The sequence below is a fragment of the Streptomyces canus genome (assembly GCF_030816965.1).
Classification (GTDB): Bacteria; Actinomycetota; Actinomycetes; order Streptomycetales; family Streptomycetaceae; genus Streptomyces; species Streptomyces canus_E.
Genome location: NZ_JAUSYQ010000002.1, coordinates 1415160 through 1471428, shown reverse-complemented (window position 1 = coordinate 1471428; position 56269 = coordinate 1415160). Strand labels below are relative to the sequence as shown.

The 56269-nt window shown below is 71.4% G+C and carries 54 protein-coding genes (2 of these 54 only partly in view); 30 read left to right on the top strand and 24 right to left on the bottom strand.

Annotation, left to right across the window (positions count from 1 at the left end; translation table 11 throughout):
* The 5 genes in view from QF027_RS07885 to fabD are tightly spaced (at most 26 nt apart) and all read left to right on the top strand, a layout consistent with a single transcriptional unit that may run on beyond the window.
* On the top strand, window positions 1-692 hold the 3' portion of the coding sequence (locus tag QF027_RS07885) for a thioesterase II family protein (protein WP_307073641.1). 109 nt of this gene lie to the left of the window's left edge; only the last 692 of its 801 coding nucleotides appear in the window; the start codon falls outside the window, past its left edge; its stop codon occupies window positions 690-692.
* Complete coding sequence (locus QF027_RS07880) at window positions 689-1603, top strand: DUF6039 family protein (protein WP_306984812.1); 915 nt, start codon at window positions 689-691, stop codon at window positions 1601-1603. The genes QF027_RS07885 and QF027_RS07880 overlap by 4 nt, the downstream gene beginning before the upstream one ends.
* A gap of 10 nt (window positions 1604-1613) precedes the next feature.
* Window positions 1614-2849, top strand: a complete 1236-nt coding sequence (locus QF027_RS07875; protein WP_306984814.1) for a hydroxymethylglutaryl-CoA synthase family protein — start codon at window positions 1614-1616, stop codon at window positions 2847-2849.
* On the top strand, window positions 2840-3637 hold the full coding sequence (locus tag QF027_RS07870; protein ID WP_306984817.1) for an enoyl-CoA hydratase-related protein: 798 nt from the start codon (window positions 2840-2842) through the stop codon (window positions 3635-3637). The genes QF027_RS07875 and QF027_RS07870 overlap by 10 nt, the downstream gene beginning before the upstream one ends.
* 26 nt (window positions 3638-3663) lie before the next feature.
* Complete coding sequence (fabD, locus tag QF027_RS07865; RefSeq protein WP_307073639.1) at window positions 3664-5961, top strand: ACP S-malonyltransferase; 2298 nt, start codon at window positions 3664-3666, stop codon at window positions 5959-5961.
* A gap of 68 nt (window positions 5962-6029) precedes the next feature.
* Here fabD and QF027_RS07860 read toward each other — a convergent pair whose 3' ends face one another.
* Complete coding sequence (locus QF027_RS07860) at window positions 6030-7232, bottom strand: glycosyltransferase (RefSeq protein ID WP_307082316.1); 1203 nt, start codon at window positions 7230-7232, stop codon at window positions 6030-6032.
* Between the two features lie 188 nt (window positions 7233-7420).
* Here QF027_RS07860 and QF027_RS07855 point away from each other — a divergent pair, with 188 nt between their 5' ends.
* Window positions 7421-8071: a 4'-phosphopantetheinyl transferase family protein gene (locus QF027_RS07855; protein ID WP_306984821.1), complete on the top strand. Its 651-nt coding sequence runs from the start codon at window positions 7421-7423 to the stop codon at window positions 8069-8071.
* A gap of 120 nt (window positions 8072-8191) precedes the next feature.
* Window positions 8192-9385 (top strand): winged helix DNA-binding domain-containing protein, encoded by a 1194-nt coding sequence (locus tag QF027_RS07850; protein ID WP_306984823.1) that lies wholly within the window; start codon window positions 8192-8194, stop codon window positions 9383-9385.
* Between the two features lie 388 nt (window positions 9386-9773).
* Here QF027_RS07850 and QF027_RS07845 read toward each other — a convergent pair whose 3' ends face one another.
* Window positions 9774-10082 (bottom strand): hypothetical protein, encoded by a 309-nt coding sequence (locus tag QF027_RS07845; protein ID WP_373432407.1) that lies wholly within the window; start codon window positions 10080-10082, stop codon window positions 9774-9776.
* A gap of 293 nt (window positions 10083-10375) precedes the next feature.
* On the opposite strand from QF027_RS07845, the gene QF027_RS07840 reads away from it, so the two are divergent.
* Complete coding sequence (locus QF027_RS07840; RefSeq protein WP_059207614.1) at window positions 10376-10654, top strand: type II toxin-antitoxin system Phd/YefM family antitoxin; 279 nt, start codon at window positions 10376-10378, stop codon at window positions 10652-10654.
* 53 nt (window positions 10655-10707) lie between these two features.
* On the opposite strand, the gene QF027_RS07835 is transcribed toward QF027_RS07840, so the two are convergent.
* Window positions 10708-11694: an ABC transporter permease gene (locus QF027_RS07835; RefSeq protein ID WP_307073638.1), complete on the bottom strand. Its 987-nt coding sequence runs from the start codon at window positions 11692-11694 to the stop codon at window positions 10708-10710.
* Window positions 11695-11818: 124 nt separating this feature from the next.
* On the opposite strand from QF027_RS07835, the gene QF027_RS07830 reads away from it, so the two are divergent.
* The 8 genes from QF027_RS07830 (at window position 11819) to QF027_RS07795 (ending at window position 18866) form a co-directional block, all read left to right on the top strand.
* Window positions 11819-12469 (top strand): TetR/AcrR family transcriptional regulator, encoded by a 651-nt coding sequence (locus QF027_RS07830; RefSeq protein WP_307073636.1) that lies wholly within the window; start codon window positions 11819-11821, stop codon window positions 12467-12469.
* An 88-nt stretch (window positions 12470-12557) separates the two neighbouring features.
* On the top strand, window positions 12558-12860 hold the full coding sequence (locus QF027_RS07825; protein WP_010355509.1) for an urease subunit gamma: 303 nt from the start codon (window positions 12558-12560) through the stop codon (window positions 12858-12860).
* 8 nt (window positions 12861-12868) lie between these two features.
* Window positions 12869-13180 carry an urease subunit beta gene (locus QF027_RS07820; protein WP_062046975.1) on the top strand — a complete coding sequence of 104 codons (312 nt, stop codon included), beginning with the start codon at window positions 12869-12871 and terminating at the stop codon, window positions 13178-13180.
* On the top strand, window positions 13173-14894 hold the full coding sequence (locus QF027_RS07815; RefSeq protein WP_307073634.1) for an urease subunit alpha: 1722 nt from the start codon (window positions 13173-13175) through the stop codon (window positions 14892-14894). Before QF027_RS07820 ends, QF027_RS07815 begins: the two co-directional genes overlap by 8 nt.
* The gene (locus QF027_RS07810) at window positions 14894-15568 is read left to right on the top strand and encodes an urease accessory protein UreF (protein ID WP_307073633.1); all 675 of its coding nucleotides are present in this window, start codon (window positions 14894-14896) and stop codon (window positions 15566-15568) included. Before QF027_RS07815 ends, QF027_RS07810 begins: the two co-directional genes overlap by 1 nt.
* A 116-nt stretch (window positions 15569-15684) precedes the next feature.
* On the top strand, window positions 15685-16362 hold the full coding sequence (ureG, locus tag QF027_RS07805; RefSeq protein ID WP_306984846.1) for an urease accessory protein UreG: 678 nt from the start codon (window positions 15685-15687) through the stop codon (window positions 16360-16362).
* Window positions 16359-17126: an urease accessory protein UreD gene (locus tag QF027_RS07800; protein WP_306986780.1), complete on the top strand. Its 768-nt coding sequence runs from the start codon at window positions 16359-16361 to the stop codon at window positions 17124-17126. The genes ureG and QF027_RS07800 overlap by 4 nt, the downstream gene beginning before the upstream one ends.
* A gap of 126 nt (window positions 17127-17252) precedes the next feature.
* A complete protein-coding gene (locus QF027_RS07795; RefSeq protein WP_307073631.1) occupies window positions 17253-18866 on the top strand; it encodes an alpha/beta hydrolase in 1614 nt (537 codons plus the stop codon).
* A gap of 58 nt (window positions 18867-18924) precedes the next feature.
* On the opposite strand, the gene QF027_RS07790 is transcribed toward QF027_RS07795, so the two are convergent.
* The 7 genes from QF027_RS07790 to QF027_RS07760 form a co-directional block, all read right to left on the bottom strand.
* The gene (locus QF027_RS07790; protein ID WP_373431082.1) at window positions 18925-19950 is read right to left on the bottom strand and encodes an NAD-dependent epimerase/dehydratase family protein; all 1026 of its coding nucleotides are present in this window, start codon (window positions 19948-19950) and stop codon (window positions 18925-18927) included.
* Window positions 19951-20024: 74 nt separating this feature from the next.
* Complete coding sequence (locus tag QF027_RS07785) at window positions 20025-20750, bottom strand: lysophospholipid acyltransferase family protein (protein ID WP_306984852.1); 726 nt, start codon at window positions 20748-20750, stop codon at window positions 20025-20027.
* 236 nt (window positions 20751-20986) lie between these two features.
* A complete protein-coding gene (locus QF027_RS07780) occupies window positions 20987-22246 on the bottom strand; it encodes a PP2C family protein-serine/threonine phosphatase (RefSeq protein ID WP_306984854.1) in 1260 nt (419 codons plus the stop codon).
* A gap of 58 nt (window positions 22247-22304) precedes the next feature.
* A complete protein-coding gene (locus QF027_RS07775) occupies window positions 22305-24737 on the bottom strand; it encodes a SpoIIE family protein phosphatase (RefSeq protein ID WP_306984856.1) in 2433 nt (810 codons plus the stop codon).
* 109 nt (window positions 24738-24846) lie between these two features.
* Window positions 24847-26067, bottom strand: coding sequence for an ornithine--oxo-acid transaminase (gene rocD, locus QF027_RS07770; RefSeq protein ID WP_307073629.1), 1221 nt, complete (start codon window positions 26065-26067; stop codon window positions 24847-24849).
* On the bottom strand, window positions 26064-26876 hold the full coding sequence (gene ddaH / locus QF027_RS07765; protein ID WP_306984860.1) for a dimethylargininase: 813 nt from the start codon (window positions 26874-26876) through the stop codon (window positions 26064-26066). Before ddaH ends, rocD begins: the two co-directional genes overlap by 4 nt.
* A gap of 154 nt (window positions 26877-27030) precedes the next feature.
* Window positions 27031-27516, bottom strand: coding sequence for an Lrp/AsnC family transcriptional regulator (locus tag QF027_RS07760; RefSeq protein ID WP_306984862.1), 486 nt, complete (start codon window positions 27514-27516; stop codon window positions 27031-27033).
* A 78-nt stretch (window positions 27517-27594) separates the two neighbouring features.
* Between QF027_RS07760 and QF027_RS07755 the strand changes: the two genes are divergently transcribed.
* The 4 genes from QF027_RS07755 to QF027_RS07740 are packed head-to-tail and all read left to right on the top strand — an operon-like array spanning window position 27595 to window position 31617.
* Window positions 27595-28344 (top strand): LytR/AlgR family response regulator transcription factor, encoded by a 750-nt coding sequence (locus tag QF027_RS07755; protein ID WP_306984864.1) that lies wholly within the window; start codon window positions 27595-27597, stop codon window positions 28342-28344.
* 2 nt (window positions 28345-28346) lie between these two features.
* Complete coding sequence (locus QF027_RS07750) at window positions 28347-28706, top strand: hypothetical protein (protein ID WP_306984866.1); 360 nt, start codon at window positions 28347-28349, stop codon at window positions 28704-28706.
* Window positions 28703-30415: a sodium/solute symporter gene (locus QF027_RS07745; protein ID WP_306984868.1), complete on the top strand. Its 1713-nt coding sequence runs from the start codon at window positions 28703-28705 to the stop codon at window positions 30413-30415. The genes QF027_RS07750 and QF027_RS07745 overlap by 4 nt, the downstream gene beginning before the upstream one ends.
* On the top strand, window positions 30412-31617 hold the full coding sequence (locus QF027_RS07740) for a sensor histidine kinase (RefSeq protein ID WP_306984870.1): 1206 nt from the start codon (window positions 30412-30414) through the stop codon (window positions 31615-31617). The genes QF027_RS07745 and QF027_RS07740 overlap by 4 nt, the downstream gene beginning before the upstream one ends.
* A 2-nt stretch (window positions 31618-31619) precedes the next feature.
* Here the strand turns inward: QF027_RS07740 and QF027_RS07735 are convergent, their stop codons facing one another.
* The 7 genes from QF027_RS07735 to QF027_RS07705 all read right to left on the bottom strand — a co-directional run bounded on the left by QF027_RS07735 (window position 31620) and on the right by QF027_RS07705 (window position 39484).
* Complete coding sequence (locus QF027_RS07735; protein WP_031053721.1) at window positions 31620-31796, bottom strand: hypothetical protein; 177 nt, start codon at window positions 31794-31796, stop codon at window positions 31620-31622.
* A gap of 13 nt (window positions 31797-31809) precedes the next feature.
* Entirely contained in the window at window positions 31810-33678 is a 1869-nt protein-coding gene (locus QF027_RS07730; protein ID WP_307073627.1) for a serine/threonine-protein kinase, read from the bottom strand.
* A 46-nt stretch (window positions 33679-33724) separates the two neighbouring features.
* Window positions 33725-35155: a PASTA domain-containing protein gene (locus QF027_RS07725; protein WP_307073625.1), complete on the bottom strand. Its 1431-nt coding sequence runs from the start codon at window positions 35153-35155 to the stop codon at window positions 33725-33727.
* A gap of 68 nt (window positions 35156-35223) precedes the next feature.
* On the bottom strand, window positions 35224-36174 hold the full coding sequence (locus tag QF027_RS07720; RefSeq protein WP_307073623.1) for a cytochrome c oxidase assembly protein: 951 nt from the start codon (window positions 36172-36174) through the stop codon (window positions 35224-35226).
* 103 nt (window positions 36175-36277) lie between these two features.
* Window positions 36278-37303, bottom strand: a complete 1026-nt coding sequence (locus QF027_RS07715; protein WP_306984880.1) for a 6-phosphofructokinase — start codon at window positions 37301-37303, stop codon at window positions 36278-36280.
* A 197-nt stretch (window positions 37304-37500) separates the two neighbouring features.
* Entirely contained in the window at window positions 37501-38229 is a 729-nt protein-coding gene (locus QF027_RS07710) for a type 1 glutamine amidotransferase (RefSeq protein ID WP_057610630.1), read from the bottom strand.
* Window positions 38230-38245: 16 nt separating this feature from the next.
* A complete protein-coding gene (locus tag QF027_RS07705; protein ID WP_057610631.1) occupies window positions 38246-39484 on the bottom strand; it encodes a MurT ligase domain-containing protein in 1239 nt (412 codons plus the stop codon).
* A 112-nt stretch (window positions 39485-39596) separates the two neighbouring features.
* On the opposite strand from QF027_RS07705, the gene def reads away from it, so the two are divergent.
* Window positions 39597-40142, top strand: a complete 546-nt coding sequence (gene def, locus QF027_RS07700) for a peptide deformylase (protein WP_306984883.1) — start codon at window positions 39597-39599, stop codon at window positions 40140-40142.
* 63 nt (window positions 40143-40205) lie between these two features.
* Here the strand turns inward: def and QF027_RS07695 are convergent, their stop codons facing one another.
* On the bottom strand, window positions 40206-40850 hold the full coding sequence (locus tag QF027_RS07695; RefSeq protein WP_266524561.1) for a TetR family transcriptional regulator: 645 nt from the start codon (window positions 40848-40850) through the stop codon (window positions 40206-40208).
* Window positions 40851-41022: 172 nt separating this feature from the next.
* Between QF027_RS07695 and QF027_RS07690 the strand changes: the two genes are divergently transcribed.
* Entirely contained in the window at window positions 41023-42249 is a 1227-nt protein-coding gene (locus tag QF027_RS07690) for an acyl-CoA dehydrogenase family protein (protein ID WP_306984885.1), read from the top strand.
* Window positions 42250-42327: 78 nt separating this feature from the next.
* On the opposite strand, the gene QF027_RS07685 is transcribed toward QF027_RS07690, so the two are convergent.
* The 5 genes from QF027_RS07685 to QF027_RS07665 all read right to left on the bottom strand — a co-directional run bounded on the left by QF027_RS07685 (window position 42328) and on the right by QF027_RS07665 (window position 47008).
* Entirely contained in the window at window positions 42328-42564 is a 237-nt protein-coding gene (locus tag QF027_RS07685; RefSeq protein WP_069762357.1) for a DUF6213 family protein, read from the bottom strand.
* Window positions 42565-42589: 25 nt separating this feature from the next.
* Entirely contained in the window at window positions 42590-43975 is a 1386-nt protein-coding gene (locus QF027_RS07680) for an NADP-dependent succinic semialdehyde dehydrogenase (RefSeq protein WP_307073621.1), read from the bottom strand.
* Between the two features lie 71 nt (window positions 43976-44046).
* Window positions 44047-44508 carry an NUDIX domain-containing protein gene (locus tag QF027_RS07675; protein ID WP_307073620.1) on the bottom strand — a complete coding sequence of 154 codons (462 nt, stop codon included), beginning with the start codon at window positions 44506-44508 and terminating at the stop codon, window positions 44047-44049.
* Complete coding sequence (locus QF027_RS07670; RefSeq protein ID WP_307073618.1) at window positions 44505-46043, bottom strand: ATP-dependent DNA ligase; 1539 nt, start codon at window positions 46041-46043, stop codon at window positions 44505-44507. The genes QF027_RS07675 and QF027_RS07670 overlap by 4 nt, the downstream gene beginning before the upstream one ends.
* Before the next feature lie 29 nt (window positions 46044-46072).
* Window positions 46073-47008, bottom strand: coding sequence for an NAD(P)/FAD-dependent oxidoreductase (locus tag QF027_RS07665; RefSeq protein ID WP_307073616.1), 936 nt, complete (start codon window positions 47006-47008; stop codon window positions 46073-46075).
* A gap of 64 nt (window positions 47009-47072) precedes the next feature.
* On the opposite strand from QF027_RS07665, the gene QF027_RS07660 reads away from it, so the two are divergent.
* The 8 genes from QF027_RS07660 to QF027_RS07625 all read left to right on the top strand — a co-directional run bounded on the left by QF027_RS07660 (window position 47073) and on the right by QF027_RS07625 (window position 55096).
* On the top strand, window positions 47073-47645 hold the full coding sequence (locus QF027_RS07660) for a helix-turn-helix domain-containing protein (protein WP_062047029.1): 573 nt from the start codon (window positions 47073-47075) through the stop codon (window positions 47643-47645).
* 117 nt (window positions 47646-47762) lie between these two features.
* Entirely contained in the window at window positions 47763-49412 is a 1650-nt protein-coding gene (locus QF027_RS07655; RefSeq protein ID WP_307073614.1) for a dolichyl-phosphate-mannose--protein mannosyltransferase, read from the top strand.
* A gap of 61 nt (window positions 49413-49473) precedes the next feature.
* Window positions 49474-50310, top strand: coding sequence for a prephenate dehydratase (locus QF027_RS07650; RefSeq protein WP_306984896.1), 837 nt, complete (start codon window positions 49474-49476; stop codon window positions 50308-50310).
* Between the two features lie 195 nt (window positions 50311-50505).
* A complete protein-coding gene (locus QF027_RS07645) occupies window positions 50506-51474 on the top strand; it encodes an NADPH:quinone oxidoreductase family protein (protein WP_307073608.1) in 969 nt (322 codons plus the stop codon).
* Window positions 51471-52652: an acyl-CoA dehydrogenase family protein gene (locus QF027_RS07640; protein WP_307073606.1), complete on the top strand. Its 1182-nt coding sequence runs from the start codon at window positions 51471-51473 to the stop codon at window positions 52650-52652. Before QF027_RS07645 ends, QF027_RS07640 begins: the two co-directional genes overlap by 4 nt.
* The gene (locus tag QF027_RS07635) at window positions 52649-53731 is read left to right on the top strand and encodes an acyl-CoA dehydrogenase family protein (protein WP_307073604.1); all 1083 of its coding nucleotides are present in this window, start codon (window positions 52649-52651) and stop codon (window positions 53729-53731) included. The genes QF027_RS07640 and QF027_RS07635 overlap by 4 nt, the downstream gene beginning before the upstream one ends.
* A gap of 181 nt (window positions 53732-53912) precedes the next feature.
* Window positions 53913-54770, top strand: a complete 858-nt coding sequence (locus QF027_RS07630; protein ID WP_307073602.1) for a phosphatidylinositol-specific phospholipase C/glycerophosphodiester phosphodiesterase family protein — start codon at window positions 53913-53915, stop codon at window positions 54768-54770.
* A gap of 131 nt (window positions 54771-54901) precedes the next feature.
* Window positions 54902-55096: a hypothetical protein gene (locus tag QF027_RS07625; protein WP_306984910.1), complete on the top strand. Its 195-nt coding sequence runs from the start codon at window positions 54902-54904 to the stop codon at window positions 55094-55096.
* Between the two features lie 2 nt (window positions 55097-55098).
* Here QF027_RS07625 and QF027_RS07620 read toward each other — a convergent pair whose 3' ends face one another.
* Window positions 55099-56269: the 3' portion of a phosphodiester glycosidase family protein gene (locus QF027_RS07620; RefSeq protein ID WP_306984912.1), read on the bottom strand. 68 nt of this gene lie beyond the right edge of the window; only the last 1171 of its 1239 coding nucleotides appear in the window; its start codon lies off the right edge, out of view — the gene reads right to left on this strand; its stop codon occupies window positions 55099-55101.

The window sequence follows — 56269 nt, the reverse complement described above, 5'->3', positions numbered from 1 at the left end:
CCTGGCGCGCGGCTCTGCTGCCGGACATCGAACTGTGCCCCGTCGTACTGCCCGGCCGCGAGACCAGGATCAAGGAGCGCCCCCTCACTCGCGTCGAGGACGTCATCGACCGCATGTGCGAGGTGCTGCCGGAGCACCTCGACCGGCCCTTCGCCCTCTTCGGCCACAGCATGGGCTCGGTCCTCGCCTACGAGACTGCGCGGGCCCTGCACGCCGCCGGCCTGGGCACCCCCCTGGGACTCATCGTCTCGGGCCGTCGCGCGCCCCACCTGCCGGCCCGTCGCCCGCCGTTGCACCTCCTGGCGGAGGACGAGTTCGTGGCCGCGGTGGCGCGGCTGGGCGGCACCCCGCAGAACATCCTGCGGGAGCCGGGACTGTTGCGGCTCTTCCTGCCGACCCTCCGCGCCGACTTCGAACTCAACGAGACCTACCGCCCGTTGCCGGGGGCGGCGCTGCCGTGCCCCGTCTCGGCGTTCGTCGGCGCCGCGGACCCGGAGGCCGCCCCGGAGGAGCTGGCCGGCTGGCGGGAGAGCACCGCGCACGGCTTCTCCCTGCGCGTCTTCCGCGGCGACCACTTCTACCTCAAGGGAACACCCGGGGAACTTTTCGCCGCCCTGCGCGCAGACATCCGCAGATTCGGTGCGACCGTCCCCGTGCCCCACCCCGTCCACATCGAGAGGATCACCCCATGACCACCACCGCAGAGCAGCCCGCGGCGCCCACCACCCCTCCGCATCGCGCCCAGGACCAGACCACCCTGGAACCGGAACGGCTGCTCCACTCCGGCAATGCCGGCATGATCATTTACCGTACCGGGCAGCTCAACTACGGCTACGCCACCGAAGGCCGGGGCTTCAGCGTCGACCTCCTGCGCTACCTCAACAGCAATCAGGCCGACGTCGCCACCACCTTCTGCTACGAGGAGGTCTTCGGCGTCCGCGACCGGCTGCACTGGCTGATCCACATGCGCTCGCCCAACGAGTACCAGAAGCTCCTGCACATGGTCGACCACGACGAGGAGTTCCAGGGCATCTCCGTCGTGGACCGGCTGCCCGAGAAGGGCCACGGCAACTGGGAACGGATCTTCGCCGACGGCAGCATGCGCGAGCGCATCCTCGTCCCACAACACGGCCTCTCCCACGCACACGACGAAGCCGACGAGCCCGGCGAGGCCGACAATTTCGTCCCCTCGGCCCGCCACCAGACCGCTCAGCCGTTCGACATCCAGCTCAACTCCGCCAACGCCGGCGCGATCATCCTGCGCACGGCACACGTCAAGTACGAGTTCAGGGAGGAAGGACGGCTCTTCGCCTTCGACTGGCAGGAACACGTGAACCGCGAACTGGCCGGTACGGCGACCGTCCTGCTCTACGAGGAGACCTTCGGCCACCAGGACCGGATCTACTCCCTCATCCACCTGCGCGACCTGTCCGACTACCAGCGGCTCGCGGAACTCGACCGCAGCGCCGAGACCCAGCGCCTCGTCTACGACAAACAGCGCGTCCACGCGTCCAAGGGCGGGGGGACCTGGGACCGCGTCTTCGTGCAGGACAGCATCCACGACACCCTGCTGCTCCCGCAGCCGCCCTCCAAGGAGAGCTGACGGGCCGGACATGGCACTCGGAATCGAAGCGGTCAACGCCTACCTCGGCAGGGCGCGGGTGGGCGTCCGCGACCTGTTCCTGCACCGGGGCCTCGACCTGTCCCGGTTCGGCAACCTCGGAATGGAACAGAAGTCGGTCGCCCTGCCCTGCGAGGACGCCGTCAGCAACGCCGTCAACGCCGCCCGCCCGCTGATCGACCGGCTCGGCCCCGACCTGGCCGCCACCATCGAACTCGTCGTCGTGGCCACCGAATCCGGCCTGGACTTCGGCAAACCGCTCAGCACCTACGTGCACCACCACCTCGGCCTGTCGCGCCGCTGCCGTTCCTTCGAGGTGAAACACGCCTGCTACGGCGGAACCGCCGCGCTGCGCAGCGCCCTCGGCATCCTGCGCGACAGCCCCGCGCCGGACGCCCGCGCTCTCGTCATCGCCACCGACGCCCCCAGCGCGGCGGGCCGGGGCACCTACTGGGAACCCTCGGAGGGCACCGGAGCCGTCGCTCTGCTCATCGGCTCGGACCCCCGCGTCCTCACTCTGGACCCGGGGGCCAGCGGTTTCCACACCTACGAGGTGATGGACACCGCCCGCCCGAGCCTGCACGAGGACGTGGTCGACGCCGACCTGTCCCTGCTCGCCTACCTCGACTGCCTGGACCAGAGCTGGGCCGCCTACCAGGCCCGTGTCCCCGGCGCCGACCTGCGCGCCACCTTCGACCACCTCGTCCTGCACACCCCTTTCGCCGGAATGGTGAAGGGCGCCCACCGCTCGCTCCTGCGCAAGCGGGAACACCTGCCCGCACCCGCCATCGAGGCCGACTACGCCACCAGGGTCGCCCCCTCCGTGCGCTACGCCTCCCAGGTCGGCAACCTGTTCTCCGCCTCCCTCTACCTCGCCCTGTGCTCCCTCCTCGAAGCGGAGCCCTCACACAGCGCCCGCCGTATCGGGCTCTTCTCCTACGGATCGGGGTGCGCCTCGGAGTTCTTCAGCGGCGTCCTCGCACCGGAAGCCCACCGCCACGTCGGCGTGAACGGCTCGCTCGCCGCCGCCATCGAGGATCGGCGCGCCCTGACACCGCAGGAGTACGACACGCTCAGCGCGGACCGCGACGCCGCCGCCTTCGGTAGCCGGGACACCGATCTCGCACCGCACCGCGAAACCTCCCTCTACGCGAGCCACTTCGCCGGCCACGGGCTGCTGGTACTCGACCGCGTCCGTGACTACCACCGGGAGTACCGATGGACGTGACCGGGCGACGCCCCGAGCACGCGGGGCAGGACTCCGGCACCGGAGCGGCGGATCCGTCCGGCACGGTCCACCGCTGCTCCCTCGACGCGCCGGACGACGACCACGCGATCGATGACCGGCTGCTCCAGCGGCTGCACGCCGCGCTCGACACCGCCGAGGCGGACCCGCGCTGCCGCGTCCTGCTGCTCACCTCGGCGCCGGGGGTCTTCAGCACCGGAATGAACCTGGACGCCGCCGCCGGCGCGCCCACCGCGGACACCGAGGCCGGGGGCGCCTTCTACGACCTGCTGACCCGCTTCACGCGGGCGCCGCTGATCGTCGCGGCCGCGGTGGACGGCAAGGTGGCGGGCGGCGGCGTCGGCCTGACCGCCGCCGCCGACCTCACCCTCGCCACCCCGCGCAGCACCTTCGCGCTGCCCGAGGCGCTGTGGGGGCTGCTGCCCTGCTGCGTCCTGCCGTTCCTGATCCGCAGGGTGGGCTTCCAGAAGGCGTACGCCATGGCGCTCACCACCTGGCCCCTCCCGGCCGCGGACGCCGCCCTCTGCGGACTCGTCGACGACCTCACCGACAGCCTGCACGACTCAGTGCGGCGCCTGGCCTTCCGCACGGCCCGGCTGAGCACATCCACCCTCGGCTCCATGAAGCGGTACGCGGGCGAGCTGTGGCCGCTGGGCGAGCGGACCCGCGCGGCCGCCATCGGCGAACTGACGCGCCTGATGGCCCTCCCCGACGTCCGCAGAAGTCTGACGGCCTACGCGGAGCACCGTCGATTTCCCTGGGAAACCTGACCGACCGCTCGGCGAAGGAGAGACGAATGACGCTGGCGCTGCTCTTCCCCGGCCAGGGATCGCAGGCACCGGGAATGGGGGAGAGCGACCTCGACGCCTTCCCCGAACTGGTGCGGGAGGCGGACGGCATCCTCGGATACTCGGTGCGCGACCTCTGCGCCGGCCGGGATCTGCGGCTGCGCGACACACGCTATGCGCAGCCCGCGCTGTTCGTGACCGGCGCGCTCGCCGCGCGGGCACGCTTCGCAGACGCTCCGCAGCCGGCGTTCCTCGCCGGTCACAGCCTCGGCGAGCTCACGGCCCTGCATGTCGCCGGATGCTTCGACTTCGCCACCGGGGTACGGCTGGCGAAACGGCGCGGGGAGCTGATGGCGAGCGCGACCGGCGGGGGCATGACCGCGGTGCTCGGGATGCGCGTGGAGCGGCTGCGTGAGCTGCTGGCGGAGTCGGGCGAGGAGAGCGTCACCCTCGCCAACCACAACCTCCCGGACCAACTGGTGCTCTCGGGCCCGAAGGACGCGCTGCGCAGGATCACCCCGCTCCTCGCCGCGGACGGACGCGTACGCTGCGTTCCCCTGAACGTCGCCGTCGCCGCCCATTCACGCCACATGGAGCGGGCGGCCCAGGAGTTCGCCCACACCCTGCGCGGCATCCCGATGGCCGCCCCCGAGGTGCCGGTCATCGCCAACGTGACCGCCGAACCCTACGGGCCAGACGATGCCGCCGAGTTGCTGACCCGTCACCTCGTCAGCCCCGTCCGCTGGTGGGAGACGCTATGTCTGCTCGCGGACAGCGGCGTCGACCGGATCGAGGAGATCGGCCCCGGCGAGGTCCTCACCACCATGTGGCGCAAGGCCGGACCGCATCTCAGCGCCCGCTCCGCCGCCGACGTCCACGCCCTCCCGACCACGGTCGTTCCGCCGACCCCGCCACCACCCCCGCCCACGGTCCGGCCCGAGCACCCCGTCCGGTTCGTCGCGGGGGGCCAGGAACACCTGGGCAGTGAAGCCTTCCGCCGCGACTACGGCACCGCCCACGCCTACGCGGCCGGCTCCCTCGCGGACGGCGTGTCCGGCCCCGCCATGCTCGCCCGCCTGGCCGCGCGCGGACTTCTGGGCTTTCTCAGCACCGTCGGGCGCGGCATCCAGGACATCACCGAGGACCTGGAGCGGCTGACCGACGTCGCGGGCCCGTACGGCCTGGCCCTGCCCTCGACGGCGGCGACCGCGCGGCACCTGGACGACGTCGTACGGCTCGGCCTCGCCCGCGGTGTGCGCCACGGCGAGGCGTCCGCCGCCGCGGGGGTGAGCGAGCCCCTGGTGCGATGGCGGTTCACCGGAGCCCGTCGCGGCCCCGACGGCACACCCGCCCCGGGACGCCAACTGCTCGTCAAGGTCGCCCGGACGGCACAGGCCGACGCGTTCCTGAGCCCAGCGCCGCCCGCACTGATCCGGCGCTTGGTCGCCAGGGGCGAGCTGACCGAGGAGGAGGCGTGGGCCGCGGAGCGTCTGCCCGTCGCCAGTGACGTGTGCGCCGAGGCCGGACCTGGCTGGCTCACCTCCGACTTGGCGGGCCCGGTACTGCTCCCCGCGGTGATCGCGCTCCGGGACAGGGCCCATCTCCGCCACGGGTACGCCGAGCCGCCGCGGGTCGGCGCCGGCGGGGGGCTGGGGGAGCCCGGCAGCGTCGCCGCCGCGTTCCTGCGCGGCGCCGACTTCATCCTGACCGGCTCCGTCAACCAGGCCTCGCCACAAGCCCGTACGTCCACGGCGGTCAAGGAGCTGCTCGCGGGTCTCGGCGTCGACGACACGGCGCAGGCGCCCGCGGAAACCCTCTTCGAACTCGGCGGCCGCACCCGCGTCGCCACCGGCGGCACGCTCTTCGCCGCCCGCGCCGACGCCCTCTACCAGGCATACCGCGGGCACGCCTCCTTGGAGGCGCTCGATGCCACCACCCGCAGCCGGTTCGAGGACACCATCTTCAAAGAGCCCCTCAGCGCCGTGTGGGAGCGTCTCCGCGAGGACCTGGCACCCGAACAGCGCGCCAGGGCGGACCGCGATGAAAAGCACCGCATGGCCCTCGTCATGCGCGCCTACCTGACGCGCGCCACCCGGCTGGCCCTGACCGGCGACCCCCGAGGGCGCCGCGATTACCAGATCCCCTGCGGTCCCGCGATGGGCGCCTTCAACGACTGGGCCCGTGACACCCCTCTCGCCGCCCCCGAGAACCGGCACGTCGACGCGATCGCGCTCGCCCTGCTGGAGGGCGCCGCCGAACTCGGCGTGGTCTCCCGGCCGGCCGCCCGTACACCGTCCGCCGCATGACGAAGCTCCCCCGACAGGTCCGGCGAACCTGTCGGGGGAGTCCGTAGGCCTTGGGAAATACGTGAAGGTCAGCCCACGGTGTGATCCCGCACCATGCCGGTCAGGGTCGCCGCCACCTCGGACGGTGCCGGCTGCCCCAGCATCTCCTTGCGCAACCGCCCGGCCACGGCCGCGTAGGAAGGGTCGCCCAGGACAGTTCGCACCCCGGCCACCACCGCCTCCTCGCAACCGGACGTCGCGGGCACATGCACCGCCGCGCCCACCGACGCGAACCGCTCGGCCATGAACGGCTGATCGGCGATGGCGGCCGCCACCACCTGCGGCACCCCGCAGAATGCCGCCGACATGGCACTGCCCGCGCCCCCCTGATGCACCAGCACGTCACTTCCGGGCAGCAGCGCGTGCAGCGGCACGTACTCGGCGAACACGGCGTTTCCCGGCAGCGGTTCAAGCCCACGCCGTTGCTCCCCGGTCCCGGCCACCACGACCTCCGCGTCGAGCTCCGCAAGACCCTCCAGCAGGGTGGGGAGCGAGACGGAGTCCTCACCACGCAGCCTCCGGGCGCTTGTGCCCATCGTCACGCAGATACGCCGCCGCTCCGTCGGCTCGGCGACCCAGGCCGGCGCCACCAAGGGGCCGTTGTAGGGCACGTACCGCAGCGGCAGCCCCTTGACCGAGGGAAGCTGGACGCTGGGCGGGCAGGTGTCCAGGCACCAGTCGCCGCCCCAGGCGCTGTCCACCCCCGTCACCTCGACGCCGTGACGGCCGTAGAGGGACGTGAGCCACTTCTCGGCGACGCCCGGTGACGTGGCCTCCGCCGCCTCCCGCATCCGGGGAAACATGTCCGGCCCGTACACGAGCCGTGCGCTGGGCAGGCCGAGCAGGTGGGCCGCGATGGGCCCGGCGAAGGTCATCCAGTCCCACACCACCAGGTCCGGGCGCCAGGCGCGGGCGAACGACGTCACCCCCTCGACCATCGCCTCCGCCAGCACCTCCATCCGCACGGTGGTGGAGCGCCACATCCGGGCGTAGTCGGGCGGTGCCCCCTGCGGCGGCAGCTGACCGACCGGCATCCCCGCGCGCGCCCTGACCTCCGGCGACAGCAGGTCGGCGTCCTCGCCGACCACCACGCCCGTCAGACCCGTGGCACCGAGCCGGTCCGCGAGCGCGGGCTGGCTGACCAGCCGGACCTCGTGCCCGGCCGCGGCGAAGGCCCAGCCGAGCGGAACGAGGTGGTAGAGGTGCGTGGGCCATCCCCAACTGGTCAACATAACGCGCACGTCCGCCACCGTCCTTCGTCTCGGGTCAGCCGACCGCCCGGAGGACCGGGCCGTGTGTCCGCGCCGACGGTAGGCGCCGCCCGCCCCGCGCACTGCTCAATCCGGCACACCCGAAGCCGCGCGCCGAGCGCTATCGTCCTGCCGTCCAGGGCCACCGCCATCTCGGGAGGGCGGCACTCTTGCTGGAGCGGATCCTGCCCACGGAAGTGGCATGTGCCGAGGCGTTCGACGATCCGCCGGGCCAGTGGCTCTTCCCGGAGGAAGCGGCCGTGATCAGCGGGGCGGTGGCGCGCCGCCGCGCCGAGTTCACCACCGTACGATCCTGCGCCCGGCGCGCACTGGGCACGCTCGGCGTCCCGCCCGTCCCGCTGCTGCCCGGCGCACGGGGCGCCCCGCGCTGGCCCGCGGGCATCCGCGGCAGCATGACCCACTGCGAGGGCTACCGGGGCGCGGCCGTCGCGCTCGCCGCGCCCACCCGTTGGCTGGGTGTCGACGCCGAGCCGAACGCACCGGTCGGCCCCGCCGTGCTGGACATGATCGCGGGCCCCGCCGAACTGATCCACCTCGCGGCTCTGGACCAGCTGCCAGGAGCGCTCGTCCACTGGGACCGACTGCTGTTCAGCGCCAAGGAATCGCTCTACAAAGCCTGGTTCCCGATGGCGGGCTGCCTGCTCGACTTCCTCGACGCGGAGGTGGAATTGCACGTCTGCGGCACGTTCACGGCACGCGTGCTCACCGCACCGCCGACGGCACCCGCCGCTGTCCCCCGCCGCTACGAGGGCCGCTGGCTGCTGTCGGACGGCTTCCTGTGCACGTCGGTGGCGAACTGATCGAATGAGCCCCCAACCCTCTGCGCAGCCGCCCCAGTTGATCCTTTCGGACCAGTTCGCCCGTACGCTTTCCCTCTCGTGGAAAAGCGGGACAGAGCACGACACGAAGGAGTGACGGACATGCGGCGTATCGACGTGGCGGAACGACGGGCCCGGCTCGGCGTACGGCACCGGCTGGCGGTCGCCGCCCGCGCGAAGGACCCCGTCGGGGTGGCAGGCGACCTCGTCGCGCTGCACAGCACCGACCCCTCCTCCGTGTACCTCGCCACCTGGGCGCGGACGAACGGTGGTTCGGTGCGGGACGTGGAACGCGCCCTGTACGAGGACCGATCCCTCATCCGGCTGCTCGGCATGCGCCGTACCGTCTTCGTGACCACCCTCGACGTGGCCCCGGTGATGCAGGCCGCCTGCTCGCAGGCGGTGGCCGCGCGCGAACGCCGCAAGCTGCTGGGGTTCCTGGCCGCGTCCAAGGTCGCCGACGACGATGCCGGAGTACGCGCCTGGCTCGCCGAGACGGAGGACATCGCCGTGCGCGCGCTCGCCGCGCGCGGCGAGGCGACGGCCGCCGAACTCGCCGGTGACGATCCCCGCCTCAGTACCACGGTCGTCCTCGCGGCGGGCAAGAAGTACGAGGGCACGCAGAAGGTCGCGAGCAGACTGCTGCTCCTGCTCGCCGCCGAGGGCCGCGTGGTGCGGGCCCGACCGCGCGGCTCGTGGACCTCGCACCAGTACCGCTGGGCACCGCTGACCGACTGGTCACCCGGCGGTCTCGCCGAGTTGGACACCCACGAAGCGGAGGAAGAGCTGGCCCGGCGCTGGCTGCGCGCCTACGGTCCAGCCACGGCGGACGACCTGCGCTGGTGGGCGGGATGGACCAAGACACAGGTCAAGCGCGTGCTGACAGCACTCAAGCCGGTCGAGGTCGATCTCGGCGCCGGCACGACGGGTCTGCTCCTGCCCGACGACCTGGAGGAGACCGAGCCGCCGGAGCCGTGGGCCGCGCTCCTGCCGGCCCTCGACTCCACCCCCATGGGCTGGCACGAACGCGACTGGTTCCTCGGCGACCACGGCCCGCGCCTCTTCGACCGGGCCGGAAACATCGGCCCCTCGCTGTGGTGGGACGGCCGCATCGTCGGCGGCTGGGCCCAGGACAGCAGGGGTGAGATCGTGTGCCGCTTCTTGGAGGACGTCGGTACGGACGCCGAGGCGGCGGTGCGCGCGGAGGCGGAACGCCTCGCCGTCCCCCTGGGCGACGTCAGGCTGAGCGCCCGCACGCGAGGGCGTACGTGGCTGGAGGATGAGCTGGCGGGGTAGCGCCAGGGAGGCCGGAGCGAGGTTGGGGTCGGCCGGCACCGGCCCCATCTGCTTGGCGTCGCGGCCGGAACGAGGACGGTCTGGGCCCGGTCTCGCCACTCACCCAGTACCAGCAGCCGGCGAACGGCAGGACACAGAAGGCCGGCAGATCGATTCCGCACGGTATGGGCTTACGGGACCGCCCGCGCGCATCACCCCGAGGCGCGACTTCCCATTCGAAATCCCTCTCTGCTCCGACGAGCCCCGCCGCCCGCGGCCCGGGATCCCCGCACGTACGCCCCGATCGCCGATACCTTCTCGTCTGACGAGGTGGCTGCCCTGGCACGCGAGCACGGGCTCGTCTGCTACGACCCTCAGGGAGAAACCTTGCGGGTCTGACGGTCGCCGTTCACAATCCGGCGCCTTGTCCGGCCACGCCCTCCGAGAGCGGGAACCGACCCGGCACCGGCTCGACCAGCCGCCCTCGGGCCACCATCCGCTTCGCCTTCGACCGCAACGCCTCCACCTTCGCCGGCACCGCCTCCAGGCCGAAGCAGACGGCCATCTCCTGACAGGAGCGCGAACCTTGACCAAGTCGGTCCCGGTCGGCAAGGACCCGCAGGATGCGCTGGTAGTCCACCGACAGCGCCGACCAGGCCAGTCCCGCGCGCCACATCGGCACCGACTTCGACTTCACCGATTCCGAAGGCCCGCCCATGCCCACCACGGCTTGCCGATATGGAGGCTGGGTGGAGATCCGCCCAGCCTCCGGTGCGTCGACGGGCAAGCACCCGCCCGGCCGGAGTTCTGCGCAGGGCCGGTCGGAGCGGGGCGTTCCGCCGCACCGGAGACCTGTCAGGATCAGTGCGACCAGATAGTTCTTCGTCTCACCTCGTCTCACACATTTCTCACAGACGAGAGCGCACGGGAGCACGCGAGAGCCCCTGACCTGGAACTTTGATGTCGTCACAGACCACGGTGAACCAGATAGGCGCGCCGTAAGCTAGGGGTATGGCCTACGAGATTCCGGTGACGCAAGCCAGGGCTGAACTCGCCGACCTGATCAACCGGGTGGTGTACGGCGGTGAGCGCGTCGTCGTCACACGGCATGGAAAGCCGCTGGTCGCCCTGGTCTCCGCGGCTGACCTCGAACAGCTGGAGGAGCTCCAGAAGCCCGTCGAGGAGCAAGTGGTCAGTGCGGTCTCGACCGTGCGGGAGGTGGCGTCCGCTCCCCGCGAACAGCAGCGGTTCGGTATCGCGGCGCATCACCGGGGGACCGGCGCCTCGTAGCGACGCGGGCGCCCCCGACCGTCCGGGCCGGGGGCGTGGAAGAGCGGGTCCGGTCAGCCGACGGGGGTGAGTTCACGCTCGGTGGTGGCAGGCGTGGCGCCCTTGGCCCGCGCCTTCAGCGCGTTCCCGAGGATCACGGCGCCCAGGCCCAGCGCGGCCCACCAGGTGAGGGTCAGGACAGGTCCGGTCGCCGCCGCGCCGTCGAAGAACGACACCGAGCGCAGCAGGGTCGCGCTCGCGCCCGGCGGCAGCCACTGGCCGATCGTGCCGACGGGGTCGGGCAGCAGCTGCGGGGCCGTGGCGGCACCTGAGAACGGGTTGCCGAGGAACATCACCAGGAGCGCGACCACGCCGATCCCGGAGGGTCCGACGACGGCGGCGAGTCCCGCCATGGCCGCGCTGACCGCCAGGCTCGACAGCGCGAACGTCCCGGCCTCCGCCCACCAGTTCCCGGTCAGGATGCCGAGCCAGCTGTGGGCCAGTGCGGCCGCGAGGGCGCCCACCAGTGCGGCGCTGACGACCAGCGCGGCCACCGCGCGGAGTCCGCGCAGCCCGAGGAACGTCACCACGGCGCCCGCGATGATCCCGGCGAGGGCCAGCGGCAGCACTGAGCTGCTCAGGGCCGCCCCCCTCGGGTCGGACGCCGGGGTGGGGGCGACGTCCACCGTCCCCACCCCGGTGCCGCTCGCGGCCGCCTGCCGGCCCACGGCCTGCTGGAGGAGCTGGGCCACGACCGGGCTCGCGGCCGATGCCGTGAGCAGCTCCGGGCCCTGCGCGGTCGCGACGACCGCGCCGTATACGGTCCGGTCCTCGATCGCGGTCCGCGCGGCCGCCTCGTCGGCGTAGTGATGAATCTCGAAGGCGCCCTCGTGCTGCCGCAGCTGTTTCTCCATCTGTGCGGTCGCGGCGGCCGGCCCGGCCACGCCGAGCGGCAGATCGCGAGGGGCGGTGCGGGCGGCGGGCCAGGCGAAGGCCCACAGCGCCAGGGCGGCGAGCAGCGGCACGAGGACGACGACCGCGAACGTGCGACGGGTGGACATGAGGGTCCTCTCCGGGGCCTGGTGGTCCCGTTAAAAAGAAGGATCGTTCGTTTTTGCTTCGGTTCACACCGTCCCGCCGTTGCCGCGGCTTGTCAAGAAGGAATGTTCGTTTTAGTTTGGGGTCATGGCTCGCGTATCCCAGGCACACCTCGACGCCCGGCGTCGGCAGATCCTCGACGGCGCCGCGGTCTGCTTCGCCCGCAACGGCTTCCACGCCACGTCCATGCAGGACGTCCTGAAGGAGGTCGACCTCTCGGCCGGGGCCGTGTACCGCTACTTCAGCGGCAAGGAGGAGCTCATCGGCGCGATCGTCGGGGAGGTGCTCGCACAGGTCCACGAGGGTTTCGAGGAGGCGGCCCGCAGCAGCCCGCCCCCGCCTCCGGACCTTCTGGTGGCCTCCGTGCTCAGCCGTGTCCTCGCCACCAAGGAGTCCGTGACCGTGGACGGGCGGCCGGCGTTCCCGCGGCTGGTCGTCCAGGTGTGGACCGAGACCCTTCGCAACGAGGAGCTCGCGGCCCTCCTGTGCGAGGGCTACGGCGCCGTGCGCGAGACCTGGACGCGGATCGTAGGGGCGTACCAGGAGGCCGGAATCATGCGGTCGGACGTGCCCCCGGACGACGTGGCGCGCACGATGATGGCCGCCGCGATGGGCTTCCTCGCCCAGCAGGCTCTGTTCGGACCGGCGCCCGCCGAGGCCCTGCGGGACGGTCTACGGGCGTTGATGAGCATGCGGGACCCCAGCTTGGTTAACGTGCCTGAAACCGGATCCAACTAGCCTGCGGATCCACGCCACCAGGGACTTTGCCCCGGGGCTGCGGCAGCCGGACCCCGCACGGTCCGGAGCGAGGACTGTGAGGTGGGACGTGCAACTGACCCCGCACGAGCAAGAGAGGCTGCTCATCCACGTGGCGGCCGACGTGGCCGAGAAGCGCCGGGCCCGCGGGCTCAAGCTCAACCACCCCGAGGCGGTCGCCCTCATCACGTCGCACATCCTCGAGGGCGCGCGTGACGGCCGTACCGTAGCCGAGCTCATGGCCTCCGGGCGCAAGCTGCTCACCCGGGACGACGTCATGGAGGGCATCCCCGAGATGATCCATGACGTCCAGGTCGAGGCGACCTTCCCGGACGGCACCAAGCTCGTCACCGTCCACGACCCGATCGTCTGAGGGGCCCCATGATTCCCGGAGAGATCCTCTTCGCCGACGGGCCGATCGCCTACAACGAGGGCCGCGAGGTCACCCGGCTGACCGTCCTCAACGCCGCTGACCGGCCCGTCCAGGTCGGCTCCCACTACCACTTCGCCGAGGCCAACCCGGGCCTGGAGTTCGACCGCGGCGCCGCGCGCGGCAAGCGGCTGAACGTCGCCGCCGGCACCGCCGTGCGCTTCGAGCCCGGCATCCCGGTCGAGGTGGAACTCGTCCCGCTCACCGGCGCCCGCGTGGTGCCGGGGCTGCGCGGGGAGACCGGAGGTGCCCTCGATGCCTGAGATCTCTCGTGCCGCCTACGCCGACCTGTTCGGCCCGACCACCGGCGACCGCATCCGGCTCGCCGACACCGATCTGCTGATCGAGGTCGAGGAGGATCGTTCCGGCGGTCCCGGACTCGCCGGTGACGAAGCCGTGTTCGGCGGCGGCAAGGTCATCCGCGAGTCGATGGGCCAGTCGCGTGCCACCCGCGCGGAGGGCACCCCGGACACCGTCATCACCGGCGCGGTCGTCGTCGACCACTGGGGCGTGGTGAAGGCCGACGTCGGCATCCGCGACGGCCGGATCACCGGCATCGGCAAGGCGGGCAACCCCGACACCATGGACGGGGTCCACCCGGACCTGGTGATCGGCCCGGAGACCGAGATCATTGCGGGCAACGGCAGGATCCTGACCGCCGGCGCCATCGACGCCCACGTCCACTTCATCTGCCCGCAGATCGCCGACGAGGCGCTGGCGTCCGGGGTGACCACCCTGGTCGGCGGCGGTACCGGCCCCGCCGAGGGCTCCAAGGCCACCACCGTCACCCCCGGCCCCTGGCACCTCGCCCGGATGCTCGAGGCGATGGAGCAGTACCCGCTCAACATCGGCTTCCTCGGCAAGGGCAACACCGTCTCGCACGAGGCCATGCTGTCGCAGATCCGCGGGGGCGCGCTCGGCCTGAAGCTGCACGAGGACTGGGGCTCGACGCCCGCCGTCATCGACGCCTCGCTGACCGTCGCCGACCGGACCGGCATCCAGGTCGCCATCCACACGGACACCCTCAACGAGGCCGGTTTCGTGGGCGACACACTCGCCGCGATCGCCGGGCGGGGCATCCACGCCTACCACACCGAGGGCGCGGGCGGCGGGCACGCTCCGGACATCATGACCGTGGTCTCCCAGCCGCACGTGCTGCCCAGCTCGACCAACCCCACCCGCCCCTTCACCGTCAACACCGCCGAGGAACACCTCGACATGCTGATGGTGTGCCACCACCTCAACGCGGCGGTGCCCGAGGACCTCGCCTTCGCCGAGTCCCGCATCCGGCCCACGACCATCGGTGCCGAGGACATCCTGCACGACCTGGGCGCCATCTCGATCATCTCCTCCGACGCCCAGGCCATGGGGCGCGTGGGCGAGGTCATCATGCGCACCTGGCAGACCGCGCACGTCATGAAGCGGCGCCGGGGAGCGCTGCCGGGGGACGGGCGGGCCGACAACCATCGCGTACGGCGCTATGTCGCCAAGTACACGATCAACCCCGCCGTCGCCCAGGGGCTCGCTCACGAGGTGGGCTCGGTGGAGACGGGCAAGCTGGCCGACCTCGTGCTGTGGGAGCCCGCGTTCTTCGGCGTCAAGCCGCATCTGGTGATCAAGGGCGGGCAGATCGCCTACGCGCAGATGGGCGACGCGAACGCTTCGATTCCGACCCCGCAACCGATCCTTCCCCGGCCGATGTACGGGGCGATCGGACGGGCTCCCGCGGCCAACTCCTTCAACTTCGTGGCGCCACTCGCGATCGAGGACGGCCTGCCGGAGCGACTCCAGCTCGGGAAGCGGTTCGTGGCCATCGAGTCGACGCGCGGGGTCACCAAGGCCGACATGCGGGAGAACGACGCGCGGCCCGACGTACGGGTCGACCCCGACAGCTTCGCCGTACACATCGACGGGGAGCTGGTGGAGGCCACGCCGGCAGCCGAACTGCCCATGGCCCAGCGTTACTTCCTCTTCTGATGTCCAGGGCTGCACTTCTGGTCCTGGCCGACGGCCGGTTCCCCGCCGGAGGGCACGCGCACTCCGGCGGGGCCGAGGCGGCCGTCAAGGCGGGGCGGATCACCGGGGCGGAGAGTCTGGAGTCCTTCTGCCGCGGGCGGCTGCACACGGTGGGGCTGGTGTCCTCGGCGCTCGCCGCGGCGGCCGTGCTCGGCGTGTCTCCCTCGGAGCTGGACGCGGCCGCGGATGCGCGTACGCCGTCGCCCGCACTGCGGGTTGCCGCGCGGAGACTGGGGCGGCAGCTCATGCGGGCCGCCCGGGCGACCTGGCCGTCGACTGAACTCGACGCGGTGGCACGGGAGTTCCCCAAGGGCGCCCACCAGCCCGTCGTGCTGGGCCTGACGGCTCGGGCGGCCGGGCTGGAGGCCGTGGACGCGGCGTACTGCGCGGCGTACGAGAGCGTGAGCGGCGCGGCGTCGGCGACGGTGAGGCTGCTGAGCCTGGACCCCTTCGACGCGACGGGCGCACTGGCGCGGCTGGCACCGGAGCTGGACCGCGTCGCGGGCCAGGCGGTGGAGGCGGCGCGGAGGGCTGTCGACGAGGGGCCCGACTCGTTGCCCGCCGCCTCGGCGCCCTTGCTGGAAATCGCCGCGGAAGCACATGCGGCATGGCCAGTACGCCTGTTCGCGTCGTAGGAGGGATCAGGCAACCCACTCAGGGGCGCGGGGCTGCATCCATATGCGGCTCCGCCGCGTGGGCGCGACCAGCCCCCACACACTCGCACCCGACCACGAAACCAGAGGAGCCGTACATGCACCTGGACCACCACCACGACGGCCCCGCCGCAGTGAGCGCCGACGCCCACCGCCCGGACGGCTCCCACCGAGCCCTGCGTATCGGCTTGGGCGGCCCCGTCGGCTCCGGCAAGACCGCCACCGTCGCCGCCCTCTGCCGGGCCCTGCGCGACGAACTGTCCCTCGCCGTCGTCACCAACGACATCTACACCCGCGAGGACGCCGAGTTCCTGCTCAGGGAAGCCGTGCTGCCCCCCGAGCGGATCACCGCGGTGGAGACCGGCGCCTGTCCGCACACCGCGATCCGGGACGACATCTCCGCCAACCTCGAAGCCGTCGAGGACCTGGAGGACGAGGTCGGCCCCCTGGACCTCATCCTCGTGGAGAGCGGCGGCGACAACCTCACCGCCACCTTCTCCAAGGGGCTCGTCGACGCGCAGATCTTCGTCATCGACGTGGCGGGCGGAGACGACATCCCGAGGAAGGGCGGCCCCGGCGTCACCACCGCCGACCTGCTCATCGTCAACAAGACCGACCTGGCCCCGTACGTCGGCTCCGACCTCGCGCGGATGGCCGCCGACGCCAAGGCCCAGCGGGCCGAACTGCCCGTCGTCCTCCAGTCGCTGCGCAGCGAGGCCGGGGTCACGGACGTCGCCGACTGGGTCCGGGCACAGCTCGCCGCGTGGACGGCATGACCGCGCCCGGGACCGGGGTACGAGCCACCGCGCGGATCGTCGCGCGGGACGACGGGCGCGGCGGTACGGCCCTGCCCGTGCTGGAGAGCGACGGGCCGCTGGCGCTGCGGCGGACCCGGGGGAGCGGTGCCGAGACGCGGGTCATGCTCGTCGGCGCGATGAGCGGGCCCCTCGGCGGCGACCACTTCACCGTGGAGGCCGACATCCGGGAAGGCGCTCGACTGCGCCTCGGATCGGCCGCGGCCACCATCGCCCTGCCGGGGCAGACCAAGGGCGAGGCCCGCTACGACGTCCGGCTCACCGTCGCCGACGGGGGCGAACTTCACTGGCTGCCCGAGCAGTTGATCTCCGCCGGGGGCAGCGATCTGTATGTCACCACACGGATCGACCTCGCGGCGACGAGTCGGCTCGTGCTGCGCGAGGAGCAGGTCCTCGGACGGGCGGGGGAGGAACCCGGGCGGCTCAGCAGCCGGCTCGTGCTGCGCGTCGCGGGACGCACCGTGCTCGACCAGGAACTGGCCTGCGGGCCCGGGGCACCGGGCGGCTGGGACGGGCCGGCCGTGCTCGCGGGACATCGGGCCGTCGGTCAACTTCTCGTCGTACGACCGGAGTTCGCCGACGAGCCGGTGACGGCACAGGTGCTCGGCGAGGGCGCCGCCCTCGTACCGTTGGCAGGGCCCGCCGCGCTCGTCACCGCCGTGGCCCCGGACGCCCTGCTGTTGCGCCGGGTGCTGGACGAGGCGCTGGCGATCCTTAGCGTCTAGTCCGCCCAGCGAACGACCCCTTCCGTTTATCGGATTGGCAAAGAAGAGACGCATCCCCTGTTCACAAGGTCTGCACAGCCACGAGGATCCCCGTACGAATCGAAACGACGTAGGGGGAGGTCCCTCTTGAGGGAGACGAGACCGAAGTGGCGGACAACCGCACTCGGTTCGGCCGGAGTACTCATCACGGCCACACTCATATCCGGTGCTGTCGCGGCACCCGCGTCCGGCGCCAACACGCAGGCCGCTGCCGGCCGGCACGGACAGGACCGTGCGTCCGTCGGTGCCGCGATCGCCGCCGCCCGTGCCGCGAAGGCCGGTATCGACTGGGCCGACTGCCCCGCCGACTGGGGGATCGCGAAGCCCGTCCAGTGCGGCTGGGTCAGCGTGCCGCTGGACTACACCAAACCGAACGGCAAGCAGATCAAGCTCGCCGTCGACCACATCGGCAACACCGGCACCAAGGCGGAGCGTCAGGGCGCCCTCGTCTACAACCCGGGCGGACCCGGTGGCTCCGGCATGCGCTTCCCGCTCCGCGTCACGACCAAGAACCCGATCTGGGCCAACGCGGCCAAGGCGTACGACTTCGTGGGCTTCGACCCGCGCGGTGTCGGCCACTCCGCGCCCATCTCCTGCATGGACCCGCAGGAGTTCGTGAAGGCGCCCAAGATGGACCCGGTGCCGGACTCCGAGGCCGACAAGCGCGCCCAGCGCAAGCTGGCCCGTGAGTACGCCGAGGGCTGCGCCGAGCGCACCGGCACGGCGATGCTCCAGCAGATGACCACGCCCAACACGGTGCGCGACCTGGACGTCATCCGCGCCGCACTCGGCGAGAAGAAGCTCAACTACCTGGGCGTCTCCTACGGCACCTACATCGGCGCCGTCTACGGCACGATGTTCCCCGGCCATGTCCGCCGCATGGTCGTCGACAGCGTCGTCAACCCGTCCCGGGAGAAGATCTGGTACGAGGCTAACCTCGACCAGGACATCGCCTTCGAGGGCCGCTGGAAGGACTGGGAGGACTGGGTCGCCGCCAACGACGCCGCCTTCCACCTCGGCACCACCCGTGCCGCGGTCCAGGCGAAGTGGCTCGAACTGCGCGCCACCGCCAAGAAGAACCCCATCGGCGGGGTCGTCGGCCCGGCCGAACTGATCGGCTTCTTCCAGAGCGCCCCGTACTACGACTCCTCGTGGGTCCCGGTCGCGACGGTGTTCAGCAAGTACGTCGCCGGTGACACCCAGGCGCTCGTCGACGCGGCCGCCCCGGACCTGTCCGACACCGCGGGCAACATCTCCTCGGAGAACGGCAACGCCGTCTACACGGCCGTGGAGTGCACCGACGCCAAGTGGCCCACCAGCTGGAAGAAGTGGGACAAGGACAACACCGCGCTCGACAAGAAGTACCCGTTCATGACCTGGGCCAACGCCTGGCTGAACCTGCCGTGCGCCACCTGGCCGGTCAAGCAGCAGACCCCGGTCGAGGTCCGCACCGGCAAGGGACTGCCCGGCGTGCTCATCGTGCAGTCCGAGCGTGACGCGGCCACCCCGTACGAGGGCGGCGTCGAACTGCACAAGCGCTTCAAGGGCTCCCGCCTGATCACCGAGAAGGACGCGGGCTCCCACGGCGTGACCGGTCTGGTCAACCCGTGCATCAACCCGCGGGTGGACGCCTACCTGCTCACCGGCAAGCTGGACAAGGCCGACGTGACGTGCACCCCGCACGCCACGCCCAAGCCGTAGCAACTACCACGGGACAAGGCGGCCGGAGCCACCGGCCGCCTTTCTCATGCGCCGATTCTCATGCGCCGAGCGCGTCGAGATACGCGTCCTCCGCCGCGTAGTCGAACAGGTCGCCGTAGGTCTGGAACATCTTCGGGTACGCCTCCCGCCAGTCCCCTCCGGCCAGTTGCCCCTCGATCCAGGCGACGGTCTCCGGCAGCCGGTCCGCGTACCGCGCCACCACCGGTCGGTACCCCAACTCCCGTTCGGCGGCGGACATGTCGAAGACGACCGGCACCGGTACCGACCACGGCGTGTCCCCCACGGTCGGCGAGGGCGGTGGACCGTCGATCAGCACGCTCTCCGTCTCGACGCCCATCACCGAGTCGATCGCGGCGGCGATCTCCGCCACCGTCGGGGCGTCCGGGTCCACGGCGTTCAGGGCCCTGCTGCCGGGCTTCGCGGCGGCCAGCCGGACGAGTTCGGCGATGTTGTGGACGTTGGCCGGGTGGAATCGGCTCACGCCGCCGTACGGCAGGAGGCGCCGAGGCCGGCCGTCCAGGTTGCGCTTGACGAAGTACAGCTCGCGCGGGGTCCGGCAGTGCGGTCCGTGGATCGCTCCGGCGCGCAGCAGTGTCGTGGGCAACCGGTCGCCCGCGGCGAGGAGTTCACGCTCCAGGCCGGCCTTGCGGGTGCTGTACGAGGCCTCGCCGGGCGCGATCGTCCGCTGGTCCTCCGTCACCCACACGGGGAACTCGGGGAAGCCCTCCGGCTCGCCCTGGGTGTCGAAACTACGGCCCTTGTCGTCCTCGTACACCGACACGCTGGAAATCACCACGGCCGACCCCACCCGGTCGGCCAGCGACACCAACTGCCGTGCATGCACGGGTCCGTAGGCGACCATGTCCACCAGGACCTCGCAGCCGTCGCCCACCGCGGCGGCCAGCGCCGAGTCGTCCTCCCGGTCGGCCCGCGCGGTACGCACCTGCGCGGGCCAGCCCTCGTCCCGTCCGCCGCCCCGGGAGACGGCCGTCACCTCCCAGCCGTCCCGGGCCAGCGCGCCCACGGCCGCCCGCCCGATCTGTCCCGTCGCTCCGATCACCACAGCACGTCGTGTCATGCGGCGACCGTACGGCGGACAACTCCGGTTCCTCCAGGGGGTTCTGCCGACGGCAGACCTCAGCTCAGCGGAATCCGGGGGAACTTGCGCTCCTTCTCCTTGCGCGCGGCGGTCTCCTCCGCCTTCACCACGGCCGCGTACTGGTCGACGTACTCCTGGTCGGACAGCTTCAGGATGGCGTACATGATCTCGTCGGTGATGGCCCGCAGGATCGCCTTCTCGTTCTCCATCCCGGCGTAGCGGGAGAAGTCCAGCGGCTTGCCGAAGCGGATCACCACCGGGTGGATGTTGGGGATGACCTTGCCGGGCGGCTGTGCCTCGAAGGTGCCGATCATCGCGCACGGGATCACCGGCACCTGGGCCTTGAGCGCCATCACCGCGACGCCGACCTTGCCCTTGTAGAGACGGCCGTCGTGGGAGCGGGTGCCCTCCGGGTAGATGCCGAGCAGTTCGTCCTTGCGCAGTACGCCGAGACCCTCGCGGATGGCGGCCTGGCCCGCTTCCTTGCCGGAGCGGTCGACCGGGATCTGCCCGGCGCTGCGGAAGAAGAAGGCGGTCAGCCGGCCCTTGATGCCGGGGCCGGTGAAGTACTCGGCCTTCGCCAGGAAGGTGATGCGCCGCTTGAGCACCGCGGGCATCAGGAAGTGGTCGGAGAAGGACAGGTGGTTGCCGGCGACGATGGCCGCACCCGACTCCGGGATGTGCTCCAGACCCTCGATTCGAGGCCGGAAAACCAGTCTCAGCAACGGCCCCAACAGCACGTATTTGAGCAGGTAGTAGAACAAGAGGGGGCGCTCCTCGGTCGGGCGGACGGCTCAACTCCGCGTTCTGGCTGGTCAACCGGCGTGAGGCGGGGCTGTCAGTGTAGGGGCAGGGCACGACGGCCGGAACAGGGCCGAACGCCGGACCAGCTTGGTGCCGGCGGGCGGAGCGCGGCAACCCGACCGGGCGCTGTGGCGTGAACCGCGGGGGTGGTCGGCCAAAGGGCCGCTCTTGATTCCCGGACGGGCTCCTGTCGCGTTCAAAGCCGTACGATGACCAGCGCCGTGTCGTCCGTGGCGCCGCCGGGCGGGAGCAGCTCCAGCAGGACCGCGTCCGCGAGGGCCTCGGGATCGTCCTCACGGTGCCGGGCGAGGGAGTCGGCGAGCCGGGCGAGCCCGGTGTCGATGTCCTCGCGGCGCCGCTCCACCAGGCCGTCGGTGTACAGGGCGAGGGTGGCGCCGCTGGTGAAGGTGGTCGCGGCCTGCACCCGGGGCATCGGGTCGGGACGGGCGTCGAGCGGCGGGTCGGTCGCCTTGTCCAGGCACTCCACCCGGCCGTCGGGGTGCACCAGCATCGGCGGTGGATGCCCCGCGCTGCTGTAGGTGAGGGTGCCGTGGTCGAGGTCGATGAACGTGGTGACCGCGGTCGCCGACTCGGCGCCGTCCACGACGTGGGCGTACCGGCCCAGCACGTCCAGGGCCTCGGCCGGACCCCCGGCCACCCGGGAGGCGGCGCTCAGGGCGCTGCGCAACTGGCCCATCACCCCGGCGGCCGGGAGCCCGTGGCCCACCACGTCACCGACCGAGACACCGACGCGGTGGCCGCCCACCAGGTCGACGAGGTCGTACCAGTCGCCGCACACGTTCAGGGTGCCGACCGCGGGCCGGTAGCGCACGGCGGCCCTGTGATGCAACGTCTGCCGGGAGGTGGGCAGCATGGCCTCCTGGAGTGTCAACGCGACCTCGCGGTCAAGGGCCTGGGCCTGCCGCAACCGTTCGTTGACCTCCTGGAGTTCACGGGCGCGGGTGTACAGCTCGGCCTCCAGGACCCGGTTCCGGTCGGCGCTCGGGCCGCCGCGGGCCCGGATCAGCTCGGTGACTTCCTCGACCCGGTGCACGAGCAGCTCGACGTTGCCGGCCGCGCCGAGGATCGGGGCGTTGCAGGGGCTCCAGTACCGCTCCTCCCACTCTCCCGGCCGACCGGGTGCCTCGACGTCGTACCGCTGTAGGGCCATGGAGTCGCGCTCGCCGGTCTCCAGCACCCGGCGCAGGGAGGCGGCCAGATTGCGCATACCGGTCGCCGCGGGGTCGTTCGGGTTGTCCGGGAAGACGTCGAAGAGATAGCGGCCCACGAGCTCCTCGCGCCGGCGCCCGGCCATGTGCAGGAACTCGGCGTTGACGTCCGCGTACACCAGGTCGGGCGTGAGCAGCGCGACCATGCCGGGCAGTGCCTGGAACACTGCTGCGTAGTCGATGGCTGCGCAGTCGCTGGAGTCGGTGTCGCTGGTTCTGTCGCTCATGGCTGCTGCCTCCCCGCCGGGATCGCACCATTTTCACACGGTATGCACGGGTCGGAGGTCAGTCCGGCGGTTCCTCGAGGGACTGCTCGGCCCAGATGATCTTCCCTTCGGGCGCGAACCGGGTGCCCCAGCGCTGGGCGAACTGGGAGACCAGCAGCAGCCCCCGGCCGCCCTCGTCCGTGGTGCGCGGGTGGCGCAGATGGGGCGCGGTGTCGCCGCTGTCGAACACCTCGCAGACCAGCGACCGCTCCCGGATCAGCCGCAGCCGGATCGGGCCGACCGCGTGCCGGATGGCGTTGGTGACCAGTTCGCTGACGACCAGTTCCGTGGTGAAGGCGAACGCCTCCAGGCCCCACTCCGTCAGCTGCCGGGACGCCGTCTTGCGGGCCTCGGCGACGAGGGCCGGGTCGACGGGCACGTCCCAGTCCGCGACCTGGTCGGGCCCCAGCAGCCGGGTGCGGGCCATGAGCAGGGCCACGTCGTCGTGCGGCCGGTCGGGGGCCAGGGCGTCGACCACGGCCCGGCAGCGCAGGTCGAGCGTGGGCGCGGACCTCTCCAGGGCCTGGCGCAGCCGGTCCCGGCCCGCGTCCACGGCCCACTCCTCGCCGTGGGCGAGCAGCCCGTCGGTGTGCAGTGCGAGCGTGCTGCCCGCCGCCAGGGCCAGCTCGACCGACTCGAAGGGGGGACCGCCGACGCCGAGCGACGGCCCCTGCGGAAGGTCCACGAAGGCGACCGTGCCGTCGGGAAGGATCACCGCGGGCGCGGGATGGCCGGCGGCGGCCATCGTGCACTGCCCGTCGACCGGGTCGTAGACGACGTACACACATCCGGAGCCCTGGGCGCTGTCGGTGTCCTCCGTCTCCGGCCCCACACCCTCCTCGCGCGCCGTCCGGGCGACCAGGTCGTCGAGGTGACCCAGCACCTCCTCGGGCGGCAGGTCCAGCGCCGCCAGCGTCCGTACGGCAGTCCGCAGCCGGCCCATCGAGGCGGCGGCGCCGATGCCGTGCCCGGGTACCTCGCCGACCACGAGGGCGACCCGCGCGCCGGAGAGCTGGATGAGGTCGTACCAGTCGCCGCCCAGGCCCGTCAGCTCGTCGGCGGGCCGGTAGCAGGCGCTCACCTCCACGGCGTCCTGCTCGGGCAGCCGGTGGGGGAGCAGACTGCGTTGCAGGACCAGCGCGGCCTCGCGCTCGCGCGTGTAGCGCCGGGCGTTGTCCACGCAGACGGCCGCCCGCGAGACGAGATCCTCGGCGAGGTTCAGGTCCCCCGCGTCGAAGGGTTCCTGGCGGCGCCGGCGGAAGAAGGTGGTGACGCCCAGGGTGACGCCACGGGCCCGGATCGGCACCACCAGTACGCTGTGCAGGCCCAGCTCGAGAAATGTGGCCTGCCGCCCGCCCGGTATGTCGGTCGCCCACTCCGCGGCCAGCGGGTCCAGGCGCTCCTCCCGCCAGGGCTCACCCGATGCGAGACAGCGCAGCGGGGGCGACCCGGGCCGGTAGGCGGCCACGTCACCGACCTCGACGACGGCCTCCGGAACACCCTCGTTCACCGACTGCTGCCCGGACCGCAGCAGCGGCACATGCGTGGTGGGTTCCGCTCCCCGCAGCACCGACTCCAGCAGGTCCACGGTGACGTAGTCGGCCAGCGCGGGTACGGCCACGTCGGCCAACTCCTGCGCGGTGCGCCGGATGTCCAGGCTGCGGCCGATGTACTCGCCGGCCCGGTCGAGCAGAGCGAGCCGCTGCCGCGCCCGGTGCCGCTCGGTGATGTCGACGACCGTGTAGTAGACGCCGATCGGGTGACCCCGGTCGTCGTCGATCCGGGTGAACGACATCGTGTGCGCGGTCTCGCGGTGCGGGGCGGAGCGGACCCGGCCGACGTGCTCGTACTCCACGATCGGTTCACCGGTCTCCAGTACGCGCCGCATCTGCGCCTCTATCGCCTCGGCGTCCAGGCCCGGCTGGATCTCCGCGAACCGCAGTCCCAGCCGTTGCTGGGCCGGGGCGCTGCCGAACTGTTCCAGGGCCGGGTTGGACCACACACAGCGCAGGTCCGTGTCCACGATCGCGATGCCGATGGGAGAGCGGGTGACCATCTGCTCCAGTACCTGGCGGCTCATGTCCCAGCCGGGGGCCTCCGCCATCTCGGACAGCAGCACCAGCCAGCGTTCCGAGTTGTCGGAGTCGTCGGCGACCGTGATCCGGACCATGACCGGGACCGGCCGGCCGTGTCTGTGCAGGGCGGTCAGCAGCCCCGCCCAACTGCCGTCGGCCCGGCAGCGTGCGGTGATCTCCGGCAGCCGGCGGGCGTCCTCAGGGGCGAGAAGGGCTGCGACGCTCTGTCCTACGGCTTCGGTGGCGGGGTAGTCCAGCAGGCGCTCGGCGTCCTTGGTCCAGCCGGTCACCGTGCCGTGGGCGTCGAGCAGCAGGGGCGCGGCATCGGCCACGTCGAACCGGTGCCGCGCGGTGCCGTGCTCCTCCTGAGCGCCCACGCCCGACCTCTCTGTCGCTGAGAGTGGTCTATCACCTCTTCGTCACATCTTCACCCGGTCTGGTGGAGTGCGCGGCCGGGGAGGGGGTCTGCCGTGGGGTGAGTGCGGGTCAGCGCCTGAGTACCTTTTCCAGTACTCCCAGTGCCGATCGCAGTTCCTCCGCCGTGATCGTCAGCGGCGGTGCCAGCCTGATCGTCGAGCCGTGGGTGTCCTTGACCAGGACGCCCTCGTCCATCAGCAGCTTGCTGACCTCGCGGCCCGTGCCGAGGGACGGGTCGATGTCGACGCCGGCCCACAGGCCCCGGGCGCGGAAGCCGACGACACCCTTGCCCACCAGCCCTGTCAGGCCGTCCCGCAGGACCGTGCCCAGGTCGGCCGCCCGGCGCTGGAACTCGCCCGTTTCCAGGAGCTCGACCACCGCCGTGCCCACCGCCGCCGCGAGCGGGTTGCCGCCGAACGTCGAGCCGTGTTCGCCCGGGCGCAGTACGCCGAGGACGTCACGGCGGGCGACCACCGCGGAGACCGGGACGATGCCGCCGCCCAGTGCCTTGCCCAGGAGCAGGACGTCCGGGACGACTCCCTCGTGTTCCACGGCGAGGGTACGGCCCGTACGGCCGAGGCCCGACTGGATCTCGTCCGCGATGAAGAGACAGCCCGTGCGGCGGGTCACCTCGCGGACGCCGGTCAGATAGCCGTCGTCCGGGATGACCACGCCCGCCTCGCCCTGGATGGGTTCGAGGAGCACCGCGGCCGTGGTCTCGTCGACCGCCGCCTCCAGCGCCGCCAGGTCGTTGTACGGCACGATCCGGAAGCCCGGCGTGAAGGGGCCGAAGCCCGCCCTGGCCGTCTCGTCCGTGGAGAACGACACGATCGTCGTCGTACGGCCGTGGAAGTTCTCCGCCGCCACCACGATCGTGGCCCCGTCGGCCGGGACGCCCCTGACCTCGTACGCCCACTTGCGGGCCACCTTGATGGCGCTCTCCACCGCCTCCGCGCCGGTGTTCATCGGCAGCACCATGTCCAGCCCCGTCAGCTCGGCGAGGCGCTCCGCGAACTCGGCGAGCCGGTCGTTGTGGAAGGCCCTGGAGGTCAGCGTCAGCCGGTCGAGCTGCCGGTGCGCCGCCTCGATCAGCGCCGGGTGGCGGTGGCCGAAGTTGAGGGCGGAGTAGCCGGCCAGCATGTCGAGGTAGCGGCGGCCCTCCACGTCCTGCACCCAGGTGCCCTCGGCACGTGCGACGACCACGGGCAGCGGGTGGTAGTTGTGCGCGAGGACCGGCTCCTCGGCACGGATGAGATCGGCGGAGGAACGCGTGCTTACGGGTGCGGTCATGAGCGGATCTCCTGGGTGCAGCACTTGATGCCGCCGCCGGCCTTGTGGAACTCGGAGAGGTCGACGGGGACGGGGACATAGCCGTGGTCGTCGAGGCGCACGGCGAGGGCCTCGGCCTGCGGAGCGATGAAGACGTGCCGGCCGTCGGACACGGAGTTCAGGCCGAACGCCATCGCGTCGTCACGGGTCGCGAGCACCGCGTCCGGGTACAGCCGTGCGAGTACCTCGCGACTGCCCGGCGAAAAGGCCTCCGGGTAGTACACGATGTTGGCGTCGTCGAGAACGAACAGCGCGGTGTCCAGATGGTAGAAGTGCGGGTCCACCAGCGTCAGGCTGATCACCGGGTGCCCGAAGAACTCCTGCACCTCGCGGTGCGCCTCCCGGGTCGTGCGGAACCCGGTTCCGGCCAGCACGTACCGGCCCGTCCAGACGAGATCGCCCTCGCCCTCGCAGACCGCGGCGGGGCGGTGGACGTCGTAGCCCGCCGTCTTGAACCACAGGTCGTAGTGCGTGGACTCGGGGCGCCGCTGGGGCGCGTGGAAGAGGGAGCCGAAGACGCGGCCGCCGACGACGACCGCCGAGTTCGCGGCGAAGACCATGTCCGGAAGACCGGGGACCGGCTCCACGGCCGCGACGTCGTGACCGTGCGCCTCATAGGTGCGGATCAGTGTCCGCCACTGCTCCTGCGCCAGGTCCACGTCGACATGGGTGTCGGGATGCATCCAGGGATTGATCGCGTACTGCACGGCGAAGTGTCTGGGTTCGCAGACGAGGAAACGCCGTCGGCGCGGCACACGGGAGTCGGTCACAGAGGGGTTCCTCCGCTTCCTGCGGTGTCGACTGAGGGTTGACACCAAGGTAGGAAGTGACGGTCACGCCCGACAAGGAAAAGGAAGTGCGTGTCTGCGCAGGAATGCTGCGTATTCGACCCGTACGACGCATGACTGATGCGCGTGGGGAGGTTTATTCGGGGGCGGCCTGGGTCGCCCCCGCCTCGGGGCTTTCCGGGATCAGATGGGACAGCACCATCACGCTGATCGTCTTCCGGATGAACGGCTCCACGCGGATGCGTTCCAGCACCTCCTCGAAGTGCTCCACATCCCGCGCCCGTACGTGCAGCAGGGCGTCCGCGCCGCCGGTCACCGTCATCGCCGCGGTGATCTCCGGATGGTTGCGGACCACCTCCGCGAGCCGCCGCGGCGGGGCCGCGCCCTCGCAGTACACCTCGACGTACGCCTCCGTTCGCCAGCCCAGCGCCGACGGCTCCACCGTGGCCGTGAACCCGGTGATGACCCCGGTCTCGCGCAGCCGGTCCACGCGCCGCTTCACCGCCGTGGACGACAGCCCGATCGCCGAACCGATCTCCGCGAAGGACGTCCGCGCGTTCGCCATCAGCGCGGTGATGATCTTCCGGTCCAGCTCGTCGAAGGCGACGGTCCTGCTGCTCATGTCGGCACTGTATCCAGCGGGGGCGTCCACGCCTCCGCACGTGTCCAGTCGTACGAATTACTCCTACACTCCGGGTTCATGCTGCGCGCCCTGGCTGTCGACGACGAACGCCCCTCGCTGGAGGAACTTCTCTATCTCCTGAGCGCCGACCCCCGGATCGGCAGTGTGGAGGGCGCCGGTGACGCCACCGAGGCGCTGCGCCGCATCAACCGCGCTCTGGAGTCGGGACCCGGCGGGCCCGAGGCGATCGACGTCGTCTTCCTCGACATCAACATGCCCGGCCTCGACGGCCTCGATCTCGCCCGGCTGCTGACCGGGTTCGCCACCCCGCCGCTCGTCGTGTTCGTCACCGCCCACGAGGACTTCGCCGTCCAGGCCTTCGACCTCAAGGCCGTCGACTACGTGCTCAAACCGGTGCGCAAGGAACGCCTCGCGGAGGCCGTCCGCCGCGCCGCCGAACGCCTCGGCAGCGCGCCCCGGATACCCGTGCACGAACCCGACCCCGACCACATACCCGTCGAACTCGGCGGGGTGACCCGGTTCGTCGCCGTCGACGACATCACCCACGTCGAGGCCCAGGGCGACTACGCCCGCCTCCACACCGACAAGGGCAGCCACCTCGTCCGGATCCCGCTGTCCACCCTGGAGGAGCGCTGGCGCTCCCGAGGCTTCGTCCGCATCCACCGCCGCCACCTGGTCGCCCTGCGCCACGTCGGCGAACTCCGCCTGGACGCGGGCACGGTGAGCGTCGTCGTCGGCGGCGAGGAACTCCAGGTCAGCCGCCGCCACGCGCGTGAGCTGCGGGACCTGCTGATGAGGAGGCCGTAGTCATGCCGCAGGACCCCACCGAGCGGCGCGTCGTCGTCACCGGCCCGCCCCGCCGCAGTCGCCCCACCTCCGGCTACTACCGGCCGCGCACCGAGATCGACGAACAGACCACCCTCGGCCACACCTACGTCCGCTCCCTGATGCGCACCCAACTGCGCGCCGCCCTCGCGGTGTTCGCCTTCCTCGGACTGCTCATAGGGCCGCTCCCGCTGCTCTTCGCGGCCATGCCGGACGCCCACCGCCTCGAATGGGGCGTCCTCGGCTTCGGCCTCTACGTCCCGATGGTCCTGCTGGCCCGCTGGTACGTACGCCGCGCCGAACGCAACGAACGGGACTTCGTGCGGCTGGTCGAGGACCGATGAACTCCAGCTACTCGGTCCCCGCCGTCGCGCTCGTGGTGGTGGCCACCGTGCTCGTCGGCGCGTTCGGCCTGCGCATCTCCCGCACCACGTCCGACTTCTACGTCGCCTCCCGCACCGTCGGCCCCCGCCTGAACGCGGCCGCCATCAGCGGCGAGTACCTCTCCGCCGCGTCCTTCCTGGGCATCGCGGGCCTGGTCCTCGTCCAGGGCCCCGACATGCTCTGGTACCCCGTCGGCTACACGGCCGGCTATCTCGTCCTGCTCCTGTTCGTCGCCGCCCCCCTGCGCCGCTCCGGCGCCTACACCCTGCCCGACTTCGCCGAGGCACGGCTCGCCTCCCAGGCCGTGCGACGACTCGCGGGCGCCTTCGTGGTCGGCGTCGGCTGGCTCTACCTGCTGCCCCAACTCCAGGGCGCCGGACTGACGCTGACCGTGCTGACCGGGGCGCCCCAGTGGCTCGGCGGAGTGATCGTCGCGGCCGTCGTGGTCGCCACCGTCGCCGCGGGCGGCATGCGCAGCATCACCTTCGTGCAGGCCTTCCAGTACTGGCTCAAGCTCACCGCCCTGCTCGTCCCCGCCCTCTTCCTCATCCTCGCCTGGCAGGGCGACGGTGCCCCCAGCCACGCCTTCGAGGAACCGGCGACCTTCCGTGAACAGCGGGTGGTCCGCGTCGATTCCACCCTCGACCTCACGCTGGAGAGCCCCCTGACCGTCACGGTCACCGGTACGGTCGACGGCCGCCGCCACGAGGACCAGGAGCTCCGACTGCCCGCAGGCACCCACCACATCGACCGGGGCACCGAGCTGACCTTCGCCGAGGGCACCACCGTCCCCGCCGCCGACCGCGGCACCAGCGACGGCATGTCGACCTCCCTCGCCGCGGGCCGCGAGGACCGGCCCCTGTACGCCACGTACGGACTGATCCTCGCCACCTTCCTCGGCACCATGGGCCTGCCGCACGTCGTCGTCCGCTTCTACACCAGCCCGCACGGCGTCGCCGCCCGCCGCACCACGGTCGCCGTCCTCGGCCTGATCGGCTGCTTCTACCTCCTGCCCCCGGTCTACGGCGCCCTCGGCCGCCTGTACGCCCCCGAACTCACCCTCACCGCAGACGCCGACGCCGCCGTCCTGCTGCTCCCCGAGCGGATGATCGGCGGCCTCGGCGGCGAGCTGCTGGGCGCGCTGGTGGCGGGCGGGGCCTTCGCCGCGTTCCTGTCGACGGCCTCCGGACTCACCATGGCCGTGGCGGGCGTGCTCACCCAGGACGTCCTGCCCTCGCGCGGCGTACGGCACTTCCGGCTCGGCACGGTCCTCGCGATGTGCGTCCCGCTGGCCGCGAGCGTCCTGGTCGGCGGGCTGCCGGTCGCCGACGCGGTCGGGCTCGCCTTCGCCGTCTCCGCGTCCTCCTTCTGCCCGCTGCTCGTGCTCGGCATCTGGTGGCGGCGGCTGACCCCGCCCGGCGCCGCCGCGGGCATGCTGGTCGGCGGCGGCTCCGCGTTCCTCGCCGTGGCCGCGACCATGGCCGGCTTCCCGGCCCGCGGCCCGCTGCACGCCCTGCTCGCCTGGCCCGCGCTCTGGTCGGTGCCGCTCGGCTTCCTCACCATGGTGCTGGTGTCCCTGGCCACCGCGGGCCGGGTACCGGCGGGCACGGCGGCGATCCTCGCCCGCTTCCACCTGCCGGAGGAACTGCGGGCGGAGGTGAAGGCATGAGCGGATTCCTGGCCGGATTGTGCGTGGCGATCCTCCCGCTGCTGGCAGCCGGGTTCTGGCTCGGCCGGCGTACGGCCCGACCCCAGACCCTGGGCGGCCTCGGCACCCCCGTCGAACACGCCACCTTCGAGACCCTGCACACCGCCTCCCTGGCGGCGCCCCCGCTGCGGGCCGGCTTGACGGAGGAGACCGCTCGCAAGTCGGCCCGCAGACTGCGATCACTGCTCGGCACGGACGCGCTGTGCCTCACCGACCAGAAACAGGTCCTGGTCTGGGACGGCGTGGGCAGCCACCACCGCACCGAGATCATGGAACGCCTCGCGGGCCCGCTGGAGACCGGCCGCGGCGAGGCCTTCCCGCTCACCTGCGACGCCCCTGACTGCCCGGTCCGCTGGGCGGTCGTCGCCCCGCTCACCGTCGACGACCGCGTCCACGGCGCCCTGGTCGCCTGCGCGCCCCGCGAGTCGGCCGTCCTGGTCCGCGCGGCCGGGGAGGTCGCCCGCTGGGTGAGCGTCCAGCTGGAGCTGGCAGACCTGGACCAGTCCCGGACCCGCCTGATCGAGGCCGAGATCAAAGCACTTCGGGCCCAGATCTCCCCGCACTTCATCTTCAACTCGCTCGCGGTGATCGCCAGCTTCGTCCGTACCGACCCCGAGCGCGCCCGTGAACTGCTCCTCGAATTCGCCGACTTCACCCGCTACTCGTTCCGCAGGCACGGCGACTTCACCACCCTCGCCGACGAACTCCACGCCATCGACCACTACTTGGCGCTGGTGCGGGCCCGCTTCGGCGACCGCCTCTCCGTCACCCTGCAGATCGCCCCGGAGGTGCTGCCGGTCGCCCTGCCGTTCCTGTGTCTGCAGCCGCTGGTCGAGAACGCCATCAAGCACGGCCTGGAGGGCAAGACCGAGAAGTGCCGGCTCCAGATCACCGCCCAGGACGCCGGCGCCGAGGCCCTGGTCGTGATCGAGGACGACGGCGCCGGAATGGATCCGGTCCTGCTCCGCCGTATCCTCGCGGGCGAGGTCAGCCCCTCGGGCGGCATCGGGCTGTCCAACGTCGACGACCGGCTCCGCCAGGTGTACGGCGACTCCTACGGCCTCGTCATCGAGACCGCCGTCGGCGCGGGCATGAAGATCACCGCCCGGCTGCCCAAGTACCAGCCGGGCGTGCACTCGGCGGGCCGTCTCACGGACGGCTGACGTCAGGTGCTGCGGGTGGCCACCATCCCGAGGGTGATCAGGCCCAGCACCACCCAGCCGAACCACAGCCAGCCGTTGCTGCCGAGCGCCACCGTGTAGGCGGTCACCGCGACGAGACCGCCGACGGTGAGCACCCCCATCGTGCGGGTCGAGCCATCCGTGGAACCGGTACCGGGCATCGCAACACCCTCCTCAGGATTCGTCCCCCTCCATGGTGCCCCCGTTCTGCCTGCGGACGGTGCATACGACGAAATGAGTGCCGTTCTTCCAGGGCCCCTCACTGGTCCAGGAGCCCGCGGTGTAGACGGACGGATCGAAGCCGTAGTCGCCCGGCGGCACGTCACGCGCGCACGCCGTGTCCGACTCGGTCCGCGCCTCGGACAGCGTGACGTCAGGATCCAGACGGGTGAATCCGAGCACCTGCTCGTCGTGGGAGCCCTCGCAGGAGACCAGCCGGGCGTCCCGGTTCGTGCGCACGTCCAGACAGTCCCGTCGCTGCATGGTCGCCGTGTCCGCGAACCCCGAGCCCAGCCTGCGATGGGTACCGATCGGCCCGTACACCGGCCCGTTCCCGCCCAGGACCAGACACGCGGTGCGCCGTCCCGCCGCCTCGAAGCCGACGTCGGTCGGCACGACGGCCCGGCTGCGGACGTCCGCGAGCCGGTCCCGGATCTCCCGCGTCCGCTCCTCGCACCGCGCCGCCCCCGTCCGCCGCGCCTCGTCGGCCGAGGAGGCCGTCACGAACGCCATCACCTGACCGTCCAGGGCCGTCCCGCAGGTGGGGTCCAGCCGCAGCCGAGGTGTTCCCCGGAAACGCTCCGAGCCCGGCCAGTCGGCGATGACGCAGTCGCCGTCCCGCAGTGGTCTCGTGAGCCCGACCGTCTCGCCGTACGGCTGCCAGGAGCCCTGTCGTCCGCCTCCGGCGTCCGACGACCGGTCGGCCATGGCGTACCAGACACCGCCCAGGGCCAGCAGCAGCCCGAGACCGCAGGCGAGGACGGCCCGCAGGGCGTGCGAGCGCTCCCGCCGCCGGCGGCCGCCCTGCGGCGGCGGAGGCGGGAGCACCAAGGGCGGCTCGCCCTCGGTGCGGGACCGGTGGCCGTTCAGCGGCGGACCGGGCGGCGGCACCTGCACCCCGGCCCAGGGCGGCTGGGAACCGAGGTCGGTCTGGGTGCGGACGTACGGCTCGGCCTGCGGCGTCACGATCCGCGACAACGCGGCCTCCGCCTCCGCCGCCGACCACCGCTGCCCGGGGTCCTTGGCGAGCAGCCTCTGCAGTACGGGACCCAGCGCACCGGCGCGCACGGCGGGCCGCGGCTCCTCCATGACCACCGCGGTCACCTCGGCGAGATGCGACTCCCGCTCGAAGGCACCCACACCCTCAACGGCGTGGTACAGCGTGCAGCCCAGCGAGAACAGGTCGGCGGCCGGGGTGGGCGCTCCGCCCGTGGCCCGCTCGGGCGCCAGATAGCCCGAAGTGCCCACCAGCACGGACGCCAGCGTGTACCGGGTCTCCCCGGCGTCCGGCTGCACGGAGATGCCGTAGTCGGTGAGCAGGACGCGTCCGTACGGCGATCCCGCGCGGTCCGGCGCCAGCAAGATGTTCGCCGGCTTCACGTCCCGGTGCATCACGCCCCGCTGATGCCCGGCGGTCAGCGCGTCCAGCACGGCGAGGCCGATCCGGGCGCACTCCGCCGGGGCCAGCGGTCCGCGGGAGTCGACCAGGTCACGCAGGTCCACCGCGTGCGCCACGTACTCCATGACGATCCACGGCAGCCCCTCGTGCTCCAGCACGTCGTGCACGGTCACCACGTGCGGGTGGCCGCGCAGCCCCGCCGCGTGCCGGGCCTCCGCGCGGGCCCGTGCCACCCGGGCCTCCCGCTCGTGGTCCGCCTCCACCGGGTCGCGGAACACGATCTCCTTGAGCGCGACCTCGCAGTCGAGTCTCTGGTCGTGGGCGAGCCACACATGGCCCATGCCGCCGCTGCCGAGCGGGGTGAGCAACAGATAGCGGCCGGCGATGACCCGGCCCACTCCCGACGTCGGTGATCCTGAAGACATCCGGTGACTCTCCGGTTCTGCGGGTTCCTCGGGTTCTTCGGGGGTGCTACGCGGCGACCGTGGTGCTCGGCCCGTCGGTGGCGGGCTCACTGGTGGCGGGCTCAGTCTTCGCGGGCTCAGTGGTCGCGGGTTCGCTCGTGGCGGGTGGGGAGGTGGCCGGCCTGGTGGTCACGGGAGCGCTGCTGGGCGGCTCCCTGGTGGCGGGCGCGCTGGTCGTCGCCGGTGGCGGTGACGGGCTGCTGGTGACCGGGGCGCCGGTCGGCGGTGAACTTTTCGAGGGCGGTGGGCTCGGCGGACTGCTCGCCTTCCCGGGCGACGGCGAGCCGGGAGCCGTGCTCGACGACGGTGGTGACGAGGCCTCCCCGGGCCTGCTCGACGAGGACGGAGGTGGCGAGGAGGACGCGCCGGGCCGTTCGCCGGACGATCCCGAGGGCCCCGACTTCGGCGGAGTGCTCGTGGGCGGTGTCTTCGCCCCCGAGGAGGACGGCGGGGGAGTGGTCGTGGGCCCGGTCTCCCCGCCGGAGGTGCTCGTGCCGCCCCCGGCCACGGTCAGCATCACGTACTGCCCGAACGGCAGCTGTGTCCCCGCGGGCGGGTCGGTCGCCGTGACCTTCGCGCCGTCCGGCGGCACTCCCTGCCCGGCGTACCCGGCCGCCAGCCCGGCGTCGACCAGCTCACGGCTGGCCCGGGCGAAGGTCCTCCCGGCCAGGTCCGGCACCGTGCGGCGCTTCTTCGTGGGGAAGGTGGTGTCCTTCTCGCCGGTGCTGCCGACCGGACGGTTGATGCCGCGGGCGGGTTCCTGGACGTCGACGAGAGCGATCCGTGCCAGTTTCCGCGGAGCGGGCTTCACGGCCACCACCGACTCCCGCTGGTATCCCGCCCACTTCTTGTTGCCGTCCTCGAACTGGACGGAAATCCGGCCGGTGTCACCCTCGAAGGGCCGCAGTGGATTTCCACACGAGCACTTCACAGCCGGAAGCCCTCGTTCATCGACGAGAATCGAGATTCCCGCCTGGAGCAAGGAGTTGTACGGGACGGCCTTTTCCTTCTTGTAGTCGTGGTTCTTGACGAGAGTGTCGTGACGCAACAGAACCGGTGTGAGTCGATCCAGATATTCCGGTATCCCGTCCGTGCCGATGTTCAGCACGCCGGCCCACGCCTGTGCCTTTTTGTGATTCCTGGGATCGGTGAGGAATCGTTCGAGTTCGGCGACGTCACAGATGGTCGGCTGCTTGCTGCCGCCGTACAGACCGGGCGTGTCCCCCTGCTGGAGACTTCCCTGGACGGGCTGCGACCGCACGGCGGTGGTGATGTCCCTGCCCAGCCCGCTGTTCTCCTCGAAGAACGGAGCGAGCGAGGGCACACCGGCGGCGACCGCCTTGACCACCGTCAGTGGATTTCCCTTCTCACAACCGCTCAGCAGCAGTGAGAAAATCGCCAGGACGGCGATCCTGTGCATAAATGCGCGAAGTGTCATGACCGCTCCCCCCGGCGGTTCCCCCAACGCGCTTCATGCTACTGAATGCTTCGGAAAGGCGAAGCCTCTCAGCGCCCGCGTGCGTTCAATGAGGCCAAATACGCGTTGTACGCCTCGAGATCCTTGTCGCCGTCGCGGTCGGCGGCCCGGTCCGTGCGCTTGGCCTGCCGCTGTTCGGAGCCGTACCACTGGAACAGCAGTGCGATCAGCACCAGTACGGAGGGAATCTCGCTGAACGCCCAGGCGATACCGCCCGCGTAGTTCTGGTCGGAGAGCGCGTCGATGCCGAGCGAGGCGGGCGGGTTCTTGAACGTCTCCACCATGGGCTCGGACGCCATCATCAGCGCGATGCCGAAGAAGGCGTGGAACGGCATCCCGGCGAACAGCTCCAGCATCCGCATCAGATACCCGGGCCGCTGCGGGCCCGGGTCGACGCCGATGATCGGCCAGAAGAAGACGACACCGACGGCGAGGAAGTGCACCATCATCGCGATGTGGCCGGTCTTCGACCCCATCAGGAAGTCGAAGACCGGCGTGAAGTACAGCCCGTACAGGCTCGCGATGAACAGCGGAATGGTGAACGCCGGGTGCGTGATGATCCGCATGTACCGGCTGTGCAGCAGTGCCAGCAGCAGCTCACGCGGTCCCTTGCGGCCCTTGCCCGCGACGGGCAGCGCTCGAAGGGCCAGGGTCACCGGGGCGCCGAGCAGGATGAGGATCGGCGACAGCATGCTGATCACCATGTGCTGCACCATGTGCGCGCTGAACATGACCATGCCGTAGTCGTTCAGGCTGGTGCACATCATCAGCCCTATGGACAGCACACCGGACACGTAGGAAATGGTCCGCCCCACGGACCACGCGTCCCCCCGGCGCCGCAGCCGCACGACCCCCCACGTGTACAGACCGAGCGCAAGGAGGCAGGCGACGAGGAAGAAGGGGTCGGCCGACCACTGAAGCCCTCGGCCCAGCGTGAACGGTGCCAAGTCGTGGGTCATGCCGTGCCCGCTGTGGTCCATCGCGGCGGCTCCTGATTCGTGGGGGTTGTGCGAGTCTGTCCGCCCCAGACTAAGACTGCCCCCGGTCACATCCTGGACCGGGGGCACACAACCGCCGTACGACCTACAGCACGCACTCCGCCTCGGCGTACCGGTCCTCCGGCACCGTCTTCAGCGTCTCGACCGCCTCCGCGAGCGGCACCATCACGATGTCGGTCCCCCGCAGAGCCGTCATGTGACCGAACTCCCCACGGTGCACGGCCTCCACCGCATGCCATCCGAACCGGGTGGCGAGGACGCGGTCGTACGCGGTCGGCGTACCCCCCCGCTGCACGTGCCCCAGGATGACCGGCCGGGCTTCCTTCCCCAGCCGCTCCTCCAGCTCGATCGACAGCTGACGGGCGATCCCGGCGAAGCGCTCGTGCCCGTAGATGTCCTTGGCGCCCTCGTCGAAGGCCATGGAGCCGGGCGCCGGCTTGGCCCCCTCCGCGGCGACGACGATCGCGAACCGCTTCCCCGCCTCGAACCGCTCCCCGACCCGGCGCGCCAGCTCCTCGATGTCGAAGGGCCGCTCCGGCACGACGATGGCGTGCGCACCGGCCGCCATCCCGGAGTGCAGCGCTATCCAGCCGGTGTGCCGCCCCATGACCTCGACGACGAGCACCCGCTGGTGGGACTCGGCGGTGGTCTTGAGCCGGTCGAGGGCCTCCGTCGCGACCCCTACCGCGGTGTCGAACCCGAAGGTGACATCCGTGACCGCGATGTCGTTGTCGATGGTCTTGGGCACGCCCACGATCGGCAGACCGGCGTCCGACATCAGCCGGGCCGCCTTGAGCGTGCCCTCACCGCCGATGGGAATGATCGCGTCGAGACCGAGCTCCTCGACATGCCCCTTGGCCCGCTCCACGCCGTCCCGCAGATGCGAGGGCTGGACCCGGGAGGAGCCGAGGATCGTGCCGCCGCGGGCCAGGATGCCGCCCACCGCGTCGAGGTCGAGCTTGAGGTAGTCGCACTCCAGGAGGCCCTTCCAGCCGTCCCGGAAACCGATGACCTCGTCGCCGTGGTCGGCGACGGCACGGTGCACGACGGACCGGATGACGGCGTTCAGGCCGGGGCAGTCGCCGCCGGACGTGAGGACACCAATGCGCATAGCCGGAAAAACCCTCTCACCGAATCAACGTGGGTCGGGTCCGGACCACGTCGTCCGGCTCGAACCCCGCCACCCTAGCGGCACAGGGGGGCGGGGCCGTAGCACGCGTCCGCCTGCTGGACGAGTCCGCTCACCTGTGCGGACTCCGCGTCAGACGGGCCCGTGACAGACGGCGGGAACCGAGGTGAAGTTCCTGCTCAGGCGGGCTGCTGCGCGGCCGTGATGCGCTCGTTGCGCAGGGCCTCGTACCAGCGGTCGTCGGTCGGCGGCAGCGCGTTCACGTCGAGCGCGAGCTTCAGCAGCAGGTCGGCGATGAGCGGGTTGCGCGCGAGCACGGGTCCGTGCATGTACGTACCGAAGACGGTGTCGTTGTACGCCCCTTCCGTACCGTCCCCGGTGCCGTTGCCCTTGCCCAGCTTGACGTTGGCGAACGGGCGGGCGGTGGGGCCGAGGTGGGTGACGCCCTGGTGGTTCTCGAAACCGGTCAGCGGGGGCAGGCCGAGGCGCGGGTCGATGTCGGCGAGCACGTCACCGACGCAGCGCTCGCCCTCACCGCGTACGGAGACCACGTCGAGCAGGCCGAGGCCGGGCTCGCGCTGGCCGAGGTCGTTGATGAACTCGTGCCCGAGGATCTGGTAGCCGGCGCACACCGAGAAGACGATCGCGCCGTTGCCGACGGCCCGGTGCAGACCGCCGTCCCGGCGCAGCCGCTCGGCCGCGAGCCGCTGGGGCCGGTCCTCACCGCCGCCGATCAGATAGATGTCGCCGGAGGTCGGGATCGGCTGGTCGCTGCGCACGTCCAGGCGGGCCACGTCGAGGCCCCGCTGGCGGGCCCGGCGCTCGATGACGAGGGCGTTGCCCTGGTCGCCGTAGGTGCTGAGCAGGTCGGGGTAGATCCAGACGATCCGCAGGCTGTTGTCGCTCACAAAAGTCCCCTGTGTCTCAGTTGCCGACGCGGCGGCGCAGGTCCTGGAAGGCGGTGTAGTTGGCGATGACCTCGATACGGCCGTGCGGACTCATCTGCACGGCCTGGTCGAGGTTGTCGCAGACCTGGAAGTTCTGGTTCGCGACCTCGAGTCGCACCGCGAGGTCCAGCTTCCGGTCGCCGATCACGCAGATCGGGTGGCCGGTGAGCCGGGTGTAGTCGACGTCCCACAGCCAGGAGGTGTCGGTGCCGTCGGCGCCGCGGGCGTTGACGGAGAGGATCACCGGGGTGGGCGGCGGGTCGATCAGGCTGAACGTTTCGAGCCAGCCGGCCGGGTTCTTCGCGAGCAGCAGGCGCAGGTCGCGCTGCTGGAACTGGACGACGTCGTAACGCCCCGCCACGGCCTGCACCTGGTACATGCGTTCCAGGGCGACCTGCGGCGGTACGCCGAAGACGGCGGCCACGGCGGCGGAGGAAGCCGCGTTGGCCTTGTTGGCGCGGCCCGGCAGCTGGAGGTGGATGGGCCAGGCGGAGCCGTGCGGGTCGAGCACGTGGTCGCCGGACAGGGCCCAGCTCGGCGTGGGACGCCGGAACCCGCACTCGCCGCAGAACCAGTCGTCGCCCGGCCGCTGCATCACACCACCGCAGGACGGGCAGGACCAGGCGTCGTCCTTCCACATCTGCCCGGCGGCGACCCAGATGACGTTGGGGGAGGAGGAGGCGGCCCACACGACGAGCGGGTCGTCGGCGTTGGCGACGACGACGGCCTTCGAACCCGCGAGCCCCTCGCGCCAGTTCTCCGCGAGCATGCGGGTCTCGGCGGCGCGGTCGAGCTGGTCGCGGGAGAGGTTCAGCAGGGCGATGCACTTGGGGTCGGTGTCGCGGGCCACGCCCGCGAGGTACTTCTCGTCGACCTCGATGACGCCGTAGCGGGCGTCCGAGCCGCCCGCGAGGGCGGAGGTGATACCGGCGGGCATGTTGGCGCCGAGGGCGTTGGAGACGACGGGCCCGGCGGCGCCCAGTGCCTCCGCGATCAGCCGCGTGGTGGTGGTCTTTCCGTTGGTCGCCGAGACGAGCACGACGTCCAGGTTCTGGGCGAGCCGGGCAAGAAGGTCGGGGTCGAGTTTGAGGGCCACCCGGCCGCCGATGACCGAACCGCTGCCGCGACCCGCGGCTCGGGATGCCGCCGCGACGGCCTTGCCCGCCGTCACGGCCAGCTTGGCCCGCGGCGAGAGCGGGTCCGAGTTGCCTGTCATCAGATCTCGATCCTCCTTGCGTACGCGCCGCGCCTCAGCCTCCGGCCACGTGGTGTGGACCTCAGCCTATCGAGATCCGTAAGCACTCCCGAATCGCCGTACTCTTGCGGCCATGCGAAACGGCTCCATTCCGGGCACGCGGGGGCGCGTCCGCGCGGTCACCCTGCTCGGCACCCCGGTGTTGCACACACCCTGCGACGACGTCACGGACTTCGGTCCCGAACTGGCGAGCCTGGTGGAGGACTTGTTCGCGACGATGTACGCGGCCGAGGGGGTGGGCCTCGCCGCCAACCAGATCGGCGTGCCGTTGCGCGTCTTCGTCTACGACTGCCCGGACGACGAGGAGGTCCGGCACCTGGGGCATGTGGTGAACCCACGCCTGGTGGAGACGGACGGTGTGGTGCTGAGGGGACCCGAGGGCTGCCTGTCCCTGCCTGGTCTGGAGGCAGGGACGGAACGCCACGACCACGCGGTGGTGGAGGGCTTCACGATGGCGGGAGACCCGATCACGATTTACGGCACGGGATTCTTCGCAAGGTGCCTACAGCACGAGATGGACCACATGGAGGGCAAGGTCTACGCGGACCACTTGGCGGGCCGGCGCAAGCGGAAGCTCATGCGACAAGTGGCCCGGACTTCTTGGCACAGGTCCAGCTGACCCACCAGAGGCGCGGGGAACTGCGCGACCAGCCCCCACACACCCACAGCCGTCATTCAACGATCAGAATCCCGGACCCCCCACCTTGTCCCCCACCGCAGCGAGCCGCCCCCACAACAGGTCCGCCAGACTCTTCACCAACTCCGCCCGCGGGCAAGGCCGTTCCCCCAGCCACCAGTCACCCGCCGCGTACATCATCCCGACGATCCCGTGCCCCCACACCCGCGCCAGCAACTGACTCCCGGGCCCGAGATCGAGCCGGTCCTCGATGACCTGGCCCAACTCTTCACCCATCCTCCGCAGCAAGGGCGCGGAATGCTTACCGACATCGAACCCCTGGTCCCCGACCTGACCCCCCTCGGCGGGGTGCATCAGGAACCGGTACACCTGGGGCCGGGCCTCGATCGCGGCCAAATACGTGTCCAACGTCGCCTCGACCCGCTCCCGCCGTTCCGCCGGAGCGTCCAGCGCGGCCCGGAGCGAGTCCAGCAGCGCATCCGTGTGCCGCTTGGCGAGGGCAGCGTAGAGTCCCCCCTTGTCACCGAAGTGCCGATACAGGATCGGCTTGGTGATGCCGGCTTCTGCGGCGATCGCGTTCATAGAGGCCTGCGGCCCGTCGCGCAGCACCACTCTGTCCGCGGCCTCCAGCAGTTCGCGCCGGCGGCGGTCGGCGGACCGCTGCTGATCGGTCCGCTGTGTGGTGTCCATGAGCTCTCCCCACCCGTACTGAATCGGTAACGCCTGCGCAAACTAACACCCGGCAGGCGATTGACATCGAACAGGCTGCTGACTGGTCATCGGGAGTTGACTTTTCCTACCCGTGGGTAACAGACTCGGGTTACCGCAAGTAACACGCACGTGCGTCGCCGCTGGAGGGGACATGGCCGAGTTCACCATGGAGCTCAACGACGAACAGAAGGAGGTCCGGGACTGGCTGCACGGCTTCGCCGCCGACGTCATCCGCCCCGCGGCCGCCGAATGGGACGAGCGTGAGGAGACTCCCTGGCCGGTCATCCAGGAGGCCGCGAAGGTAGGCATCTACTCCCTCGACTTCTACGCCCAGCAGTACTTCGATCCCACCGGGCTCGGCATCCCGATGGCGATGGAGGAGCTGTTCTGGGGCGACGCGGGCATCGCCCTGTCGATCGTAGGCACCGGTCTCGCCGCTGTCGGCGTTCTCGCCAACGGTACCGAGGAGCAGATCGGCACCTGGATCCCCCAGATGTACGGCGACGCGAACGATGTCAAGGTCGCCGCGTTCTGCTCGTCCGAGCCGGACGCCGGCTCCGACGTGGCCTCCATGCGCACGCGTGCCGTGTACGACGAGGCCAAGGACGAGTGGGTGCTCAACGGCACCAAGACCTGGGCGACCAACGGCGGTATCGCCAACGTCCACGTGGTCGTCGCGGTCGTCGATCCCGAGCTCGGCTCCAAGGGGCACGCGTCCTTCATCGTGCCGCCGAACACGCCGGGGCTGTCCCAGGGCCAGAAGTTCAAGAAGCACGGCATCCGTGCCTCGCACACGGCCGAGGTCGTGCTGGAGAACGTCCGGGTGCCCGGCTCCTGCCTCCTCGGTGGCAAGGAGAAGCTGGACCAGCGCCTCGCGCGGGCCCGGGAGCGGGCGAAGACCGGCGGGGAGCGGGTGAAGAACGCGGCGATGGCCACGTTCGAGGCGTCGCGGCCCGCCGTGGGCGCCATGGCCGTGGGCACCGCCCGGGCCGCCTACGAAGTCGCCCTCGACTACGCCAAGACGCGTGAGCAGTTCGGGCGGCCGATCATAGACAACCAGGGCGTGGCCTTCCAGCTCGCGGACATGCGCACCTCCATCGACGCGGCCCGTCTCCTCGTGTGGCGCGCTTCCTGGATGGCGATCAACGGAAAGCAGTTCACCGCCGCCGAGGGCTCGATGTCCAAGCTCTTCGCAAGTGAGACGGCGAAGAAGGTCACGGCGCAGGCGGTCCAGATCCTGGGCGGCAACGGCTACACCCGGGAGTACCCCGTGGAGCGCATGCACCGTGACGCCGCGATCTACACCATTTTCGAAGGGACGAGCGAGATCCAGCGACTGGTCATCGCCCGGACCCTGTCCGGCATGTCCATCCGCTGACGAAGCCCGAGAAACACCTCTTCGCCGACTCGTCCGCCGGGTCGGCGAAGCCGCACACGGCAGCGAACGAGCAAACCCTTACGGCGCACTGCCGCTGCTGTGCGCGATACACGCCACATCGATCCGATCGGCCAGCTTCGCCAGCTCGATCGTCAGCGCGGCAACCGTATCCTCGTCCAGCCCGTCGGCCCCGGCCTCGACCAGGTGCAACCACCGCCCGCCAAGACTGCGGAGCAACTTGCTCACATCGGCGGCAGCCACCTGCAGGGTCCCGCGGTCATCGACGATCAGAGGCAGAGTCACTTCGCGGTTCACACCGGGGATGTTAGCCGCGCAAGGGTCACGCTCCGTGCCAAACCGTGGTGATGTTGCAGAACTCCCTGATTCCGTGCCCGGACAGCTCACGCCCGTATCCGGACCGCTTGACCCCGCCGAACGGGAACGCCGGATGCGAGGCGGTCATCCCGTTGACGTAGACCCCGCCGGCCTCCAGATCCCGTACGAACCGGTCGACCTCGGCCTCGTCCCGCGTCCACACGTTGGAACTCAGTCCGAACGGCGAGTCGTTGGCGATCAGCACCGCCTCGTCGAGGCCGTCCGCCCGGTACAGCGTGGCCACCGGCCCGAACGTCTCCTCGCGGTGGATGCGCATCTCGCGGGTGACGTCGGCGATGACGGTCGGCGGGTAGTACCAGCCCGGGCCGTCCGGCCGCTGCCCGCCGCACAGCACGCTCGCCCCGCTGCGCCTGGCGTCGTCGACGAGTTCCTCCAGGTCGGCCCGGCCCTGCTCGCTGGACAGCGGCCCGACCTCGGTGTCCTCCTCCAGCGGGTCGCCGACCTTGAGGGCCTTCATGCCCTCGACGAACCGCTCGGCGAAACGGTCGTAGACGTCCGTGTGCACGATGAACCGTTTGGCGGCGATGCAGGACTGCCCGTTGTTCTGCACCCGCGCGGTCACCGCGATCTCGGCGGCCCGGTCGATGTCCGCGGACGGCATCACGATGTACGGGTCGCTGCCGCCGAGCTCCAGCACCGTCTTCTTCACCATGTTCCCGGCGGTCGACGCCACGGCCCGCCCGGCGGGCTCACTCCCCGTGAGCGTGGCCGCCTTGACGCGCTCGTCGCGCAGGATCTCGTCGATCGCGCCGGACCCGACGAGCAGGGTCTGGAAACAGCCCTCCGGGTAGCCCGCCTGATGGAAGAGGTCCTCCAGGAACAGCGCGGTCTGCGGCACGTTCGAGGCGTGCTTGAGCAGGCCGACGTTGCCCGCCATCAGGGCGGGCGCGGCGAAGCGGACCACCTGCCACAGCGGGAAGTTCCACGGCATCACCGCGAGCACGGGCCCGAGCGGCCGGTAGCGGACCAGGGCGCGGGAGGCGCCGGAGTCCTTGACGTCGTACGCGGCGGGCTCCTCGTCGGCCAGCAGCGACTCCGCGTGCTCGGCGTACCAGCGCATCGCCTTGGCACACTTGGCGGCCTCCGCGCGGGCCTGCTTGACCGGCTTGCCCATCTCGGTGGTCATGACCCGGGCGATGTCCTGCTGGGCATCGTCGAGGAGCTCGGCGGCCCGGTTCAGGAGACGGGCGCGCTCCGCGAAGGACGTCGTGCGGTAGGTGCGGAACGTCGCCTCGGCGAGCTGGAGCCTGCGCTCGATCTCCTCCTCGCCCATGGCCTCGTACGTCTTGAGCGTCTCGCCGTTCGCCGGGTTCACCGTCGCGATGGGCATGACCGACCTCCTGAAGAGCTGACTGTGCTTCGACCTTCCCGCGCGGCGGGGGCGACCGCAACGCGTGGACGTCAGGCCGAGTGCTCAGCCAGCCGGTCGAGAAACGCGGCCTGCGCCTTGACGATCACGGTCCGGGCCCGGTCGAGGCCGAACCACTCCACCCGGTCCAGCTCGGGGAACTCCCGCATGCGCCCGGACTTCGGTGGCCACTCCATGCTGAACACGCCCGGAACCACGGTCGCCGGATCGAGGTCCGCCTCGATCGCCCACGCCGTGACGACCTTGCCGTTCGTCTGCCGGACCTCACCGAGCGGTACGGCCTCCCCGTTGGGCGGCGGCAGCCCGAGCTCCTCCTGGAACTCGCGGCGGGCCGCGGCCCAGGCCGACTCCGAGGCCGGCTCGTACTCGCCCTTCGGAACCGTCCACGCTCCGGCGTCCCGCCGGGCGAAGAACGGGCCACCCATATGGCCCAGCAACACCTCCAGGCCCTCATCGGCGTGCCGGAACAACAGCAGGCCCGCGCTGGTCCTCACGGCCTCACCTCGGGATGCGCGGCCAGCAGCGTCTCCACCGTATCGGCCTCCTCGGGCCGCTTGTCCTCGCGGTAGCGGACCACGCGCGCGAAGCGGAGGGTGACTCCGGCCGGGTAGCGGCTCGACTTCTGGAGGCCGTCGTAGGCGATCTCGACGACGAGTTCGGGCCGTACGGGCACCACGTAACCGCTGCTGTCGACGGCCAGCTCCTGGAGCCGCTCGGTCTGCCAGGTGAGCATCGCGTCGGTCATTCCCTTGAAGGTCTTGCCGAGCATGGCGAACCCGCCGTCCGCCGTACGGGCGCCGAGGTGCAGATTGGAGAGTTTGCCGGTGCGGCGGCCGTGGCCCCACTCGGCGGCCAGCACCACCAGGTCGAGGGTGTGCACGGGCTTGACCTTCAGCCAGGAGGCACCGCGCCGGCCCGCGCTGTAGGGGGCGTCGAGGGACTTCACCACGACGCCCTCGTGGCCGCGCTTCAGGGTCTCGGCCAGGAACTCCTCGGCCGTCCCCACGTCCTTCGGTCCGGACACCAGCGTGCGCCGGACCCGCATCGGCTCGGGCACCAACCGGGCCAGCTCCGCGTGCCGTTCGGCAAAGGGCAGGTCGAGGAGGTCGCGGTCGTCGACGGACAGGGCGTCGAAGAAGACAGGGGAGACAGGGACCGCCTCGGCGGCCGTCGTCACGTCCACGCGGGAGCCGACCCGGCCCGCGGTCTCCTGGAAGGAACGGGGCCGCCCGTCCTCGTCGAAGGCGATCACCTCGCCGTCCAGGATGAACCGCTCGCCCCTCAACTCCAGCGCGGCGGCCGTCAGCTCGGGCAACCGGTCGGTGATGTCGTCGAGGGTGCGCGTGTACAGCCGTACGGCATCCCCGTCCCGGTGGATCTGGACGCGGATGCCGTCCAGCTTCTCCTCGACCGCGCAGGTGCCGAGCTTCTCGACCGCCTCGGTCACCGAGGAGGCGCTGTGCGCCAGCATCGGCAGGACCGGGCGGCCGACGGTGAGGCGGAAGCGGTCCAGGGCGGGCGGGCCGTCGGTGAGCAGGGCCTCGGCCACCGTCTGGAGGGAGCCCGCCAGCATCACGGCACGGCGTACGTCGGCGGGAGGTGCCTGCGTCGCCTGGGCGAGTCCCTCCGTGGCGACCGCGTCCAGCGCCCCCTGCCGTACCTCACCGCTGATCAGCCCGAACAGGAACCGCTGCTCGTCCTCGGTGGCCGCACCCATCAACTCACCCACCAGCCGGGCGCGTTCGGCCTGCGAGCCGGCGCCCCCGACCTTGCCCAGCTCGCTGAGCAGCGCGTCCACCTCGCGCACGGTCAGGGTCGGCTCCGCGGCCGGGGCGACCGGGCGGCTCAGCACCTTCCAGCCGACGCCGAGCCGGCCCTGCGGGAGCCGTCCGGCCAGGTACGGGATGACGATCGGGACGTCGTCCGCCTCGGCGTCCCGGAACAGTTCGGCGAGGAGCGCGATCTTCTTCGAGCGCGCCGAGGTCGCGGCGACGTCCTGGGACACCTGTGCCAGCCGGGCAAGCAACATGCTTCCAGGGTGTACCGGAGGCGGCCGGTCTACACCCCGGCAGCCGCGTCGAGGTCGCTCATCAGCAGCTCACCGTTGATCGTGGCGGCCGCCCGGTATCCGGCGCTCGCCGCGTTGATCACCTGTTCCGCGAAGCCGGCCGCGTTGCCCACGGCGTACACACCGGGCACGGTCGTCTGCCAGTTCCCGTCGACCACGGGGTAGCTGCCGAAGGGCGTCTCCTGGAGCTCGGCTCCGAGCCGCTGCACCAGGCCGTTCTGCGGGACGGCCCGGGGCGCGGTGAAGACGACCTCGCGTGCGTGCGTCGTGCCGTCCTCCAGTCGTACGGCGGTGAGCCGGTCGTCCGTCACGACCAGCTCCGCCACCTCGCCGGGCACCACGCCGACACCGGCCGCGGCCAGCCTGCGCAGATCGTCGTCCGAGAGCTCGGACTCGGCGACCCTGTGCAGGAAGAGGGTCACGTCCTTCGACCACTGGGAGACCATCAGCGCCTGGTGCACGCTGAGCGGGGTCGTGGCGAGGACGCCGAAGGCCTGGTCGCGGACCTCCCAGCCGTGGCAGTAGGGGCAGTGCAGGACGTCCTTGCCGAAGCGCGCCGCGACGCCGGGCACGTCCGGGAGCTCGTCCTTGAGGCCGGTCGCGACGACGAGGCGACGGGCCTTGAGCACCCGCCCGCTCGCCAGGGTCACGGCGAAGCCAGGGGCGACCTCGACCACCCGGTCCCGGACCAGCTCGACGCCGTACCCCTTGATCTCCTCGCGCCCGATCGCCAGGAACTCGGCGGGCGGCATGCCGTCCCGGGTGAGAAAGCCCTGCATGTGCGCGGCGGGCGTGTTGCGTGGTTCGCCCGCGTCGACGACCAGGGTGCGACGCCGGGCCCGCCCCAGGACGAGGGCGGCGGACAGACCTGCCGCACCGCCACCGATCACGATCACTTCGTATGTCTCGCCGTATGTCTCGGTCATGCCGCCACGGTCGCTCCGCGTGCGCGGGATTGACAAACAACTTTGCCGATTCTGCAATACGGGTATGAGTACCGACGACGTTCTCGCCGAAGTGGGTCCCAGGCTCAGGAGGCTGCGGAAGGACCGGGAGGTGACCCTCGCGGCGCTCTCGGAGACGACCGGCATCTCCGTGAGCACGCTCTCCCGGCTGGAGTCCGGCCTGCGCAAGCCCAGTCTGGAGCTGCTGCTGCCGATCGCCCAGGCCCACCAGGTGCCGCTGGACGAACTGGTCGGCGCCCCGCCGGTCGGCGATCCCCGGGTGCGGTCCGCACCGCTCGAACGGCACGGGCGCACCTTCTGGCCGCTCACCCGGCAGCCCGGCGGCCTTCAGGCCTTCAAGGTGCTGGTGCCGCGCCGCGACGAGGAGCCGGAGCTGCGCACCCACGAGGGCTACGAGTGGCTGTACGTCCTGGCGGGGCGGCTGAGGGTGGTGTTGGGCGAGCACGACGTGGTGATGACGGCGGGCGAGGCGGCGGAGTTCGACACCCGGGTGCCGCACTGGTTCGGGTCGACGGGGGAGGGGCCGGCGGAGTTCCTCAGCCTGTTCGGGCCGCAGGGGGAGCGGATGCACGTACGGGCGCGTCCCCGGAAGGCGTGAGCGGGCGTTCTCCCTCTCGTCGGGGACAACTGGACGAGCGCGCAGGTAGGTTCACCGGATGCACGAGATATCGCCCCGGGCACACTCCGCGGCAGGGCAGGCTGCCCGGTGACCGACGTGACCCGTTCCCCCGTCGTCGGCACCCGTCCGACGACAGCGCCCCGCGACTGGCAGGCGCGACTCCGTCGATTCGGGTACGCGGCCCGGCCGGGAACCGACCTCCGCGAGCGTCTCGTTCCGCGCTTTCCGAAGCCGTCGGTGTGGGACTGGCTGGGGCCGGTGCTCGTCGCCGTCCTGGCCGGGGCGATCCGTTTTCGGCACCTCGGCCGGCCGCGGGCCGTGGTCTTCGACGAGACCTACTACGCCAAGGACGCCTGGTCCCTGCTGCGCCTCGGCTACGAGGGCAGTTGGCCGGACCGGAAGATCGCCGACCCGCAGATCCTCGCCCACCCCCAGGTCGTCTCGCTCTCCGACACGGGGGCGTTCGTCGCGCACCCGCCGACGGGCAAGTGGGTGATCGCCCTCGGCGAGTGGATGTTCGGTCTCACCCCGTTCGGCTGGCGCTTCATGACGGCGGCCCTGGGCACCCTGTCGGTGCTCATGCTGTGCCGCATCGGACGCCGTCTGTTCCGTTCGACACTGCTGGGCTGTCTGGCCGGCGCGCTCCTCGCGGTGGACGGGCTGCATGTCGTGATGAGCCGTACCGCCCTGCTGGACCTCGTCGTCATGTTCTTCGTCCTGGCGGCGTTCGGCTGCCTGCTCGTCGACCGGGACCACGCACGGGGCCGGCTCGCGGCCGCCCTGCCGGTCGGCGAGGACGGCCGCGCGCGCCCGGACGAGCACACCGCCGACCACACCGGAACCGGGCTGCGTCCCTGGCGGCTCGCCGCCGGCGTCTTCCTGGGGCTGGCCGCCTCCACCAAGTGGAACGGCCTGTACGTGCTGGTCTTCTTCGTGCTCCTGACGGTGCTGTGGGATGTCGGCTCCCGCCGCGTGGCCGGGGCCAGTGACCCCTACCGTGCGGTGCTGCGCAAGGACCTCGGCCCGTCGGTCCTGTCCCTGGTCCCGGTCGCGTTGACGACCTATCTGGCGACCTGGACCGGCTGGTTCCTCTCCGACGACGGCTATGGACGCCACTGGGCCGACGGCCGCGGCGGCACCTGGTCATGGATCCCCGCCCCGCTCCGCAGCCTGTGGCACTACGAGTACCTGGTGTACGACTTCAACGTGGGGCTGCACACCCCGCACAAGTACCAGTCCAGCCCCTGGAGTTGGCTGGTGCAGGGCCGACCCGTGCTGTTCGACTACCAGTCGCCGAAGCCCGGCCGGGACGGCTGCACCACATCGGTCGACTGCTCCCAGACCGTCCTCGCCCTCGGCACACCGCTCCTGTGGTGGTCGGCGTGCGGCGCCCTGCTCTATCTGCTCTTCCGCTGGGCGCTGCGCCGCGACTGGCGGGCCGGCGCCGTCCTGTGCGCGGTGGGCGCGGGGTATCTGCCCTGGTTCCTGTACCAGGACCGTACGGTCTTCTCCTTCTACGCGGTCGTCTTCGTGCCGTACCTCTGCCTGGCCGTGGCGATGACGGTGGGCGCGATCCTGGGGCCACCGGGGGCGGACCGCAGACGGCGCGCACAGGGCGCGGTGGCCGCGGGCGCCCTCGTCCTGCTCATCGCCTGGAACTTCATCTACTTCTTCCCGCTCTACACCGGGGAGACGATCCCGTACGCCGACTGGCACTCCAGGATGTGGCTGGACACCTGGATCTGAGGCGGAGCGTCCCTGATACGTTACGGAGCTTCTGCCGCCCGACGACAAGAGAACGAACCCCGTGACGACCGTCGCTTACCAAGGTGAACCCGGATCCAACTCGGCGACCGCCGCGCACACCCTGTACCCCGGGTGCGCCGAGCAGCCCTGTACGAGTTTCGAGCAGGCTCTGGACGCGGTGACGCTCGGCACCGCCGACGTCGCCGTGATCCCGGTGGACAACTCCGCGGCCGGTCGGGTGGCGGACGTCCACCATCTGCTGCCCGAGTCGGGACTGTTCATCATCGCCGAACACTTCCTCGCCATCCGCTTCGACCTGATGGGCGTGCCCGGGGCGACACCGGATCAGGTGGAGTGCGTGCGCAGCCATGTGCATGCCCTCGGGCAGTGCCGCAAGGTGCTGCGGGAGGGCGGCTGGCGCACCCTCGTCACCGACGACACGGCCGGAGCGGCGCGTGAGGTGGCCGAGCTGGCGGATCCGCGGCACGCGGCGCTCGCCCCGCCCGCTGCGGCCGGGCTGTACGGTCTCGACGTGCTGCGCGCCGGGGTCGAGGACGACCCGGACAACACCACCCGCTTCGTCGTCCTGTCCCGGGAGGCCGTTGTGGCCCCGCACACCGGGGAGCCGACGATGACGAGCCTGTTCTTCTCCGTGCGCAACATCCCCAGCGCGCTCTTCAAGGCGCTCGGCGGGTTCGCCACCAGCGGGGTCAACCTCACGAAGATCGAGAGCTATCAGATCGGCGCGGGGCTGAACGCCAGCCGCTTCTACGCCGAGATCGAGGGCCACCCCGACGAGCAGCACGTCGCCCTTGCCCTGCACGAACTGGGCTTCTTCTCCACCGAGGTACGGATCCTGGGCGTGTACCCGTCCCATCCGCACCGGCTGGAGCACTGAACGGCGCCTCGACGTCAGGACGCGTCGCTCCACGTCGCACGTCGGATCGTCACTGCCCAGGTGGTCATTTTCTGGAGTGTGGGTGTCGGCACTTTCTCCCCACGAGCTGTTCCCTGATCGGCAAGCGACCGCTTAGTATGCGGAGAATCCCGGTCCGACCCCCGGCATGACGACGCAGTCCTGTGGAGGCCCCCCATGCAGGCTTGGCAAGTGCACGAGAACGGCGAGCCGAGCGAGGTGATGCGCCTCGCGGACGTGGCGCAGCCCGTTCCCGGTGAGGGCCAGGTCCTGCTGAAGGTGCGCGCCGCGAACATCAACTTCCCGGACGTGCTGATGTGCCGCGGCCACTACCAGGTCCGGCCGCCGCTGCCCTTCACGCCGGGCGTGGAGATCTGCGGCGAGACCGAGGACGGGCGCCGCGTGATCGCCAACCCCGCACTGCCGTACGGCGGTTTCGCCGAGTACGCCGTCGCCGACGCCGCCGCTCTGCTGTCCGCGCCGGACTCGCTGGACGACGCCGAGGCCGCCGCCCTGCACATCGGCTACCAGACGGGCTGGTTCGGGCTGCACCGGAGGGCCCACCTGGAAGCCGGGGAGACGCTGCTCGTCCACGCTGCCGCAGGAGGGGTCGGCAGCGCGGCGGTGCAGCTCGGGAAGGCGGCCGGGGCCACCGTCATCGGTGTCGTCGGCGGTGCCGAGAAGGTGGCCGTCGCCCGGGAGCTGGGCTGTGACGTGGTGGTCGACCGGCGGAGCGAGGACGTCGTCGCCGCCGTGAAGGAGGCCACCGGGGGCCGGGGCGCGGATGTGATCTACGACCCCGTGGGCGGCGAGGCCTACACGCAGTCGACCAAGGTCGTCGCCTTCGAAGGGCGGATCGTGGTCGTCGGCTTCGCCAGCGGGAGCATCCCGAGCCCCGGTCTCAACCACGCCCTGGTGAAGAACTACGCGATCCTGGGCCTGCACTGGGGCCTGTACAACACCAAGAACCCGAAGCTGGTCCAGCGCTGCCACGAGCAGCTCACCGAACTGGCCGCCCGGGGTGCGATCAAGCCGCTGGTCAGCGAGCGGGTGCCGCTCGCCGGGGCCGCGGACGCCGTACAGCGCCTCGGCGACGGGGTGACCACCGGCCGGATCGCCGTCGTACCCACGGGAGCACAGGCATGACCGACGCAGCCGAACTCAAGCGCCGCACCGCCGAGTTGCTGGCCGCGCACCCTCCCGCGACCACTGACCGGCTCGACTTCCTCAAGGCCCGCTTCGACGCGGGCCTCGCCTGGGTGCACTATCCGGAGGGCCTCGGCGGCCTGAACGCGCCCCGTTCCCTCCAGGCCGTCGTGGACGCCGAGTTGGAGGCCGCGGGCGCTCCCGACAACGACCCGCGGCGCAACGGCATCGGCCTCGGCATGGCCGCGCCGACGATCCTCAGGTACGGCACCGAGGAGCAGAAGCAGCGCTTCCTGCGGCCCCTGTGGGTGGGGGAGGAGGTCTGGTGCCAGCTGTTCAGCGAGCCCGGCGCCGGATCCGACCTCGCCGCGCTCGGCACCCGGGCCGTGCGTGAGGGCGACAGCTGGGTGGTCAACGGGCAGAAGGTGTGGACGTCCGGCGCCCACAACTCCCGCTGGGCCATCCTCATCGCCCGCACCGACCCGGACGTGCCCAAGCACGCGGGCATCACCTACTTCCTCTGCGACATGACCGACCCGGGTGTCGAGGTGCGGCCGCTGCGCCAGATCACCGGCGAGGCCGAGTTCAACGAGGTCTTCCTCACCGACGTCCGCATCCCCGACAGCTGCCGGCTCGGCGAGGTCGGCGACGGCTGGAAGGTCGCGCAGACCACGCTGAACAACGAGCGCGTCGCGATCGGCGGCATGCGGCTGCCCCGCGAGGGCGGCATGATCGGCCCGGTCTCGAAGACCTGGCGCGAGCGCCCCGAACTGCGCACTCAGGACCTGCACCAGCGCCTGCTGAAGCTCTGGGTCGACTCCGAGGTCGCCCGCCTCACCGCGGAGCGCCTGCGCCAGCAGCTCGTCGCCGGACAGCCGGGACCCGAGGGCGCCGGAATGAAGCTCGCCTTCGCCCGCCTCAACCAGGAGATCAGCGGCCTGGAGGTCGAACTGCGCGGCGAGGAGGGCCTGTTGTACGACGACTGGACCCTGCGACGCCCGGAGCTGGTGGACTTCACCGGCCGCGACGCCGGCTACCGCTACCTGCGCTCCAAGGGCAACAGCATCGAGGGCGGGACCAGCGAGGTCCTGCTGAACATCGTCGCCGAACGCGTCCTGGGCCTCCCGGCCGAGCCGCGTACCGACAAGGACGTCGCATGGAAGGACCTGGCCCGATGACGAAGGCGCCCGACCTGCTGTACTCGGAGGAGGAAGAGGCGCTGCGGGCCGCCGTACGGGACCTCCTCGCCGACCACTGCGACGCTCCGGGTGTGATCGGCCGCACCGAGTCGGACACCCCGCACGACCTCGCGGCCTGGAAGACCCTCGCCGACGGCATGGGCCTCGCGGGGCTCCTGGTGCCCGAGGACAAGGGCGGTCAGGGCGCCACGCACCGCGAAGTCGCTGTGGTCCTGGAGGAGTTGGGTCGCGCGGTCGCTCCCGTGCCCTATCTCACCAGCGCGGTCGTCGCCACCGAGGCCCTGCTCGCCTGTGACGCCGAGGACCTGCTCGCCGAGCTCGCATCCGGACGGCGGATCGGCGCCCTCGCTGTCGCCCTGAACGTCGCCCCGGGCGGCGCCTACAAGGTCGTACGCCACGAAGACGGGGCCCTGCACGGGGAGTTGACGGCGATCGCGGACGCTCAGGCGGCCGACGTGCTGCTCGTGCCCGCGGACGACGGCGGGCTGTACGCGGTGGAGGCCGCCTCCGCGACCGTCACTCCGCAGGTCTCCTTCGACCTGACCCGTCCGCTTGCGACCGTCACCCTCGACGGGGCGCGGGGCCGCCTGCTGGGCGACGCCGAAGTCGCCGTGCACCGCGCGCTCCGGGCCGGCGCCGGACTGCTCGCCTCCGAGCAACTCGGGCTCGCCGACTGGACGTTGACCGAGACCGTGCGTTACCTCAAGGAGCGCAAGCAGTTCAACCGGCCCGTCGGCGGCTTCCAGGCGCTCAAGCACCGGCTCGCCCAGCTGTGGCTGGAGGTCGTCAACCTCCGTGCCGCCGCCCGGAACGCGGCCGACGCGCTCGCGACGGGTGAGGACGCCGACGTGGCGGTCGCCGTCGCGCAGGCCTACGCGGCATCCGTGGCGGTGCACGCCGCCGAGGAGGCGCTTCAGCTGCACGCGGGCATCGGCATGACCTGGGAGCACCCGGTGCACCTGTATCTGAAGCGGGCCAAGGCCGACTCGATCGCCTACGGCACGGCCGGCGCGCATCGCGCCCGGTTGGCCGAACTCGTCGACCTCCGGACACCTTGAGCGTCACCCGGTGAACCTCGGTGAAGCCCGCCCCACCTGGGGCGGGCTTTTCCGTGCGCCTGCGCGGAAGGAGTGAACGGGCGGCGGCAGTCCGGCCAACTCCTGGCACGTACAGGTTCATTGAGTGCCGAAGGGCCCCATACTCCCTGTGGTTCGGACCCGCCCCACAGGGAGGCAGAACATGGCCCTCATCACCCGTCGCAGAGCCCTCACGACCCTCGGTGCCGCGGTCACGGCGACCCTCGCCCCGCCCGTCGGCAGTGCGTGGGCCGACGGGCGAAAGCACCGCCCCCGCCCGTTGTGGCGCGCCCACGCCCACAACGACTACGAGCATCCGCGTCCCCTCCTCGACGCCCTCGACCACCGGTTCGGCAGCGTCGAGGCCGACATCTTCCTCGTCGGCGACCAGCTCCTCATCGGCCACACCGTGGACGACCTCGACCCGGCGCGCACCCTCGAGTCCCTCTACCTCGACCCGCTGGCCAGGATCGTCAAGGCCAACCACGGGTCGGTGTACCGGGGTTACCGCCGTCCCCTGCAGCTGCTCATCGACATCAAGACCGAGGGCTCCTCGACCTACCTCGAACTCGACCGCCATCTGCGGCGTCACCAGCACCTGTTCACGACGTACGTGCACGGGAAAGTCGTCCCCGGCCCGGTGACCGCCGTGATCTCCGGTGACCGCGCCGCCCGCACACCGATGGAGGCCCAGACCGTGCGCCGGGCCTTCTACGACGGCCGGCTCACCGACCTCGGCACCTCGGCACCCGCCTCCCTCGTCCCGCTGATCAGTGACAACTGGACCCTCAACTTCACCTGGCTGGGCGAGGGTGTCTTCCTCGACGCCGAGCGGCAGAAGCTGCGGACCATCGTCCAGCAGGCCCACGCGCGCGGGCAGAAGGTGCGGTTCTGGGCCACCCCGGACCTCGCGGGCCCCGCCCGGGACGCGCTGTGGGCCGAGCTTCTCGCCGCCGGCGTCGACTATCTCAACACCGACGACCTGGCAGGCCTGGAGGCCTTCCTGGACGCCCACCGATAGGCGGCTCGGGACAGACACGGACACCACTCGTTCGGAGGACACTTCAGCCGCCCGGACGCACCCTCCGCTACGCCACACTTGCGGCCGAACGCCGCGAAACGGACCTGTCGGCGTGGCGGAGGAGGCTGTCCATGGCGATTTCCATTTCTGCAGTGGTGCTGCTGCTGATCCTGGCGGTGATCTTCCTGCGCAGCGGCGGACTCAAGGTCTCCCACGCGCTGGTGTGCGCGCTGCTCGGCTTCTGTCTCGCCGGCACGAGCATCGCGCCCACCATCCACAGCGGCATGTCGGCGACCGCGGACATCGTCAGCGGTCTGCGCCCCTGACCTCAGCCGGTGGAGAAGACCCCGATGCCGTTCGGTACGGGCCGTTCGGCGCCGCCCGAGGGGTGGTTGAGGGCGGCGACCGCGCCGGTGCCCGGCGTACGGGCCGCCATGGTCGTGGAACCCCCGCCGTCCAGGCTGAAGGCGTCGACCGAGCCCAACTTCCGCATGACGTCGGCGACTTCGGCGATCGTCAACCCGCTGCGATAAGCGGGCGCGCCGTCCAGCGCGAGGAGATACAGCCGCCGTCCGCCGTCCGCGATGCCCACCGCCGTGCGCACGGCCGACGTCGTGTCGTCGAGGCCGGGCAGCGGGCGGCCGCCGTCGAGCACCGGATAGCCCCCGAGCGCGAAGCGGTACGCGGTCCCTGCGGAGGCCGTGACCAGGCGGTGCTGCACGGTCACCACCGAGCCGGCCGAGAGCTTCCGCAGGTGCTGCGCGCCGGCCTCCCGGCCCACGAGCACCGTGGTGCCACCGGCGATCGGCCCGCTGCCCGGGGTGTCGGCCGTGGCGACGACGTGCCCGTCACGGACCGTCACCTCATGGGTGTCCGTACTGCACGGGGCGGCCCGGTCCGTGTCCGTCCCGCAGGTCGCCCGCACCCGGGACGCGCCGCCCCAGTCCGAGGTGAACGCGCCGACCGAACCGACGGGCAGCGCGTACTGGTTCAGCCCGCCGAGCGGCAGTTGCCCCTCGGGCGTCCGCACCGACCCGTCGAGCGCCAGGTCGTCGAGGCGGGCGCGACGGTCGGTTCCCACGCCGAACACGTCCCTGGTGCTCGTGCCGGGCGGCAAGGCGGGTCCGAAGCGCTGGCCGCCCGGCACCGCCGCCTTGAGCGCGCGGCCCTGCGCGATCGCCGGGCCCACGCTCGCGCCGGTGGCCTCGACGCCGGGGTGCTGGGTCTCCGAGATGTTGAAGAAGTCGCCGTTCACCCCCGCGAGGGCGCCCTGCGAGGTGGCCAGCCGGGACACCGTGGCCCGCGCGGCCACCGCCCCCGGATACAGCAGCTCCACCCGCACCCGCGGCTCGCGCAGGTCCACCCGGATCACATGCGCATGCGTCACCCCCGCGGCCGCGGAGATGTCGAACTGCTCGTACTGCACGCCCGTCGCGAGCCGTGTCCACCCCGGCGCGGCGCCGGCCGGTGCCGCCCCCACCAGGGCCGCACCTGCCAGC

What these genes read in the sequence shown, in the direction of transcription:
- QF027_RS07725 (WP_307073625.1), bottom strand. Translation starts at nt 35,155, where the DNA reads ATGACACTTCGCGCATTTATGCACAGGATCGCCGTCCTGGCGATTTTC.
- rocD (WP_307073629.1), bottom strand. Translation starts at nt 26,067, where the DNA reads ATGACCGCACCCGTAAGCACGCGTTCCTCCGCCGATCTCATCCGTGCC.
- QF027_RS07750 (WP_306984866.1), top strand. Translation starts at nt 28,347, where the DNA reads ATGCCGCAGGACCCCACCGAGCGGCGCGTCGTCGTCACCGGCCCGCCC.
- QF027_RS07780 (WP_306984854.1), bottom strand. Translation starts at nt 22,246, where the DNA reads ATGAGCGACAGAACCAGCGACACCGACTCCAGCGACTGCGCAGCCATC.
- QF027_RS07740 (WP_306984870.1), top strand. Translation starts at nt 30,412, where the DNA reads ATGAGCGGATTCCTGGCCGGATTGTGCGTGGCGATCCTCCCGCTGCTG.
- QF027_RS07690 (WP_306984885.1), top strand. Translation starts at nt 41,023, where the DNA reads ATGGCCGAGTTCACCATGGAGCTCAACGACGAACAGAAGGAGGTCCGG.
- QF027_RS07800 (WP_306986780.1), top strand. Translation starts at nt 16,359, where the DNA reads ATGACCGCGCCCGGGACCGGGGTACGAGCCACCGCGCGGATCGTCGCG.
- QF027_RS07670 (WP_307073618.1), bottom strand. Translation starts at nt 46,043, where the DNA reads ATGTTGCTTGCCCGGCTGGCACAGGTGTCCCAGGACGTCGCCGCGACC.
- QF027_RS07860 (WP_307082316.1), bottom strand. Translation starts at nt 7,232, where the DNA reads ATGTTGACCAGTTGGGGATGGCCCACGCACCTCTACCACCTCGTTCCG.
- QF027_RS07850 (WP_306984823.1), top strand. Translation starts at nt 8,192, where the DNA reads ATGCGGCGTATCGACGTGGCGGAACGACGGGCCCGGCTCGGCGTACGG.
- QF027_RS07875 (WP_306984814.1), top strand. Translation starts at nt 1,614, where the DNA reads ATGGCACTCGGAATCGAAGCGGTCAACGCCTACCTCGGCAGGGCGCGG.
- QF027_RS07810 (WP_307073633.1), top strand. Translation starts at nt 14,894, where the DNA reads ATGTCCAGGGCTGCACTTCTGGTCCTGGCCGACGGCCGGTTCCCCGCC.
- QF027_RS07695 (WP_266524561.1), bottom strand. Translation starts at nt 40,850, where the DNA reads ATGGACACCACACAGCGGACCGATCAGCAGCGGTCCGCCGACCGCCGC.
- QF027_RS07645 (WP_307073608.1), top strand. Translation starts at nt 50,506, where the DNA reads ATGCAGGCTTGGCAAGTGCACGAGAACGGCGAGCCGAGCGAGGTGATG.
- QF027_RS07715 (WP_306984880.1), bottom strand. Translation starts at nt 37,303, where the DNA reads ATGCGCATTGGTGTCCTCACGTCCGGCGGCGACTGCCCCGGCCTGAAC.
- QF027_RS07735 (WP_031053721.1), bottom strand. Translation starts at nt 31,796, where the DNA reads ATGCCCGGTACCGGTTCCACGGATGGCTCGACCCGCACGATGGGGGTG.
- QF027_RS07730 (WP_307073627.1), bottom strand. Translation starts at nt 33,678, where the DNA reads ATGTCTTCAGGATCACCGACGTCGGGAGTGGGCCGGGTCATCGCCGGC.
- QF027_RS07820 (WP_062046975.1), top strand. Translation starts at nt 12,869, where the DNA reads ATGATTCCCGGAGAGATCCTCTTCGCCGACGGGCCGATCGCCTACAAC.
- QF027_RS07830 (WP_307073636.1), top strand. Translation starts at nt 11,819, where the DNA reads ATGGCTCGCGTATCCCAGGCACACCTCGACGCCCGGCGTCGGCAGATC.
- QF027_RS07720 (WP_307073623.1), bottom strand. Translation starts at nt 36,174, where the DNA reads ATGGACCACAGCGGGCACGGCATGACCCACGACTTGGCACCGTTCACG.
- QF027_RS07760 (WP_306984862.1), bottom strand. Translation starts at nt 27,516, where the DNA reads ATGAGCAGCAGGACCGTCGCCTTCGACGAGCTGGACCGGAAGATCATC.
- QF027_RS07845 (WP_373432407.1), bottom strand. Translation starts at nt 10,082, where the DNA reads ATGGGCGGGCCTTCGGAATCGGTGAAGTCGAAGTCGGTGCCGATGTGG.
- QF027_RS07745 (WP_306984868.1), top strand. Translation starts at nt 28,703, where the DNA reads ATGAACTCCAGCTACTCGGTCCCCGCCGTCGCGCTCGTGGTGGTGGCC.
- QF027_RS07640 (WP_307073606.1), top strand. Translation starts at nt 51,471, where the DNA reads ATGACCGACGCAGCCGAACTCAAGCGCCGCACCGCCGAGTTGCTGGCC.
- QF027_RS07870 (WP_306984817.1), top strand. Translation starts at nt 2,840, where the DNA reads ATGGACGTGACCGGGCGACGCCCCGAGCACGCGGGGCAGGACTCCGGC.
- QF027_RS07705 (WP_057610631.1), bottom strand. Translation starts at nt 39,484, where the DNA reads ATGACAGGCAACTCGGACCCGCTCTCGCCGCGGGCCAAGCTGGCCGTG.
- QF027_RS07840 (WP_059207614.1), top strand. Translation starts at nt 10,376, where the DNA reads ATGGCCTACGAGATTCCGGTGACGCAAGCCAGGGCTGAACTCGCCGAC.
- QF027_RS07630 (WP_307073602.1), top strand. Translation starts at nt 53,913, where the DNA reads ATGGCCCTCATCACCCGTCGCAGAGCCCTCACGACCCTCGGTGCCGCG.
- fabD (WP_307073639.1), top strand. Translation starts at nt 3,664, where the DNA reads ATGACGCTGGCGCTGCTCTTCCCCGGCCAGGGATCGCAGGCACCGGGA.
- QF027_RS07880 (WP_306984812.1), top strand. Translation starts at nt 689, where the DNA reads ATGACCACCACCGCAGAGCAGCCCGCGGCGCCCACCACCCCTCCGCAT.
- QF027_RS07665 (WP_307073616.1), bottom strand. Translation starts at nt 47,008, where the DNA reads ATGACCGAGACATACGGCGAGACATACGAAGTGATCGTGATCGGTGGC.
- QF027_RS07625 (WP_306984910.1), top strand. Translation starts at nt 54,902, where the DNA reads ATGGCGATTTCCATTTCTGCAGTGGTGCTGCTGCTGATCCTGGCGGTG.
- QF027_RS07635 (WP_307073604.1), top strand. Translation starts at nt 52,649, where the DNA reads ATGACGAAGGCGCCCGACCTGCTGTACTCGGAGGAGGAAGAGGCGCTG.
- QF027_RS07660 (WP_062047029.1), top strand. Translation starts at nt 47,073, where the DNA reads ATGAGTACCGACGACGTTCTCGCCGAAGTGGGTCCCAGGCTCAGGAGG.
- QF027_RS07680 (WP_307073621.1), bottom strand. Translation starts at nt 43,975, where the DNA reads ATGCCCATCGCGACGGTGAACCCGGCGAACGGCGAGACGCTCAAGACG.
- ureG (WP_306984846.1), top strand. Translation starts at nt 15,685, where the DNA reads ATGCACCTGGACCACCACCACGACGGCCCCGCCGCAGTGAGCGCCGAC.
- def (WP_306984883.1), top strand. Translation starts at nt 39,597, where the DNA reads ATGCGAAACGGCTCCATTCCGGGCACGCGGGGGCGCGTCCGCGCGGTC.
- QF027_RS07835 (WP_307073638.1), bottom strand. Translation starts at nt 11,694, where the DNA reads ATGTCCACCCGTCGCACGTTCGCGGTCGTCGTCCTCGTGCCGCTGCTC.
- QF027_RS07815 (WP_307073634.1), top strand. Translation starts at nt 13,173, where the DNA reads ATGCCTGAGATCTCTCGTGCCGCCTACGCCGACCTGTTCGGCCCGACC.
- QF027_RS07755 (WP_306984864.1), top strand. Translation starts at nt 27,595, where the DNA reads ATGCTGCGCGCCCTGGCTGTCGACGACGAACGCCCCTCGCTGGAGGAA.